The organism is Paraglaciecola arctica (assembly GCF_018861065.1).
In the GTDB taxonomy this organism is placed as follows: Bacteria; Pseudomonadota; Gammaproteobacteria; order Enterobacterales; family Alteromonadaceae; genus Paraglaciecola; species Paraglaciecola arctica_B.
In genome coordinates this window covers 1-57,671 of the sequence record NZ_JAHKQO010000051.1, presented here as the reverse complement: position 1 = coordinate 57,671, position 57,671 = coordinate 1, and the positions used below count along the sequence as shown (strand labels likewise).

Sequence of the window (57,671 nt, the reverse complement as noted above, 5' to 3'; positions counted from 1 at the left end):
AAAGAGCAGGGCACATTAAGCTCGATTGAAAGTTTGCCTGAGCATAAGTTTATCGCGACTGCTTGGCAGCATGATGAGTTGCAATTGTTTGATAACAACTTAACCTATAAACATTTAGTGCAGGTTAACCACAGCGCCAAAGTGAATACATTAGTGGCAGCCTTAGAATTGGTTTTGAATGATATGGGAGTCGCTTTATTGCCAGAGTTTTTAGTTCAGTCCCATTTAGTTGATGGCTCCATTGCGCGAGTGTTGCCAGAAACAAGAGGCAGAGCGTGGCATTTTTACTTTCTACATAAGTACCAAGGCGAAAAGCCCATACATATCACTCGATTTTATGAACTTTTTCGTTATTTTTTTGCGAAAGCAAATGCGTAAATACAGGCTCAACAATTAAGGCCTGATCTTAAGTTCGATGGATCAAACTGAATTCGAGTTGTAACTAAGTGGTATGCGTAATTGATAGTTCACACATTATGAAGAAGTTTAATATGAAAAATGACGTAGTAATCAGGCCAGCAAATGAAGATGACAAAGCCTTTATTTTTGCCCTTTCACCTTATTTAGCCGAGGTAGCAAAGTTAGATTGGCATACCGCCGAAGATATTCAAAAAATGCAAGATAACTACATATCAGAGATGCTCGCAAAAACCTCTGTACCAAATGCTACCTTGATTGCTGAGGTTAAAGATACGCCATTAGGTTTTGTTCATGTTCGCACGCACAAAGACGGAATTAGCGGTGAAACCTGTGGCACTGTGCCTCTATTGGCTGTATCACCAAAATCACAAGGTTTAGGCCTAGGTAAAATATTGATGGCGTCTGCAGAAAAGTGGACTAAAAATCAGGGATGCCGACTGTTGCACCTTGAGGTCTTTGCAAATAACGCCAAGGCCAATGGATTTTACGAAGGTATCGGTTTTAAGCCTGAAATGTTACATTTGGTTAAAAGCATTTAGTCTAATTGTGGCCGCAATCACTGTTAGCTGTGCACAAAGACGTAGCTAGTAGTTCTAGGTAACAAAAACACTAGGTAATTCATCTCGAAGAAAATTAGCAAAAGCCGAAACTGCAGGTGGAATACCTTGGCGAGTAGGCATCAGCAAACTGATTTCCGCAATTCCTGCCGTCCAATCAGGTAAAACTCGAACGAGTCGTTTAACCCTAAGATCGTCTCGGCAGGTGTAAAGCGGCAAGCCTACAATGCCTAACCCTGCTGAAGCGGCTTGTTTTAGGGTCACCATGTCTTCACTGCATAAACGTGGCTGGTAGGTTTTCGAAAAAGTTGAGCCATCGTCAGCTTGTAAAATCCAATGTCCGTTTTCCTGCTGCCAGCCGAGTTTTAGACCTGAGTGCCCTTCGAGATCTTCAGGGGAGAGCAAAGTACCTGCGCTCTCTAGATAGGTTGGTGAAGCAAGCAATCCCCATGTAATAGTTGCTAAACGCCTTTGAATTAAGGTTGAGTCAGGTAGCGGCTGGCTGTGGCCACGAATAGCCATATCCAATCCACTTTCAATCAGATCAACCGCTTGGTTGGTGACTTGCTGAATGATTTCTACTTCGGGGTTGTCTTTGAGAAAACGTACAACCAATTGAGACAGCGCAAACTGTGCCATGCCTACCGAACAAGATACTCGAACTTTTCCTGTCAATGTAGCGGATTGTCTCGCAATTAGTGCTTTAGCTGCTTCGATTTCATCTAGCGCGTTACGGGCATGATGATAAAAAGCTTCACCTAGATCAGTCACTTTAAAGTTGCGTGAAGTGCGTTGAATTAGTCGTACCCCTAACCGATCTTCAAGCTGGCTTATATGCCGGCTTAGGCGGGATTTAGGAATATTCAAGGCTCTTCCTGCTGAGGTAAAGCCTTTTTTTTCTACCACATGAACGAAAAAGAAATAACCATTCATATCCATCAGTCACCTCAACAGTGTTACCTTTATCGTTTCAATTATAGAACGATTGGTTCATTTTTTGCTACTTCTCAAAGTCATCGTTCTAAACAATACTAATCATCAATGACATTGCAGACAACTTGGAGATAAGTATGAACCTACATAAACAACAATCTACGCAGCGTGGTGAATTTCAAATTAGCCAGCAAGTAACGGGTAAGCCTCTTATTCTTGGTAGTGGATTTGATGCGCTGAGCTTTAAACATGACCAATTCCAAGGCTTAATGGATCCTTTAGTTATGATGGACCATTATACAATGAGCAGCCCGACCTTTGGTGCACACCCCCATGCCGGCATTTCGGCTTTGTCGATTTTATTTGAGGACAGCGAGGGGGTATTTAACAACCGTGATTCGCTCGGCAATAATATTGATCTACTCCCTGGTGATTGCTACTGGCTTAAAGCGGGTAGTGGAGCGGTTCATGATGAAAAGCCCACTCTAGGGTCAAAAACCCATGGTCTGCAAATTTTTGTTAATTTACCTAAGCAACATAAACACGATGCCCCCGCCGCATTGCACGTGCCTTCACACACTATTCCCGTAGTAAGCGGGGAAGGTTACCGAATCCGAGTGGTGTTGGGAGAAAGCAATGGCGCACAAGGGGCGACGTCCCCGGCGCTACCTTTTACAGTCTTGGATGGATTTTTGGAATACCAAGCTGAATACTCTCATCAAGTTGCTGGCAATCAGTCCTTAGTGGTCTACGCCGTAAGTGGCGATATTGATATCAAGCTAGGAGATCTGGCGCTTCACTTACCACAACGACGAGCCATTGCCATACAAGTGAAGGAGGTTGCCCAGCTTCTAAATTTCGTTAGCACTCAAGGCGCACACTTTGTGATATTACAAGGCGCACCCATCAATGAGCAGTTTATTCAAAAAGGACCGTTTGTAATGAGCAATATCAATGAACTTGAGCAGGTTACCGCCGCATACGAGGCCGGATTGTTGGGAAGTATTTCCGAGTAAGTCGTGAAACATGAGAGGTGTTTCCAATGCATGAATTAGATCATCGCAAGCATCTTTTATTTTGGTCGGCTGAGATTCTGACAGAGCGGGTTCATTAAAGCCAAACAACGCAGTTAGTCAGTTGCTTTCAACGATATTTCTTGAAAGATTATTGGCTATTTTTATATTGCATTACCAAACAAGTATTTAGGTCTATTTCTACGTTTATGGGGGAGTTATTATGATAAGCAGAAAGTACTCGCACTATGTGTTTGTCGCTACTATGGCGATGGGCATGACTTTAGTTTTATCCTTTGTGGCCACAGCCAATAATCAAGGTTTCTCAAGTCAGTTCGTAGCTGTCTGGTTACAATCTGTCGGTTGGAGCTTTTGTATTGCATTTCCCACCGCACTATTTATGCAATCTTTTGCTAAATGGGTCACCGAAATGTTGGTTATCTAGTTTTCTAATCTATTTAAAAAAGGGTTGTAATATCAACGCCATAAATATTTGTGTCAGTATTACTTTGGTTCTTGTGTGGAAGACTGTACTAACATTAGTTGCGATGAAATGTTGCGAGCAAAGCGCTCATTGGCGAGTTCTGTAAGATGAAACTCCTCTTCTTCAGTAGCGGTAAAAGACACTCTGCAGTATATCTTGCTACAGTCAAGCTCGATAAATATTGAAGCAAACCTAGCACTTTTCATGATGTCTTCAACTTGGTTAGCAACTATGGATAAGGTGATGTTATCGTCGATTACAACACTTGAGCCGAACCCAAGAGGCACTTCGTAGCTAATTAACGTATTCGTTGTTTTAGGAATTTTGTAAGAGTTATCTGTTAAATTATTTTGTTTATGAAACCCATTATTTTTTTTGAGTAGCCTGTAGTCTGTCAAAAACATGCTCAAAAAAATGAGCGCTAAAGCCGCTACATAAAATCCGCTGGTGCCAATAATTAAGTCTTTTTTGTCAAATCCATCAAAAAAGCGCATACATAATCCCCATATTATTGTTTTAATTTGCTCTGGACATGTTGGAGTATTTTATTGGAAACGGATACTAGCACAAAAAATCTACAAGATTGAAATTTAACCAATTAACGCTTTCCGACATGGGGTGAAACTTCACTCGGATACTCGCGAGTAAAACTAAACCACTACCATAATCAAACAATATCTAAGGAGTAACCCAAGTGAGCAATGAATGGGATGAATACGCACCAAGCTGGGACCAAGACGCCTCAGTTCAGGAATACGCTAATAAGGCGTTCGCGGAATTAACCAAGGTGATCACTCTAGATGATCTATCGGTATTAGATTTTGGCTGTGGCACTGGCAATCTTGCTCTGCTTTTAAGTCCAAAAGTTAAAAACATCCTTGCCCTAGATGCTTCACCAGAAATGATAAAACGTGTAGCTAACAAAAACTTAGATAACGTGTCGAGTGTCGCAGGGTTTTTGACTCAAGAACTGATTAACCGCCATCCGCAGTTTCCCAATAAGTTTGACCTAATTGTTGCTTCATCTGTGTGTGGATTTTTACCTGACTATGAAAGCACGCTTGGATTATTAAAGACTGTTTTAAAAAGAGGTGGTGTGTTTGTACAGTGGGATTGGCTTGCAAAGGACGACTCTTCAGAGACGGGTTTGTCAGAAAATAGGGTGACCGAAGCGCTTAAGAGCAATGGCTTTATTGACATAGAGCTTGAAAAGCCATTTGCAATGACTAGTTCAAAAGGCACCATGACAGTATTGATGGCCGTGGCAAAAAAACCTTAACTAACGCGTACGCAGCAATCGCCAATGGTTATTCAAATGTAATACTCACAATGGGGCAGTGGATATTTGAGTAACTACTCCAAAATGCGAGTCGTGAACCCAGAACCTTGTAAGTCAATTCCGGGTGTTCACAACTTCAAGTACTTACGTGGATTAAGCTTTTTTAGACCAAGCAAACTGTTCAAAAGGTTTATCTACAGGGGTATTTCCGATGTGATTGGTGTAGTTACTGATTACTTTTTGAGAAAGCCCTAATATGATTTCCAGAACTTGTTGCTCACCATAACCGGCCGCATAAAAACTGTCTAATTCTTGTTGAGAAACATTGCCGCGATTGCGCACTATGCTCAACGTCATATCAAACAATGCTTGTAACTTAGGGGTTGGCATAGGTTCTTGATTACGCAATGCCTCGATTAATGCTGAATCAACCTTCATAGAATGCGCAATGCCTGTATGTGCTGGTACACAATAGTGACATTCGTGCTCTACATTGATGCCTTGCCATACTACAGTTAACTCTTCTGCATCAAATGAAGTATCCATGAACAATTGATGTAACTTTTGATAGGCGTCTAGGGTTTGTGGAGAACTCGCTAACACCCCATGTAAATTGGGAACCATACCAAATGCTTTTAGTGAGCCTTCTAAAAGTGGCTTACTTGCTTCAGGTGCTGATTCGATAGACTGAATAGTTAATGTTGTCATCTTTACTTCCTCAATTTTAAGTTGTTTTTTAGTGCGGCTTAACGTTTCTGACTACTAACCTCTGTTGCTTATAAGAAGTCACAATCTTTGAAATTTCCAACCGTACCAATCGGTATCAAATGAATAAATTGCATTGTACCGATTGGTACGATAAAGTCAACGCTAGGTCGAGAATAATCCAATTGGTGCGTCTAGCTAAACTAAATTAGTTCGACTAACTCTATGTATTAATTAATAAAAGTAGAACGATTGAAATGAAAATAAATATTGCATTTGATGTTTACGGCACCCTAATTGACACTCAAGGGGTGGTAAATCTGTTATTAAACTTGGTCGAAGAAAAAGCACAGTTGTTTTCTGAAACATGGCGAGCAAAACAGCTGGAGTATTCGTTTCGAAGGGGCTTGATGAAGCAATATGTGAAATTTTCGGTTTGCACTAAAGACGCATTGAATTACACCTGTGCCGCATTGAAAGTTGCGCTAAGCGATTCCCAAAAACAACAATTATTAGACAGTTATCTGTGTTTGCCAGCTTTCGACGATATTCAAACTGCTTTGCCGCAATTGGCAGAAAAGTACCGTTTAGTGGCGTTTTCAAACGGCGAGGCGCAATCGGTTAATACCCTGTTGAAAAATGCCGGTGTTTTGGAGTATTTCAGTGATGTGATAAGCGCTGATGAAATTAGTACGTTTAAACCTAACCCAGAGATTTACCAACACTTGTTAAATAGAGTTAATTCAAGCGCTGAACAGTCTTGGTTAGTATCGAGCAACGCATTTGATGTGATAGGTGCCAAATCCTTTGGAATGAAAGCCGCTTGGGTAAAACGCAGTGAGGGCACAGTATTTGACCCCTGGGGAATCGAGCCAAATGTTGTAATAAATCGCCTTGATAGTTTAATACAACATTTAGATAAGAAAAATTAATGTAAACCTATGCCTGTAAGAATGTTATCTATCGATTGACCAAGCTCTAATGGGTTTACACCAGACCGTGCCATAGTAGCGGTGCCTTTGAGCATAGTGTACAAACTCAAGCTGTTGATATGTGCATTTTTATCTAAGCCTAACTCAATCGCTTCGGGATCTTCAGTGAATAAGTCTGTATACAACTTCATGGGTAAATTTTCGGCTTCAACTAAGATCTGCTCAGCCTCTTGAGGAATCACCCCGCTGACTAATTCGGATTGACATAACACCAAGTAACAACCTTTAGCCTGCTCAGAACCACACTGCATCTCGACTATCGACATCATATGATTTTTTAAGCGTTGTTTTAATGAAAAACCTTCTTCAAATAACAGATCCATATGGGACTTCATTTTTGTCTCAAGATAGCGCTGAGTGGTTTTCACAAACAAGGATTCTTTATTGCCAAAAGCGCGGTACATACTCGGTTTACTGATATCCATGCTTTGAGTCAAATCCATCAGCGATGCACCTATGTATCCTTTCTGCCAAAAAACATGCATGGCAGCATCCAAGGCTACTTCAGAATCAAACTCTCGTTTACGACCACTTGCCATATTTTTCACCATTCAAGTACAGAGATGTAAATTATACCATTCGGTATACAAAAATAAAGTCATCGATTATGACTTTACTGAATATCCAAGATTGCGGCGCCAATTTGATTGTGTGGCAAGGAGTAAGTTAAGTTTTAGATAAGTGTCAAATCTCGCTATTTTTGTCTTATTTACTCAATAATCTCGAACAGAAAATGCGTGAAGTTTGATGTGACAACCACTAAGCACATAAAATACAAACCGCTAAATACGTAGGCAATATTGTTTGCTGTTGTTGGTGTGTGCTCAGCTTTATACAACTGAGCACTTTGGTTATTGGTGCCTGATATATTCGATATAAACTCCCTAAGTTCATTAGACATATTGTTAAATATCTCTGCAGGTATCTGGGTTTGTTGATGTCCGAGCTGTTGAGAAATTCCTTTTGAGGCGTGAGTCCTTATGACACTTTGTAAGTCGCTAATTAATAGTCGTCTGATTTTAGCTGGCCAAAACACACAGCTAATTTGTAGGAGTTTTACCTTGAGGTTTTCAAACTGCTTGGCTTTCGCATACTCATAACCTAACAATAGTTGCGCGTCGTCATTTTTTAGAGAGCGGGTTATGGCCGAAGATAACAATAATTTGGGTACTAACAACCCAACATTGATCAAGGTTGGTTGAGGGATTTCAACAATGGTAGCCTGGGCCCAATATGGGTTATCGGAGTCTTGATTGGGTGAAAGCCGAAGTAAACTATCGATGCGCTCTTGTAATCTTTTTTGATGAATTTTTATTAAAATAGTACATATCCCAACAAATCCGATCACGAAAAAAGCAAAGAGTAAATTAAGCAAAGCTGGATCGATAACAGCGGGAATATGCGCGGCACAATTGCTGCTATGACAGTGCTCAAATACAAAAGGCAGACTCGGCGAGTGGGGCAACGACAACCAAACACTCACAACTAGCGTAGTCAATACGGCACAAAAACCATGGAAAAATAGGTAACCACTTCCCAAGTGAGAGCGAGATGGATTGATATACTGACGATGCGCTAAAAATATGCCAGACGTGACTAATGAGCTAACTAAAAATATGCAGCAAGCTATGGCGAACAGTGAAGCAAACTGCATAGCTGAAGCGAATATTGTCTCAATCGTCATTGCTATTACTTGCATGAATTAAGCTTGGCTGGTTCCCAAGCGCTTGCAACAAATCTCGGTGACCCCTAGTGTTTTTGGATTTTAAAAAAGTAAAAATGCCCGACATAATTGCGCTGTCGTCCCCTTCACCTAAAGCGTCGCTAATTTCACTTATTAAACTACTGATCACTTCTTGCTTCGAATAGGCTGCTTTGTAAATAAACGCCTTTCCTTGTTTATTACGACTCAGTAAGTTCTTTTTCCAAAGCCTTTCTATGGTGCTTTGAATGGTATTAATGCTGATGACATCTTGTGGTGTTTCAGCTTGCTCCTTCAAAATTTTGTGGATATCTGTGGCACTCAAAGTCGTGGCTTCGCTGCGCCAAAATAATCTCAAGGTGTCTATTTCGCGCTGGCCTAGCACAGGGGCGGTTAACGGCGCTTTTGATTTGTGCATACTTTTGTTAATCATAATTTTCACCGAGGCCTTATCGGTTTTTAAACCGCATGGTTAACTCGCTCTTAATGTAGCTTGTAAAAGCAATGCGGGATAAAAAAGGCAAATAAATGAAAAACACAAATCGAGTTCCTTTTAAGTTAAATAAGCCACATGTTGCTGTGATCTGTAGTGTTTTGTTTGGCTTTGGTTCATTTCCAGTGCTAGCCCAACAAACTGAGCTGGACGGGTCAACAGCCGCCGCCAGTATAGAAAAAATTGAGATTCAAGGCAAAGCCGTTAGCCTGATTGGCGAAGCTATTTCTGCTTCAGAAGGTATTATTGGGCAACAAGAAATCTTAAATAGACCCATGTTACGCAGCGGAGAAATTTTAGAGTTAGTGCCCGGTATGGTAGTGACACAGCACAGCGGAACAGGTAAAGCCAACCAGTATTTCTTACGGGGATTTAACCTTGACCACGGTACCGATTTTGCGACTTCAATCGACAATATGCCAATTAACATGCGTACTCATGGGCATGGCCAAGGCTACACTGATTTAAATTTTATTATTCCAGAAACGATTAATACCATTACCTTTAAAAAAGGCGCGTATTACGGCCAAGTAGGTGATTTTAGTGGTGCAGGTGGTGCCGATTTTAATACTGTTAATCAACGTCAAACTACACAACTTGCCACTACCTTGGGTGAAGACAATTTCCAAAGGTATTTATTGGCTGGTGGATTAGCTATGGATAACAACCATCTAAATTACGCGATTGAATTTAATCGCTATGATGGTCCATGGACAGACATTGAAGAAGACCTCAACAAAACCAATGTGTTTTTAAGCTACAACACTAAGCTCAATAACGGCGACTTAAAACTGACTTTTATGGGATACGACAACTCGTGGAACAGTGCCGACCAAATTCCGCAACGGGCCGTAACCGCTGGCATCATAGATGAACTAGGCTCTATCGATACTAGTTTAGGGGGCAACAGTAGTCGCTACAGCATCAACGCCGCATGGAAAAGCCAGAATCTTCAGGCTTCAGCTTATTTTATTGATTATGATTTAAATCTTTGGTCAAACTTTACCTACTTTTTAGATAACCCCACAACAGGGGACCAATTTGAACAAGTGGACAAGCGGCAAATCTACGGTGGTCACATAAGTTATACCACCTTTGCAACCTGGCAAGGCAAGCCGATTTCCAACGAGTTTGGCGCGCAAGCGCGTATCGACGATATTGACGAAGTAGGCTTATTTCAAACCCAACAAAGGCAACGACTAGGCGCTATCAGAAATGATGCGGTGACTGAAAGTAGCTTAGGATTTTATTGGCAAAACAATATTATTTGGAATGATTTCATTAAAACGATTGTGAGTGCGCGTTACGATTTCTTTGATTTTGATGTGCGCAGTAATATCGATACCAATATCAATGATGTCGATTTAAGCGTAAACAAAGGAACCGAAGATGCGGGCAATGTAGCCTTAAAAGCTAATGTTATTTATACCTTTAGTGAAAGCTGGGAAGGGTATCTGTCTGCCGGGCAAGGCTTCCACTCCAATGATGCCAGAGGCACCATAGTGCAGGTTGACCCTAATTCTGGAGAGTCTATTGCGCCAGTCGACCCTATTGTTGATTCCATTGGTTACGAACTAGGATTGCGTGGCAATTTATCCGAACGGCTAAATGTTTCAATGTCTATTTGGCAGCTTAAATTAGACAGTGAATTACTCTTTGTTGGTGACGCAGGAAATACAGAGCCCAGTGATGCTTCGACACGCACCGGTATTGAGTTGACCGGTTATTACAGTATTGCTAACGCATTTAGCTTTGATTTTGAATACGCCTATACCCAAGCAGAGTTTGATGAACTACCTAAAAACGCTAATCAAATACCAGGAGCACTAGAGCACGTAGTGCAAACAGGCTTAAGTTATCAACCACAACATGGATGGTTTGCCGCAGCTAGGTTACGTTATTTCTCTGACCGCCCTTTAGTTGAAGACGGCAGTATTACATCTGACGATTCGAAAATAATGAACCTAAATGTTGGTTACAAGTTCGCGCAACTCACCTTAAAGTTAGATGTATTGAATGCCCTAGACAGCAAGGATCACGATATTGATTACTACTACGCCAGCCGCTTTGCCAACGAACCACTAGATAGTGCCACCGAAGACTTGCACTATCACGTACTTGAACCAAGAACGGTGCGTTTGTCTGCTGTTTATAGGTTCTAGTTTGCAGGCAATAGATCACTTTTGTAAATAAAAGTGTAAGTAAAAGTATGAGTGTCTTCCGGCACTCTTTACTGTTTTCTTGTCATTAAATTCAGTTCTGATGTGCTGTTTTTATAGGCAGCTTTGGTTCCCTGTCCGATATATGCAAGATCTTGTGCAATTGCGGCATTTCTGCAACTAATATAATTGAGTATTTGTAAAAAACCTTTACGTTGTAATAACTTGCCTACTGTGATTAGAATAAGTGAAATTTTATATACGGAAACTAGCCGTGTTTAAATGCGGGTGTTTGTGGGATATTAATATTGTTATATTTTCAGGGAAGTTCGGTGAAAAACTCTATTGTTTTTACATTATTATTTTTCTTTTGGGTCTTTCTTCCAATTACGTTAATTAATGCAGCATATATATTTTTTACTAGTTCCTGTGACCCCAAGTTTGGCTGTTTAGGTACGTTTCAACTATTAACTTTTATTGTTAGTTGTTGTGCGTTTGTAGCTTCAATTGCAGCATTACTTGTTCACTATTTGTTAGTCTCAAAACCAAATGTAAAGCTATCTAAAATAAATAATAATTTTTCCAAAGTCTTTGCTAGTTTACTTGGTTTCAGTACTTATTATGCGGTAGCTTTAATGGAAAATATTGAAATAGCAGGTACAGTTTTTCTTTACTTTTTTGTATCGTGCGTCATTAATAGCGTGATATTCAGTTTAAAGAAAATATAACAAAAACATAAACTGGAAAACTACTCGCTGTAAAGCGCTCGTATTTTCCAGTTATATTAAGCGTTAGGTTTTCCCCGGGGTCTTCGTATTGAGCAGATTTAAAAAGGAAGAAATAAATGTTCAAAAAAATTATTGGTGTCGCTTTTCTTCTCTTTAGCCTTTTACTTCTAATATATGGCCTATATTTCTTTGGGTTGAAAATGTGGGGTCTTTTTTCATCCGTGGATCCAAAGTTAGGTGCAGGTTTGGTAACAGCATTTGCTACTATTTTTGTTTCTGTTCTATCAGTGCTTACTTCAAAATACTTGGAAAGAAAATCTGAGGTTCAAGCGCAATTAAGAGAAAAGAAAGTTCCAACATACGAAAAGCTAATGGATTTCATGTTTAAAATGACGGTAGGAGAAAAACTTGGTGGAAAGAAGTTTTCGTCCAACGAAAAACAAGTTGTTTTAACTGAAATAGTGCAAGAGTTAATTATATGGGGATCTGACGACATGCTACATGCCTTTTATAATTTTAGGCACGGTATATTAAGTAACAAAGAAAATATTATAACCAACAAGGAACTATCAGAGAATAAAGGATTACCAACTCTATATCTAATTGAAGAAATACTGATAGCTATTCGAAAAGACCTTGGTCATAAAAATAAAGGCGTGAGGCGCGGTAAAATACTTGGGATGCTTGTTAATGATCTTCCTCAAAATACAACGAAAACCTAACAAGTTGCCTAAATTCGCCGCAAAAAACGCAGTCCTTCCTTCAATGGACACCCACTCTAAAAATTAGCAATATTTTAGTTTTGTTCTAGGCTTTAATGTATTCATTGAAGCCAAGGATGGTCTGTTATGCCCCAGTCCCGTAAATCTCAAATTTCACTTGTTGATACTCTTTATTACCATTGTGTGTCTCGTTGTGTCTGTCGTTCATTTTTTTGTGGTGAAGATATGGTCACAACTTTACAGAGACACCCATTTCAAAAAAGTAGCAAAACGTTACTTTATTAATTTGATTTGGGTGTCTAGGTTGCGGCTTAAACTCTAAATAAAGTATTAACTCGTCAATACTTTATTTAGAATAAGCTTTTGGCATATCAGACTTTGTTAAATATCGATCACGTAAGTCATCTTGTCGGGAGCGTGTAGAAATCGATTTACCATTGATCCACATACTGTCTACCTTAGTGCTTAATTCAAAAGGATCGGCACTCCACAAAACTAAATCGGCATTTTTACCAACCTGAATCCGACCTGAGTTTAGTTTAAATACATCGGCTACATTAGCGGTAAGCGCTGCAAGAGCATCAATTCTTGATACACCATTGGCAACGGCAACTCCAGCATCAAAGCGTAATCGGTTTATATTATGGCTATCGCCCTCAGGCGCTAAAATAACCTTAACCCCCGCTTTTGTTAACATGGCCATATTACTTAAATTGGCGTGTAACGAATCGAAGCTACTGGGCAAATTATCAATAGCACTAAGAATTATCGGTACATTAGCCGCAACTATTTCATCGACAATTAGTACCGCATCACTTGCCCCCACCAACACTAAATCAAGTCCATATTTTTGTTTTAACGCAATTAAAGCCAATAAGTCTGTTGCTCGGTCAGCATAAGCTATTAATGGTTTTTCACCCGCTAGCAAAGCATTAATAACTAACTCATCACGTTTTGGCTCTTTATCTTCTTTTGCTTTTTTGTCTTTACTTTTATTAGCGAGTGCTTGTTTAGCCAACGCTTTTTGTGCATCTTCAAATTTATAATCTAACGCTTGCAGTTTTAGTGCTCTTGAGCCCTTAGTTTCAGCGCCTAAGTGAACTATTACTGCGTTTTGTCTGTCAGTTACGCTATTGAATTCACCAGAAAGATCAACCACAAAAGATTGCCCCGCAAATAAGTCTTCTCCACCTTGAGGAGCAACAATATTGCTGGTAATCCCTCCTTTGCGTGTATAAGCGATCAAGGTTGATTTGGGGTTAAATGCTAAGCTTGCATCAAAGGTAATATCTGCTTCTTTATCTTTACTATCACGGCTTCTTGCTACTGCGCTCACTTCAACTAAACCGAGTGAATTCATACTACCAATAAATCCAGGCGTTAGAATTCTTCCCTTAGCATCAATGATTTCATCAGTGTTAATATTTTCTGGGGTATTGTCACTGCTGTAAACTTGCGTAATTTTACCTTGGTCAATAATTACCGTGGCGTTTTCAATCGTACCTTCGCCAGCAAGTGTGTAAACAGTGGCATGAGTAATAGCTGTGCTTTTGGCTTGTACCGTGCTGGTGATAAATGCACATAAAACAAAAGGAATAGTAACTAATGCATTTAAGATGGGTTTGTTAATTTGAATCACTTTCATTGGTTAATTCCTACTTTTGCCCTAAAAGAAAGTCACTTTTCGCCTGATATTTTTCATCAAAACGATCATAAACTTTCGCGCCATCCACAAAAACTTGCTCTGCTTGTGCGTAAACACTAAATGGATTGGTATTCCATAATACTAGATCGGCATTTTTACCGGCTTGTAAGCTACCCGTTTTATCATCAATACCAAGTGATTTAGCCGCATTAGCAGTGATCCATTTGATGGCATCTTCTTCTTTTAATTCAAAGCCATTATCATTGGCTCGATACAGTACTTTGCCAGCTTCTTGATTTAACCGTTGAATAGTGGTGCTAGAATCTGAATGTACTATGGCACAAGAATTTTTTACCGAATCAACTATGGCAACATTTTCTTCTACCATATCATAGGCTTCCATTTTAAAGCCCCACCAGTCTGGCCACATCGCAACACAGTTGCCGTTGGCTGCGAGTTTGTCAGCAATTTTATAGGCCTCTATGCCATGATGGAAAGTCCCCGAGTGATAATTAAACTCTTTACCTATATCTATCATCACCGCCATTTCTTCAGCTTTGTAACAATGGTTATGTACTAAAACTTCACCATCAAGCACACCCATTAGCGTATCGAGCTCTAAGTCTCGAACTGGTGCTAGCGGGTTTTTACCAGCAGCATAGTCGGCGTCGTATTTATTCCAAGCTCGTTTATATTCAGCAGCTTCCGCCCAAGCAGCTCGATAACCAGCTACATTACCCATGCGAGTTGATGGCATTTGTTTTCTGCTACCATAAAGCCGTTTTGGGTTTTCTCCACAGGCCATTTTTAAACCATAAGGTGCGTCGACAAACTTCATCGCTTGCATGGTATGACTTGGTACGTTCTTTAACGTAACACCGCGGCCGCCAAATAAGTTAGCCGAGCCAGGCAATATCTGTAAGGTAGTAATTCCACCTGCTCTTGCCGCTTGAAAGCCAGGATCTTGCGGCCAGACGCTATGCTCAGCCCATACCTCAGAAGTATTAGGAGAGCTCATTTCGTTACCGTCAGAGTGTGATTCTACGCTAGGGCTTGGATAAACCCCTAAATGAGAATGTACGTCAATAATGCCAGGGGTTATCCATTTTCCTTGTGCATCAATAACTTCAACATTAGTCGCGTTTAGGCCAACACCTATTTGTTTTATTTTACCATCGACAAAAAGTATATCTGCATTATCAATTCGTTCACCAGTGCCCGTTAGAACCGTTGCTTGAGTAAACAAAGTATCTTGCTGTGGTAAAATTTTATAAGTACTGGGGAATGGGTTTTTATTAATGGTTACTTTTTCATCTTGCTTTTCATTAGATAAACATGCAGTTAATGAGAGCGATACAGCGGCTACCATTAAGCTCTGTTTAAAAAGGGCGTGGTTCATAGATATTCCTTGAAGTATTAATAATCTAATCAATTTATGTGTTTATTAAAAACTTCATATTTTATATTGAGTAGAACTTATTTAGACTCAAAAAGAATATTATGTTTGCTGACTTTCAACAAGCAAAAAGCCTTAAAGATGATTTAAACTTGGTCGAAATTTTAGCAAACATCAGAGATGAACCGAGATCACTAGTTATAGGTCAAATCGTTAGTCAGTATTCAGAGTAATGTAAAGTACACACTCACTTTAAATGCACTTTGTAGTAGTTGATTATTGTGAGTTTAGATACCTAATTGGATTAAGCGTTAACGCTCTTTGAGGTAATTGGAAAGGAAGTCACTTTGACAAAAATTGTATTGACGGGCCATATAAATGTAGCCGCGGGGCAAATTGATTTAATTAAATCTGCTCTTCCAAAGCACATCGCTTTAACGCTACAAGAGCCCGGATGTTTAGCGTTTAGAGTCACTCAAAGAGAACATCAACCAAGCATTTTTGAGGTTTATGAAGAATTCGTCGATAAACAAGCATTCGAAGCGCACCAGAAAAGAGTATCAAGCTCTAGCTGGGGAGTGATTTCTAAAGACGTTGAGCGCCACTATGTTGTAAAGGATATAGTGAAGGAAATTTAAACAAAGTTTCGCTAGCCACAACTAAAGTAAATCGGTTAACAGAACTGGTTGCACACCATTGTTTGGAAACAAAAAAATGAAAGTCATTTATTTAGCCATCTTCACGATTTTTACCCTAAGTTGCGGACAACAAGAGCCGAATAACGAACATCCTCAATTCATCTTTGCGCAAATTATATCTGACAATACTCCTAATGTTCTGAGTGACGTGAGCCTTTTTTTATCTAGTAAAAATGCCTACAAACAACAGTATAAGGACAACTTGGAGTATCACGGATACGAAGCGCCTTTCGATAATGAATTTGATTTTACCTTTGTGATTGTCGAAAGTTTAAAAGCAAATGGATTAGCAATAGATGTGGATTGGCGGGAAGCCCCTCGTCTTGTATTGGACTCGCTTAATAGAACGTCTAATAACCGACTCTCTGTGTGCGCCAGCTTTGAACAGCTTAAAAATGATTTTGCCAAAACAGGCAACAATATTTCGTTCTACTTAGAGTCAAAAGACCCACAATCTTTGCTGTTACAGTGTAGTAAAAGTGTGGGATTAGAAATTATTGGAATCGATAATGGCTCTGATTCATATGTTTTGACTCTAGCCAGTGTTAAGAGTCTTTCGAAAATTTTAGAATACTCAAAAAAATCAGAAATAAAACTAAACACTTGGTGAGACCTAACCGCAAAGGGCTAAACGAAGTGATGGCCGTTCAGAAATATCATCATGTTGATTTTACTTTTGATACAAAAATGCCGCTATGTTAAAGCGGCATTTTTAAATAAGCATTGTTCATCATTTATAAAATGAAGCGACTTAAATCTTCGTCTTCCACTAACATGTCTAAGTGGTCGTTGACGTATTTGGCATCGATGACTAGGGTTTCACCGTTTTTTTCTGAAGCGTCGTAGGAAATTTCTTCCATGAGTTTTTCCATCACTGTATGTAAACGTCTAGCACCGATGTTTTCGGTACGTTCGTTGACTTGCCATGCAGCTTGAGCAATACGCTCAATGCCTTCTTCGGAAAATGAAACATCTACACCTTCAGTTTTTAACAACGCCACGTACTGCTCGGTAAGTGAAGCGTTAGGTTCAGTCAAAATTCGTACAAAATCGTGAGCGGTTAAGGCACCTAACTCAACACGAATAGGCAAACGACCTTGTAACTCAGGGATCAAGTCTGAAGGTTTGCTCATCTGAAACGCACCAGAGGCAATAAACAAAATATGGTCGGTTTTAACCATGCCATGTTTAGTGGATACCGTTGAGCCTTCTACTAAAGGTAGTAGGTCGCGTTGTACACCTTCGCGGGACACATCGCCGCCACTTGTGGTGCCTTCACGTTTACAAATTTTGTCGATTTCATCGATAAACACTATGCCGTTTTGTTCAAGGGATTCGATGGCGGTTTGTTTCAAATCTTCTTGATTGACTAACTTACTGGCCTCTTCTTCAGTCAATAATTTAAGGGCTTCCTTAACTTTTAGTTTCTTCTTTTTCTTTTCTTTGCCAGAAAGATTTTGAAACATGCCTTGTAGCTGGTTAGTCATTTCTTCCATACCTGGAGGTGCCATGATCTCAACACCCACTTGAGGTGCAGCAACATCTAATTCAATTTCTTTGTCGTCTAACTGACCTTCACGTAGTTTTTTACGGAAAATTTGTCTAGTGCCTTTATCTTGATGTTCTTCTTTATCACCAAAAGCATTTTCTGGAGGAGGTAACAACGCATCTAAAATGCGTTCTTCAGCAGCTTCTTCAGCACGGAACTTCACCTTATTGGTGGCCTGTTCTTTGGTCATCTTGACGGCGATGTCGGCTAAGTCACGTATGATAGTTTCTACTTCTTTACCCACATAACCTACTTCGGTAAATTTGGTGGCTTCCACCTTAATAAAAGGCGCATTCGCCAATTTTGCTAGACGACGGGCAATTTCAGTTTTACCTACACCTGTTGGGCCAATCATCAAAATATTCTTAGGGGTAACTTCTTGGCGCAACTCTGAATCAAGCTGCATTCTCCGCCAGCGATTTCTAAGAGCAATAGAGACCGCTCTTTTGGCATCTTGCTGACCAATAATATGACTGTCCAATTCATGGACGATTTCTCTTGGGGTCATGTCTGACATAAATAAAACCTTATAATCTGGGTAAATGACTGGCGCTAATGATTGCTGCGCCAGTCACAAAAATAACTTTGCCGAAGTGCTTAATAATCTATCGTTTCAATGGTTTGGCTATGATTGGTAAATACGCAAATATTGCCGGCTATGGTTAAACTCTTTTCGGCAATTTCTTTGGCCGTTAGCTCAGTATTTTCCAGTAAAGCCATGGCGGCTGATTGCGCAAAGTTACCGCCAGAGCCAATCGCGATTAAGTCATTTTCTGGCTGAACCACGTCTCCGTTACCGGTAATGATGAAAGAGGCGGTTTCGTCAGCCACGGCCAGTAAGGCTTCAAGTTTGCGCAACATTCGGTCGGTGCGCCAATCTTTAGCGAGTTCAACGGCAGCACGAGTTAGGTTGCCTTGATGCATTTCAAGCTTAGACTCAAAACGTTCAAACAAAGTAAAGGCGTCAGCTGTGCCGCCAGCAAAACCTGCTAGTACTTTGTTGTTATAAAGGCGGCGCACTTTTTTGGCGTTGCCTTTCATTACAGTATTGCCAAGAGAAACTTGACCGTCACCGGCTATTACTACTTGGTTATTGCGGCGTACAGATACAATGGTAGTCACGAAAATTCCTTCAGTGTCCAAGGACAACTTACTGTGATTACATTAAGTTGTCAGGGCTAAGAGTGGGCTATGGTTTTCAAAATTTTAGAAAACGCCGCCGAGTGGAATAGATGTGGGGAGCATTCTTTTTTTTTCAAGCTGCAGGCTTATGCTCTGCAGCCATATTGGTTAAAGATTCCAATTCCAGATCTTACAGCCGTTAATTTTGGCACGTTGTAGGGTGTGGCGGTCTTTTTCAGCGCCACGTTTGCTGTCATAAGGACCAAGAATTACGCGGTACCATTTTCCTGAAGAACCTTGGCTTGGTCTCACTTGTGCTTCCAAGCCTTGAAAAGCTATTTTGGCCTTAAGCTCTTGCGCTTGACCATCGGTTCTAAATGAGCCGCATTGAATCAGGCGGCGCACTGTTGGTTGGTCTTGTTCTTTGTGATCTATTTCTACTGTGTATTCGGGTAGGGTTTTAATAAATTCCCATTCTTCTTCTGGAATTTCTGGCAAGGCATTTTCTTGCTTTGTATTTTGCTCAGGAGTAACAACTTTTGTGGTTGTATCATCAGGTGCAGTACCTTTGATGCTCCAAAGAAAATAAGCAAAGCCTGCCACCAACACTAAGGTGATAATAATCCGTAACCAAGGTAGTGATGGTTTGGGGGGCGGTGGCGCGGTTTTTTTGCCGCGGCCACGAGCCACGTAATCTTTGTGAGCCATGTAATAAAAGTACTGCTAGGAAATAATAGAATCGATCTTACCTAGGATCACAGGATCCTCAATCAGAATCTTCATTATTATTAGTTTCAGGTGAAATCTTGAGGGTCAATATCTAACGACCAGCGAATTTTATTGGCGAGTTGGAAGGATTCAATCTGTTGAATTTGCTGCCCAATGGCTTTTTGCAAGCTACTGCGTTGTGCACTTTGCAATAACAGTTGCATTCTAAAATGCCCTTGACGTTTTTCCATCAAGGCAGGAATAGGCCCCAAACAACTTACCCCATCTACATGACTAAATAGTTGCGCAATTTGTTGTAAAAAATCAAAAGCGTCTCTGGCACTTAACGCCTGCGCTTTAAATAACGCTTGAAAACTATGGGGTGGTAAATTGGCATGTTGCCTTTCTAGCAACGCATATTGTGCAAAGTGGCTGTAACCGTTATTGATTAAATCTTGAAGCAGAGGATGCCCCGGGTCGTGGGTTTGCAACCACATCTCACCAGGTTTTTCAGCGCGCCCAGCGCGGCCTGCTAGTTGTGTAATAAGTTGCGCCAAATGTTCAGCCGCGCGATAGTCTGCGCTAAACAAGGCTCCGTCTACATCTAAAATTAATACCAGCGTAACATTTGGAAAATGATGGCCTTTAGATAAAATTTGAGTGCCAATTAATATTTGATGCTCATTATTGTTAATACTGTTGAGCATTTTATCTAACTTGTTTTTACCTCTGGCGCTGTCACTGTCTATGCGAATACTACTGTATTGTGGAAAGTACTCAGCTAGACCTTGCTCTAGTTGCTCGGTACCTACACCCATGGATACCAATTCGTGGGAGTGACATTGTTGACAGGTTTTAGGGATAGGTTTGGCACTGCCACAATGGTGACACTGCAACTTATATAACTGTTTGTGCACAGTGTAGGGTTTGTCGCAGTGTTTGCAGTGTTCCACAAAACCACATTGATGACACATTAAGGCCGGTGCGTAGCCTCGGCGATTAATAAACAACATCACTTGGCTACCTTGCTGCAAATGTTGGCTCATTCGCTCCAACATGCCTTGTGCTACGCCAAATTTTAGTGGTTGTTGGCGAATGTCAAATACGTGCTGTGTCGCAAGTGAGGCATTTCCGGCTCGCTGCTGCAATTTTAGATGTTGATATTTACCACTTAAGGCGTTGTTGAGGGTTTCTAGTGCCGGTGTAGCCGAGCCTAGTACCAGTGGAATATTCTCTTCACGGGCGCGGATTACCGCTAAGTCACGGGCGTGATAACGCAATCCGTCTTGCTGTTTATACGAAGAATCATGCTCCTCATCCACTATCAATAAGCCGGGTTTGAGCATAGGTGTAAAAATAGCCGAGCGAGTGCCAATAATGATGCCTAACTTAGCACTAGCGCTTTGCTGCCACACTTGAAGGCGCTCATTGTTATTGAGACCGGAATGCAACACACCAACTTCTATCCCAAAGCGATACTTAAACCTATGTACAGTTTGCGGGGTGAGACCAATTTCGGGCACTAATATTAAAACTTGTTTACCTTGCTTTAATACTTGCTCAATGGCCTGCAAGTACACTTCTGTCTTGCCGCTACCAGTAATGCCATCCAATAAAAAACAGCCATACTGGTCAAGCTTGGCTTCAATACAACTTATCGCAATGGCTTGTTCAACATTGGCCTTAGGTTTGTCTCGCACTACTAAATTTTGCTGCCAAGTGGGTTCTTGGGAAACTTGTTTGCTGATTGATTCAACTAATGCTTTTTCTACAAGGGCCTTAATTGCGGCTGCGCCAAATTCAGACTTGGCCTTTGACTTCAGACAATCTTGTTTTTGTAGGGCTTCTAGTAATGCTCGCTGCTTTGGAGCGCGAGATAAACTGCTTAAGTCTGTAGTTTGACCTTGGTGGCTTAAGGTCCAAAATTCGATGGGTTTTTCTTGGCTCGATTCTCCTTTGCGCAGTGCCACTGGCATAGCGGTTTGTACTACATCTCCTATAGGATGTTTATAATATTGCGCTAACCAACTACATAGTTTAATCAGTATAGGGTCAAATATTGGAGAGTCATCTAACACCGCTTCGATAAATTTCAGTTTGCTGATATCCCAAACCGATTGGTCACTCGTTTCCCACACGACACCTATCAATTTGCGGGGACCAAAAGGCACCGCGACACGTACCCCAATGTCTAACGCTTTGCCATCAAAGCGATAATCAAATAATTGGCGCTTAGGAATAGGGAGAGCAACACGAATTATGACCATTTAAATAATACAAGCCTTTAATGAAATATGATTTATAGCGGAGACCCTTGCAACTTACCTTTATTAGCTGGCTATATTCAATCGCCGTGACTGAGTTATTCCCATTATTTGCGGTATTTGGCGGTGGTTTGAGTATAAATTCAACAAAACCCTTGATCGCCCAAGCTGGTTACATTAATATGCGCGCCACTTTGCGGCAAGCCACAAAGCTTTTTAATTTAATTTTCGTATGGTGTTCAACTTCGGGTTGAATAGCGATGCGGCCTGACGAAGAGGTAACCCATGAAACAAGATATCCATCCTGATTATCAAGAAATGACTGCAAACTGTTCTTGCGGTAATGTTATCAAAGTACGTTCTACTTTGAAAAAAGACATCAACTTAGACGTATGTTCGTCTTGCCACCCTTTCTACACGGGCAAGCAACGTAACGTTGATACTGGTGGTCGTGTTGATAAATTCAACAAACGTTTTGCTGGTCTTAAGAAAAGCTAAAATTGTTTGTCAATTGGCAATACATCACAAAGGCGCTGTTTCAGCGCCTTTTTTTGTAGCTAATTTTTGTTACGTTAAATCGAAGTGTTTGATGCGCCTTACCAAGGTCTTTTACACTATGGCCCGCGTGGTAAAATATTGAAAACGATTTCAACCTGACCAATTAAACTCTTTTGTAAATCAAATACATAAAGGACTTAGCTGTATATATTTTAATTATATTGGCTATACAAAATAAGAACTCTTATCTGATGTGTTCAGCGCCTAAAGCTGTGTTACCTTGCTACTAGCAATGTTGTTTAACGCTGTGTCTGATGGACTTATTTCATAAAATTCAAAGTTAATAAGAACACCATTCGAGGTTGCAATTTTTCGTCAATTTTTATTCTTTTTAAAGGACTGACAACATAATGTCTGATTTCCGCCAACAAGCTCTCGATTATCATGCTAAACCTGTCCCAGGAAAAATCAGTATTGAGATTACTAAGCCCGCCGAAACGGTGACCGATTTAGCCTTAGCCTATAGCCCAGGAGTAGCTGAGCCGGTTCGAGAGATTGCAGCAGATCCAGACGCAGCCTTTAAATACACAGGTAAAGGCAACTTAGTGGCGGTCATATCAAATGGTACTGCTATTTTGGGGCTAGGCGATTTAGGCCCGTTAGCATCTAAACCTGTGATGGAAGGCAAAGCTTTGTTATTTAAACGTTTTGCGAATATCGATTCTATTGATATTGAAGTGAAACATACAACAACGGAAGACTTTATCAATACAGTGGCTAATATCGCAGATACCTTTGGTGGTATCAATTTGGAAGATATTAAGGCACCTGAATGTTTTGAAATTGAGCAAGAATTAATAAAGCGCTGCGCCATCCCAGTGTTTCATGATGATCAACATGGCACCGCAATAGTCACTGCTGCTGGCATGCTGAATGCTTTAGAGATTCAAGGCAAAAATATTAACGATGCCACTATAGTGTGTTTAGGCGCCGGAGCTGCCGCTACCGCTTGTATGGAGCTGTTGGTTAAATGTGGCGCTAAACGCGAACGTATCTATATGCTTGATAGAAAAGGTGTAATCCATACTCGTCGCGAAGACCTTACTTTCCACAAAAAATTATTTGCCAATAATACTGATAAACGCACCTTAGAAGATGCCTTAGATTGTGCCGATGTATTTGTGGGTGTGTCTGGTCCTAATCTATTGCCACCCGAAGCCTTAAAACTAATGGCACCTAAACCGGTAATATTTGCGTGTTCTAACCCTGACCCTGAAATTAAACCAGAGCTAGCCCATCAAATACGCGATGACTTAATCATGGCAACCGGACGTTCTGATTATCCAAATCAAGTAAACAACGTTTTGTGTTTCCCGTTTATTTTTCGTGGTGCATTAGATGTGCGCGCTTCGCAAATTAACGACGAAATGAAAATTGCCGCTGTGGATGCAATTCGCGCCATTGCTAAAGAAGAAGTACCCAAAGACGTGATATCCGCCAGTAACATTGATAGTCTGAGTTTTGGTAAAGATTATATTATTCCTAAACCTATGGACCCGCGTTTGTTAAAACGTGTCGCAAAAGCGGTAGCCCAAGCTGCGCTGGATTCAGGTGTGGCTGCCATTACTGAGTTGCCAGCAAGTTACTTACAGGATTAAGTTACCCCTCGGCTCGTTCCCTGCAAAGCGCCCCAAACCATTATTTGGGGCTAGCTTGATATGCAGTTGCCAAAAAAGGCAGAGTAAGGGTTTTATTCCCCTGAGACAGCGCCACAATCACATCCTGATAATTAGCTAAATGTAACAAAATTTCGCAATATACGATGAATAACCCAAGTTAAGCGGCGGATTATCGCGCTAAATATTGAGTTGAACGCTTCACCGCGTTTAGCCGCAATTGAGCATTTTTTGTGCTTCAATCTCAATTTCAATCTCTACTCTATGGGTGTACACAAAATAACACCAGCAACCAACATAGAGAGATTTATCATGAAAAAAGCAATTATTAGCACCATCATCAGCGCAGGCCTTTTTTTAGCAGGCAGTGCTCAAGCGGCTAACGAAATGGACCCAGCAGTTGAAAGTAAATTAGTTAAAGTATGTGAAGCGATTAAAAGTGACAGCGTTATTAAAGTAAATGTAGCGATACGAGATAGCGGCCTAGGAATGAAACGAATTGCCGACGGCTTAGTGTGTAATGGTTATGATCCAGTTAGTTTTGCTATGGCAAATGAAGCTCAAAAAACCGCAAAATTTCTAGCCAAAAAAAGCGCCGCAGACAATCAGGAATTTTTGGCTAGCTTATAGACCCTTAATATGAAAATGCTAAAAGACAGTGAGCTAAACTAGTTATCAAAATTAGTTTATCTCACTGCTCACTTCACTTAATAAAAACCCGTTTCACCTCTAACAATCAATCAAAAAGGCTTCGTAGGAGCTTTTTGTCGTACTCCTAGTTAAAGAACGGACTCGCCAAATTTACGAAGCATGCTTCGAGATAATCGCATCGATGTGAGTTGATAATGCGTTTAACGCTAAAGTATTCCACTCGTCTGGACTTATTAAAGTTGAAATAGCGTGATGTTTTAAACTCACATAACCATGTACAAAGGCCCAAATTTCTAACGCGATTCGTTGTTTCTTAGCGATAGGGGTCTCTTTGGGTAAAATAAGTGAACTCACTTCAATTAACAGCTTGAAGGCTTTTTCAGCTATATCTCGAGCTTCTTCAGACGGAAAATAACCGGGATCACTTTCGCCAAATATGAGGCGGTAATGGGCTTCATATTTGTCAGCCACCTCTAAATAACCTTTGACTCCTTGTAAAATGGTTTCTCTGGGCCCTTTGGCAGACTTGAGTATGTCCATAGCAGCAAATACTTTCCGAAACCCTTCAATATACAGCTCGTCTAGAATGCCTTGTTTGCCTTTAAAGTGACTGTATATGCCAATTGTAGAGACGCCAGCACGTTTGGATATGGCTCTAACGCTAAGTGCTGAAGTACCTCCTTCAAGGAACAATTCAGATGCTGCTTGTAAAATAATGCTCTTTGCGTCGCTCATGATGATAATGATTTAACCACTGGATAAAGATAAATTGTTGACCTGTATAACACTGTTATGATTAACTATAACAGTGTTATGTGCAATGTGATTTTTATCCAACTGCACAATATTCATTCATATTAAGCAGGAAAAATAATGACTACATTCACCCATGAAACAGATTATTTGATAGTTGGTAGCGGCGCGGTAGGTATGGCATTTGCCGATATTTTATTGACCGAAAGTGATGCCAACATAATTATTGTCGATCGATTCCACAAACCCGGTGGCCATTGGAACGTTGCTTATCCTTTTGTGACCTTGCATCAGCCCTCTTCTTTTTATGGCATCAGTTCCCGTGAATTGAGTAAGGGCTGTATTGATAAAGTGGGCCTCAATAAAGGTTTAAACGAGCTCGCCTCTGGAGCTGAAGTGAGTGCCTATTTTGATGACGTGATGCGCGAACAGTTTTTACCTTCAGGACGGGTACAGTATTTCCCAATGTGTGATTACAAAGGTAACGGAAAATTTGTTTCTTCACTTACTGGTGAAACCCATCAAGTGAAAGTGAACAAAAAAACTGTCGATGCCACTTATTTGAATACTCATGTTCCTTCTACTCACACCCCTAATTTCAGTATTGCATCTGATGTGCAATTTATGCCATTAAATGATTTACCGAAAGTAACGCAACCTCCCGCTGGATATGTGGTGATTGGAGGCGGTAAAACAGGCATAGATGCAATATTGTGGTTACTCGAAAAAAATGTCGACCCTGATGAAATCCAATGGATCATGCCAAGAGATGCATGGTTGATTGACCGCCAAAATACCCAACCTACAGAAGAGTTTTTCTTCGAATCCATTGGCGCTCAGGCGGCGCAAATGGAAGCCATCGCGCAGTCTAGTTCAGTTGAAGATATGTTTGATCGCTTAGAGAAAGCCGGAGTGTTCTTGCGAATTGATACTAATGTTCAGCCACAGATGTTTCACGGTGCAACGGTCAGCCAAATGGAATTAGCAGAGTTACGTAAAGTCAAAAATATCATACGTAAGGGCAGAGTGACGAGTCTTGAAAGTAATCAAATTGTGTTAGAAAAAGGCACCATTCCTACATCTACCAAACACCTACACATTGACTGTTCAGCCAGTGCTTTGGTGAATTTAGAAACCAAGCCTATTTTTGAAGGCGATCTCATTACTCCGCAAACCGTGCGTTCTTACCAACCGGTTTTCAGTGCCGCCTTTATTGCTCACATAGAGTTGGCCTATCCAGAGGAGGCCAAGAATAAAATTTGTAATGTGGTGCCACTACCTAACACCTTAACCGATTGGTTACGTTTAACCGCGGCCTTTATGATGAATCAATACATTTGGTCACAAGATGATAATTTACGTAAGTGGCTACTCGAAAATAGACTTGATGGATTTAGCCAGTTAATGCGCAGCGTTAAAGAAGACGAAGTGGAAAAGCAAGCCGTAGTGCAACGTATGCGTGAAAACGCGCAGCCAGCAATGGGTAAGTTACAACAATATTTAGCACAAATACAAGCCGCGGCGAGCTAAGGAGAAAGTGATGAGTGAATTTCAAATACGCAAAGATAACTATCATACCAATAGAGTGGTAGCCACTGACCTATCAGAAAGTGACATTGCTGCTGGTGAAGTATTAGTGAAAATTGACAAGTTTGCATTTACCGCTAACAACATGACTTATGCGGTAGTGGGTGATCAATTTGGATATTGGCAGTTTTTTCCACCCACAGGAAACAATGTAAGGGAGTGGGGCATTTTACCGGTTTGGGGTTTTGCCGATGTGGTTGCATCTAACGCTGAAAACGTTGCTGTAGGTGAGCGTTTATTTGGTTATTTTCCGCCAGCGACCTACCTCAAAATGACCCCTACTGCTGTCAGTGAATATCGTTGGATAGATGGGGCTGAGCATCGCGCTCCGTTGCCTTCAGGATACAACGCCTACCGCAGAGTATTGGCAGAGCCAAATTATAATAAAGCGATGGATGACTTTCGGATGTTGTTGTTTCCATTGCATATTACGTCTTACTGTTTATACGACAACTTGCAAGATAGAAACTGGTTTGGTGCCGAACAAGTGGTGGTCATCAGCGCCTCTAGTAAAACCAGCATTGGTTTAGGTTATGCCTTAGCTGACGACGAAAATGCCCCTAGTAGTATTGGCATGACCTCGGATCGCAATCTGGATATGGTGACGAAGTTAGGCATATATGACAGCACAGTCACTTATGATAACTTGACCTCAATTGACCCATCAAAACCCACAGTAATAGTGGACATGTCTGGTAACGGTGAGGTTCTGGGGCGGCTGCATAAACACCTTGGTGCCAACATGAAGTTTTGTTCAAATGTTGGTTTCACCCATTGGGAAGATGGTGGTATGGGGCCCGACTTTATTCAACAGCGCAGCGAAATGTTTTTTGCCCCGGCGCATATTCAAAAACGTATTAAAGACTGGGGTTCTGCAGTATTTGAGCAAAAGACCACTGCCTTTATGCAGTCTACTATTCAAAGAAGTGCCAGTTGGTTAAAGCTGACAGAGTTACATGGATTAAAGGGGTTAGCCGATGTTTATCAGTACGTGTGTGAAGGTAAGGTAAACCCTGAAGCCGGCTTAATCATTAAAATGTAAATGGCTTAACATAACCGAAGTTCTGACTGATTAATCTGGGTCTGGTGTTAATACTTCGACATTTCCAGCGGTAATATTGGTGACTTCGGTCTTAAATGTGCTTAACTCGCTACTCGCTATTGCAAAACAGAGGGTGACTTGTTGAGCATAAGACGGGGCCATACTCTCAATGTCATATCGCTCTAACAAACGCGATATACTGCCATCATAGGGGTAGTCATAACTTAAGTGCACCCTAGTGCGAGCGACCTTAAGTTTTAAGGGTAATTCTGATAACACTAAGGAAACCGCATCGGAGTACGCCCGTTGTAGCCCTCCGGTTCCGAGCTTAGTGCCGCCAAAGTAGCGCACCACTGCCACTACTAAATCGCCATAACCACTATACTCGAGTACTTTTAACATCGGCATACCAGCAGTGCCACTAGGCTCTCCGTCATCACTCATAGAGCGGATAGTTGTATTTGGAGCGCCAGCAATATAAGCCCAACACACGTGATTGGCCTGTGGGTGTTGCTCCCGTAACGAACGAATATAATCCTCAGCTTCACGACGATTAACGGCAGGCGCGGCAAAGGTTAAAAATTTACTGCGTTTAATTTCTAGTTCAACTTGATGTACCTCTGCAGGTACTTGATAACTCGCTGTTGTCATAGGTGTATTGCCATTAAGCCCACATTACCAAAATCGCTGCAGCTGCAATAAGCAGTAACCCCACTATCTCGTAGGTTTTGACTTTGTTCTTTAACCAGAATGTGGCGATCAAAATGGTAAATAATACCTCAACTTGGCCTAGTGTTTTGACATAAGCAACATGTTGTAATGCCATTGCACTAAACCAACAAATAGAGCCAAAACAACTGGTTGCACTAGTGGCAAAGGTCATTTTAGTGTTGTTTTTAAGGGCGACAAAAGTACTGCGGTCTTTTATCGCAATATAACTCACTAACAAAGTGGTTTGAATACATAACACCCAGAGTAAAACCCAAGCGGCACTGTGGGGGAAAGGTACTTGTAGCAAGTGACTGGCTTCTCGAACATATAACGAAGTAAGTGCAAAACAGCTTCCACAGGCTAAGCCTATCAAGACGGTTTTAAGGCTAAGTTGTCCTTTTCTGCCGCCCCCAGACAACACAAAAATTGCGGCAGCTCCAACTAAAATTCCAATCCAGCCAAATAAATTGAGTTGGCTGCCAAAAAATAAGGTGCCTAAAACACCTGCTACTAAGGCTTCACTTTTGGCAAGTCCTGCGCCTATGGCAAAATTCTTTTGTTTAAATAAAATCACCATTAACGAAGTAGCGAAAATTTGCATCACAGAAGCAAGTAACACAATTAATATAAATTCTGTAGTGAACTCGGGGATTGCTTGTTTTGAGAATGTGTAAAGTATCAGCAAATAGATGAGAGCAATAGGGGGAGCGAATAAAAAGCGAGATAAGGTCACGCCAGACGTGCTCATATGTGCACTTAGTTTACTTTGCAAAGCGTTACGAAACGTTTGCATCACCACTGCACCCAAAGTAAAGAAAACCCAGCTCACATAAATTCCTTGTTGATTTAAAACATGATTTTACCCTAGAAAAGTCACAAAGCTTAATCACCTGATCACATATCTAGTATTTTCGGTGTATATCAAACTGGCCAATTTTTTGGCAATTTCGGGTTTAGTTTCGCTCATGGCAAACATATAAAACTATTGATTTGTCTCAGGCACTAAAGGCAAACTACACAAAAGCACACAAGGAAAAAAACGTGGCCTCATTTAAAATTCTGCGTCAGTTAATACTCATTTGCCTAGTCACTTCATTCTGCTCTTTTGCCGAGGAATCGATTCCTGAACCATTAAAACATTGGCAAACATGGGTGTTAAAAGATTATCAAAACCTAAGTTGCCCTTTTATTAACCAAACAGAGTATAACAACCTAAACAACCATTTGTGTGCATGGCCAAATGTGATGGATATTAAAGTGGATCAGCAAGGAGCAGAATTTCGACAATCATGGAAAGTATTTTCTAAAACTGAGATCCCTTTACTGGGCAATCAAAAATACTGGCCCCATGAAGTGAAGGTAAACGGTGAAAACATCGTTGTGTTGCAACAAAAAAATCGCCCCGTGATTACCTTAGAAAAAGGCACTCATCTAGTCACTGGTAAGTTAAGTTGGCAACAAATGCCTGCAAGCATTTCGCTTCCTAGCGAAGTTGCGCTGGTGAATATGTCTATCAACGGACAACCCATTAACTTTCCCAAAGTAGAAAATAATCAGTTGTGGTTTCAAGAGTCGACTCAAGGTCAAGCTGAGCAAGAGTCACTTAACATGCGCGTGGTGCGAAAAATTACTGACGGCCCTTATTTACAACTTAAAACCATCATCGCAATTGATGTATCAGGAAAAATGCGTGAAGTTGCCCTAGGCCAAGTGTTACCAAAGAAATTTGAACTTGCCGGTATTCAAAGTGACATACCAACCTATCTGGATGCCCTTGGAGTGTTGCACTCAAAAGTTAAACCTGGGCGATGGCAAATTATAGTTAATGCTTACTCACTTCCAACCAATATAGAGTGGCAACGTCCCCCGCAAACTCACAACTGGCCCAAAGATGAAGTTTGGGCATTCGAAAGTGACGAAAAGTTACGCTTCGGTAAACTCAGTGGTGCCAGAGTAATCGATAGTGGACAAGTGGATATGCCGAAAAGCTGGTATAACTATCCCGCTTATTTGTTAACTGAAAAAGATACGCTGCGCTACGATATTGTGCACCGCGGCAAACCTTTACATCTCGAAAATCAACTTACCTTAAACCGCACTATGTGGGTCTCTTTTGACAATGCCGTGTATTCATTTAAAGACCAAATTAGTGGAACTATGGTGCAAGACTGGCGTTTAAGTATGCTACAGCCATTCAAGCTCGAAGCGGCTCAAGATCAAGACGGCGCGGTACTAATTACCAGTTTAACTGCAGATGAAAGAGGAATAGAAAATCGTTACCCCCAAGTCAATGTGAAGGCCAGCGGTGTTGTGAATGCAACATCTACTCTGCCAGTATCAGGATGGAAGAATGATTTTGAGCGGGTGTCCATTAAGGTGAATTTGCCGCCAGGCAATAAACTGTTTGCGGTGTTTGGCGCAGACAATGTTTCCGATAGCTGGTGGAGTAGTTGGTCAATTTGGGCAAGTTTTATTGTTTTACTGGCATCATTGGCCGCGTTTCGTTTAGCTGGAGTCGTGCCTGGAGTGTTAACCGCACTGATGTTATTGGCGGTTTATCAAGAAAACCATGCCCCGGTCATTGTCATGCTGAATTTACTGGTGGCGATGGCGGTGAAAAAACATCAGCCTTTTGAAAAGCTCAATTCCATTGCCAAAATGTATTGGGGCGCTAGCGCAGCGCTAGTGGCTGCATCAGTCTTGCTTTTCAGCGCCACGCAGCTGCGAACGGTAATTCATCCGCAGCTAGAAACTGGTAATCACACTATGTATCACCACAGCGCAGAAAATAATGTATCGCAAGCTGCAAATATTCAAACCCGCTCCGAAGAATCGGTCCGAAAAATGCGAGTCAGAGAACCACAAGTGGAAGCTGACATGGTGATGGTGAGCGGCTCAAAAGTACGCCAAGCCGATTCTTTTATGGAGCGTTATCAGTCTGACTCATTATTGCAAGCAGGTTCGGGCATGCCTGATTGGAGTTGGAATCAGTATTCAATCAGTTGGAACAGTCCTGTAGCCCAAGGGCAATCCTTTGAGCTGATTATTTTATCTCAGCTCAGCTATAAAATATTGAAGGTGATAGGCATTATTCTGATGTTGCTTTGGTTATTGTTTTTGTTAAAAGATGCAATTACTCCGACTATTAATCAATTCAAACATAAATCCAGCGCAGCGCTAGTGGTGATGTTATTCATGATGCCACTTTTTACACCATCGGCCGAAGCGACTAGTTTTCCAAGTCAAGCCATGCTGCAAGAGTTGCAAGCTCGCTTATTAGAAGCGCCAGAATGCGCGCCTAATTGCGCTTCAATTAATTCTGTTAACGTAGTCGCAAGCAACTCGCAGCTAACTCTTCAACTGGTTGTGCACGCAGACAGTCATACAGCTATTGCATTACCTCGCTCAGAATTTTGGCAAGGCCAATCATATGTTGTTAATGATAAAGCAGTAACCGGTGTTTACCGCCACAACAATTGGTTATATGTACCTGTTTCTAAAGGGATCTCTAGGTTAGACATCACAGGGCGCTTAATTCCAGTCGATAATTTTCAATTAAGGTTTAACGAACAACCCAAACGAATAGTGATACAGGACTCTGATAATTGGGAAATTGTGGGTACGCAAGGGAATGTCTTGTCTGGAAATACCTTAGAGTTTTTAGCCAAAATTAACGCCCAGCAAACAGACTCTCCCACTTCTACACGTTTTAAACAACAGCCTTTTGCCAAGGTGACTCGGGTGGTAACCCTAGACAAAATTTGGACAGTCAAAACTAAAGTAGAGCGCATTGCGCCAACCTCAGGATCAGTGAATATACAGGTCCCGATACTTCCCGGAGAGCGTGTAATTAGCGACCAAATAACAGTGGCAGATAATCAAGTCGCAGTCACTATTGCGGCAGGTGAAAGAACATTTAGTTGGCGCTCTACTTTGGAGCGCAATACGGCCATGCAATTCGTAGCAGCTGACAACAAAAACATAATTGAGCAGTGGCAAATAGTGATTAGTCCTGCTTGGCATTTAAGTTTGAAAGGTTTGCCATTGATAATGGAACCACAAAGCGCACTGGACTATTTTAGTTATTCATTTTATCCCTATGGCGGTGAATCACTTGAACTCGAAGTTTCCCGTCCTGAAGCGGTGCAAGGGGAGGCATTAGCAATAGACAGTGTAAACCTCAAAATTGATCAAGGCAGTCGCACCTCAAAGCTTGAGTTAGATTTTAATTATCGCAGTACCCGTGGTGGTGAACACATCATCGAGTTACCAGAAAATTATCAACTCAAAGAAGTGAAAACCGACGGCAACTTAATTAATTTGCAACCCGAGTCTAAGCAGCTCGCTATTCCGATTTCTCCGGGTACTCATCATATACAGATCAGCATGCGCTCCAATGAGGAAAGTGCGCTACTGTTTTCTCCACCGCAAATTAATCTACACGCCCCTTCTAGCAACATTACGACTCAAGTGAATGTGAGCAAGCAACGTTGGATTTTATGGGCAAAGGGTCCTCTTTTGGGCCCTGCGATCCTGTATTGGGGCGAATTGTTGGCATTTGTGTGTATCGCCTTGCTGTTGGCTCGGGTCAAGTTCTCACCTCTCAATACAGTGCAATGGTTAATACTGGGTTTAGGATTAAGTTTAAATAACTGGGGAGTCTTAGTGTTAATCGCACTGTGGTTTGCAGCAGTTACGGCAAGCCGTTTTAGACCTAAGAATACTGAGTATGTGATGTTCAATTTATCACAGCTTGTGTTGTATGGGTTTTCAGCGATAGCAATAATGTCGTTGATTTCTGTGGTGCCAATTAGTTTGTTGAGTAACCCTAGCATGGGAATTGAGGGGTATCAGTCTTATGGAAACACCTTGACTTGGTTTGCCGATAGAGCTGAGGGTAGTTTACCCAAGGTCACAATTTTGAGCATTTCAGTCTGGTTCTATAAGGCCATCATGCTGGTATGGGTATTGTGGTTGAGTACTTCGATTTTGAGTTGGATTAAATGGGCTTGGAAAATCATTGGCACCTATGGTTATTGGCGTTCATCACCCACTAAAAAAACCACAACAGCAAAATCTAAAGAAGTGGAAAACAAAATTGAGTAAAGTGAAATAAAAGCTGTGCATCAATTCTCAGAGTTGATGCTCTGCCGTTGTTTCTATTGGTATAAATCTCAATACTGATAGCTGTAACTAATGATATGATTAATCTATTGGGGATATATAGGTCTACTTTTTAGTAGTTGATTTAGCCAAATTAGCTGTCAGTGATTCAACTAAAAGGATTTAAGTTTGTTGTTTAATTTGTTTCGTATTCGTTGTGATTTTTTCGTTGTTTTTTGTTTTCTGTCAATCGTTTGTCAAAGCCAATCTAATGCACAAGAGTCACAAGGTTTTGAGTTAGAAGCTGCGCCGAATTGGGTTATTGAATATGACCCTGGAGCCATTGATGATGTGCCTACCGATGAAGTCAGTAATGGCTTGCATTACCACATGGTGGATAACCAAATCCGCGTTGTCAAAAATGGCGATAGAACATCCTATAGTCGCTATGTTGAAACTATAGTTAACCAAAGTGGTCTGGATAGCTCTTCACAGCTTAATTTGAAATTTGATCCTTCCTATCAAAAGCTGGCATTGCATTCACTGTATATTATTCGAGATGGACAACGTTTAGATCGGTTACACAGTACGAAAAAGACCTTACTCAATACTGAGACAGAATTAAAAAGGCAGATTTATAACGGCTCTTTAACGCTAAATGTATTGATCTCAGACCTTCAAGTGGGCGATACCTTGGATTACAGCTATACACGTTATGGTGCTAATCCAGTTTACCGAAATAGCTTTTCTTATAGTCGCAATATCAATTGGGGAGTGCCGCTAAATATTCAACATTTGAGAATATTATGGGGCAAATCAAATCCGCTAGTTGTGACCGCTATCAATGGTGAGCCAAATATACACACTACCCAAGTCGACGAATTTACTGAGTATCAAATTACTCAACTAAAACCCCAAAAACTGGACTCTGAATCGCAAGTACCCCAGTGGTACGATGCATATAGCTCGGTTTATTTTAGCGAGAGTGAAAGCTGGAATGACGTCGTTTCGTGGGCCTACCCTTTGTATCAATTCAAGATCCACAGCAGCGTTAAGCAGGTTGCAGACGAGATACGTAGCCTACATCCAGACCAGCCATCTCAAATAGTCGCGGCGTTGAAATATGCTCAAGAGCAAATCCGCTACGTTGGTTTAGAAATGGGAGCAAACTCTCATGTTCCCACTGCTCCAGAAGAAACCCTTAGGCTCAAATACGGCGATTGCAAAGACAAAACCAGTCTATTGATCGCTATATTAGCGGCGCTTGATATTGAGGCATACCCAGCTTTAGTTGATACCGAATATACAAAATTACTACAACACAGACCGCCAGCTGCCAACCTGTTTAACCATGTGATTGTCAGTTTACGCTACCAAGGTCAACAGATATGGTTAGATCCAACCTTAGTCAATCAAAGCGGTAATTTGGCAAACTTATATCAGCCTGATTATGGTTTTGCATTGGTCTTAAAACCCAAAGAAAACAGCTTAACATCTATGGCATCAGCCACAGCGGGTTCTTATGTTCATATCACTGAAAAATACTTCATTCCTAAAAAACATGAAGATAAAGTGACACTTTCGGTAGAGACCCAGTACTCCGGAAAAGAACTGCTGGATATACGCGATAGCCTAGAAAAAAAGGGCAAAAAGAAAGTCGCAGATAACTACGAAATTTACTATCAAAAATCATTTCCATCACTGGTCTCTGCAGCTGAGATGACAGTCAAGCTTGATGATAAACAAGGCACACTCTCTCTTAAAGAAACATACGATATCTCTGAATATTGGGAAAGAGGTGACGAACATTACGAAGCTGACTTTTACCCTAACGAAGTACGTGATGCGGTATTTAAACCCGATCAACTTAAAAGAACTGCACCGCTAGCATTAGAGTTTCCGAACAATATTAATAATCATTTTGAAATTACATTTGAATCAGACGGTTGGAGTTTTGGTGACGAAAATTTTGTTGAAGACAATCCGTTCTTTAGCTTTCAGAAAATAGTCACTTTTGAAGCCAATACTCTAAGGTTACAGTTTAACTATGTGGCGAAAACGGACCACGTTAACGCCGACCAAATAGACGAATACTTAGCCGCAAGAGAAAGACTCAGAGAAGAAGCCTACTTTGGGTTACTCAAATACATAAAAAGTGATGCAACTGAGACTCAAACTGAAATGGCTGAAGATGAACCTTTATCTAGGTTGCAAATAATCATCGTTGTTTACCTGCTTGGTATGGTCTTTATTTGGGTGAGTTGGGGATTAGAATCTCGACAACGCCCCGAATTCCCAGGTAGTCATTTTTATCCAATCTCTGGGGTAAAGTTTTTGATACTCAGCATAGGTACTATGGGGTTATACGATATCTATTGGTCTTATCGAAATTGGTATGCCATTAAATCAAAATACCATAAAGATATTATGCCTATCGCCAGAGGCATTTTTGCCCCAATTTGGTTTTATCCGTTATTTTCAGCTTTACGACAAGATAGCTTAGAGCGATTCGATAAAAACCAGGTAATGCTGCCTTTTTTCGCACTGGTTTTTGCTGCCGCTTATTTAATTATTTCATTTGCCTCAAGTTATTTTGAGCACATATTTGTGGTTATTTTAGGGCTGCTTACCTCTTTGTTTTTCTTGCCCTTGGTAGTCTACATTAACTCCCTAAATGACAAGTATGAAGGTGCCTACAAATACAATTCAAAGTGGTCACTCAGGCAAGTGGTTGCCTTAATTTTATGCGTGCCCTTAATCGCCTATACCTTGGCAATCGAAACCCCATTTTTACCCGGGGATTCAGTGAGAACCGAATCTCAGATGTTGCAAAGCGATTTAAAATTTTTATATCGCAAACAAGTTTTACCAGCGGACGAAACCATAGAGTATTTTTACAGTGACGCCTTTTTCAGCATAAGAGACGATGGCAACGGCTTTACACAAGAGCGAGTATTTTCGTATTGGTTGGATGATCAACAGGGTTTCGAACTAGAAGTGGCAAGTTTTGATCAAATCAAAAATATTGAAGTGGAATATGCCGAAGACCAAGACAGCAATACAATCATTATCATCAAGAGAACAGACAGCTCCGAGTTTATGTTATTTGTTTCCAGCGTCGATGATGGGGATAAGTTGTTTTTTAATACTTTAAATAAATTATGGAAAAGTAAAAAATAACGCCGATCTAGTCGTTCTAATCAATTGCACGAGGCTACTCTAAAATAGCGTAAGCCTCGTCAAAACTGTTGATTATGGCAAAGCAATCAGCCAATAGTCGCGGTTGTAATTCCACCAAATCTGGTATCGCCACTGTGTGACACCCCGCAGCTAACGAGGCTTCGATACCAGCATTCGAATCTTCAAATACTAATACTCGTTGCGGCGATACGGCTAATTTTTGGCAAGCAAGTAGATAACAGTCTGGCGCGGGTTTGGGATGAGTAATGTCATCAAAAGTCACTAAGGTATCAAGGGCTTGCATAATGTCTGTTTGCTGAAAACTTTCAATGGCTGAGTCATAGCTTGAAGAAGTGACAACGCCCACTGGTACTTTGTTTTCTAAAAGATAATCGAAGAAACCAGTAAAGCCTTGTTTAATTGGTAATCCTAGACGTTTTTTAGCGCTAATGTAATTGCGGGTTTCTTGGATAAAACGCTCCATGGGAAACCCTAAACCAAATTCTTGATGGGCCATTTGATTACATTGCTGAGTCGGTACTCCGACAAACCTTTTAAACATCTCTGGGGTAAATTTCACATCAAAGGCTTTTGCAGTGGTTACCCAAGCATCACAACACACTTGTTCACTATCAAAAATAGTACCGTCTTTATCGAATAATACCGCGTCAAAATTTGTTAAAGGCATAGATGAATTACGCTCCTGTGATTAAAACAACGAAGATCCCACCTCAGTAAATTTGCTGAACAAGCAATTTGTCACTAAGTGCAATGGTAATTAAATGTTAACACTTTGACCTGACATTTATTATTGAATAAATGTGAAGGTTTTAGGGAAAGCCGAGAGAAAAAGCAAAGGTAATTTATTTGCTCTGCGCGCTAATTGCTTGGGTTAAGAAAGTGCTCGACAACATGTTGCATAACTTGTCAGCAAGCGAAAAATGTCGCCACAGCAAGCTAATAAAACTGTTTGCAATGTCCCACTAGCTTTAGTAATTTGCCCCCCTAATAATAAAAAAGGAACCCTTTTTCTATGTCTGTCGAAAACCTATACAAAGTTGTTTTATACCCTTTCATTAACGAATCCATAGCTAGCCTTAAAACCATGACCAACCTAGTTGGCACAGCTGGTGAGCCATTTATGGACAAAGTAGAGGATTTTCGATTTAAAGGTTACGCCATTTGTTCCGATGTGACCGGAAGTTTGGATGGGGTGATTATGATGCATCACTATCCAGAGACGGCTATCGCCATTGGCAACGCAGTTAGCGAAAGCATGACTGAAGAAAAATCTGAAGCAACAGAAATTACTCAAGAGCTAAGCAATGCCCTAGCTGAATGGGGTAACACCATAGTGGGGCGTTCTACCGATTTACACAGTCGATACAAATTGGATTATGACTTTTCTAGTCCTTATTTTGTGAATGACGTAAGTGACATGGATAAATTTTTGGTTGGCGTCAAAGAAATTGTCACTGTGCCAATCACCGTCGAAGGAGTGGGGCGTTATTATTTTAATTTATTGGTTCGCTCGGTAGATTTCCAGGTGGGCGAAGCTAAAGGTGAAGAAAGTAAAGGTGTGAAAAACACTCATACTAAACCCTTGCCCTTAGACGCCGCTGTGTTAGTTGTTGATGACAGCGCACTGATCCGCAAAGCCATAAAACGTATTTTAAATAAGTTAGGGTACAACAACTTATTGGAAGCCGACGATGGCCGCAGTGGCCTTGAAATTGTGAAATCCGGTGCTGCTGATTTTATGTTCATGGATGTGGTGATGGAAGACATGAATGGCGATGAAGCCCTCAGTGAAATCAGAAAAAGTGGCTCTGATATTCCTGTAGTGATGCTTTCGTCTGTTACCGATCAAACGTTAGTGAATAAGTGCCAAAATCTTGGAATATCAGGATTTATATTCAAACCTATCCAAGCCAGCAATGGTGCTGAAGTGTTAGTTGAGTATCTGAAAATAGCCTAGAAATTGCTAAAATTAATTGCATTAAGATGTTTGGGTTGATTACAGCTAGATTAGCCCAAACACTAAGCCGCTAGACAATCGTGAAGATTGATGTGATAACAGAAGAATAATCAAATTTCATAATAGCGTTAATTCTTTAAGACACTGCGAATTTGTTTAAAGCTAGATAGACTAGCTTTTTATATTCAATCGGTTGCTGGTTATGGGTCTTAACTTTCGAAGTGTTTTTGCCTCAATTATTGTTAGTGTTGTTTTTCTTGGTGGTTGTTCATCAGATGTAGTGTCTAACAACCCAAGTTCACATTCTCCCGTTATACATCAAACTCTGAAAAGCGCTTATGCCGATAAATTTCTAATTGGTGCCACACTTAATGATTATTTAGTTGCTAACCATAACGACCGATCTGTGGCCATAGTTAAGCAGCATTTTTCAGCGGCAACCATGGATAATGCTATGAAATGGGAAGTGTTTAATCCGCAACCCGAAACCTATAATTTTACTGCTCCTGACAACTTTGTCGATTTCACAACAGAAAATGATATTGCAGCCGTTGGTCATGTTTTATATTGGCACAGTCAGACTCCAGACTGGGTCTATAAGGACCAACAAGGTAATTTGTTAAGCCGTGAGGCATTGCTCAATAGAATGCGCCAGCGCGCCAAGTTAATGGCTGCGCGATATGGCAAAACTATCAAAATTTGGGACGTTGTAAACGAAGCCTTAGAGGACGACGGCAGCTTGCGTCAATCTATGTATAACCAAATTATTGGTGACGACTTTATTGAACAGGCCTTTATTATCGCATCGCAGGAACTACCCGCAGACAGTGTGCTTCTGTATAATGACTACGGAATGACTCGTCCGGGCCGTCGCGACACAGTGATTAAATTAGTGACAGAGTTGCAGGCCAAAAACATCAAAATAGACGGTATTGGTGTGCAAGGGCATTGGGACATGCAACGTCCATCAATATCTGAAATAGCCACTAGTTTTGACGCCTTCATTGCTACCGGACTACCAATTCACATCACCGAGCTAGATGTGGATTATTTGGGTCGTGAAGAATTTTTTGGTGCTAACGTTGATATAACAAAACTCGTCGCCACGCCGCAAAATAATCCCTACGCAGATGGCCAATTTCCAGCTACAGCCGACCAAGAGCTAGGGGATCGCTACGTGGATATTTTTAAACTGTTTTTGAAGTACCATCAAAATATTGAGCGTGTGACTTTTTGGGGCGTTACCGATGACAATTCATGGTTAAATGGCTGGCCTGTGGCTGGACGTACTAACTACCCGTTATTGTTTAACCGCGACGGTTCAGAAAAACAAGCATTAAAAAGAGTGATACAACTCGGTTCAGATTATTAGCATGCACCACCAAGTTTAGCTTCTGCGATGGCAATAGCGGCTTAAGTGCCGCTAAAATATGCTGCTTTGGATATTAAACAGCTAGTCTATTCGCTCCTAACTTCCTAACTTCCTAACTTCCTAACTTCCTAAATTAGTTAATTTCAGTGAAAGGATGTTCCCCGAAATATTCGCTTTTTTTTGGCCTTTTACTTTCAAAAAATATTTTTAAAACACCAACATGTTTATGTCGTATTGATGCCTTTTGTAATTAAGTTGTAAAATTTAATTGCTTCAAATCCCACCATATAACCTTCAATTCCAATTTAGAGCTTCTACGTTTTTTCAGTTTAAAAGGCTTAATGTATTGTTTTTTAATGATTTTAATTTTGTGTTGCGTAAATGTCGACACCTTGTTGCTTATATGTTGCTTGAGCCTGAGTTTGTTGATCGGTAAAAATGCGCCCTCAAATAATTAACAAAAAATTAATAACGGTTTAAAGATGTTGTCGAAAGAAGTACTTAAAAAAGGTAACGATGCACTAGGTGAAATTTTACGCGCGAGTCAAAGTTGCGCCAATGAAAACGTCCTAGATGAAGCGGTCGCAGCAAAGGCTGGTCTTGATGATGACGCAAAAAAAGTGCTGAATTACATTCACTCATTGCCACCTGTTTACAACTTTGAACCAGAATATACTAGACGATACCGTGAAAATCCCTTCGAACATGACGACCTTAAAGGCATAACTAAGCAAGATATAAGCATTCCTTGTGACGACCATGAATTAGCCGCTAGGGTTTATCGCCCTAATATCGATCATGAAACCGCTGAACCAGCACTGATCTATTTCCATGGTGGTGGTTTTGTTTTGGGTAGCATCGATAGTTACGATAAAATGCTTTCGCAGTTATGTTTTCAATCCAATATGGTGGTGATTTCTGTCGACTATCGTTTAGCGCCAGAAACCGTTTTCCCGGGTGCAGTTGAAGATACCCAACAAGCAACAGATTGGATTGCCAAAAACGCCACGGCCTTAAATTTAGACCCAAATCGTATCGCTATAGGTGGTGATAGTGCAGGAGCCAATCTTGCCACTGTATATTGTCATTTGAATAAAGATAGACAAGATTTCAAGCCTATTTTTCAATTATTGATATACCCCAGCATTCTGGGAAATGATACCTCACCAAGTCGTCAAGAATTTACAGAAAACCTGTTATTAACCAAAACTCTTCTGAAATGGTTTCATGACCTGTACATAAGCACTGAACAAGAGAAAGACCCTCGCTTTAACCTATTGCAAGCGAGTGATTTTAGGTCAGTACCGCCGGCTTTTATTTTAACTGGAGGATTCGATCCACTGCGTGACGAAGGTCAAATGTACGCGGACAAACTCAAACAAAACGGTATTACCGTTAAACATTCTTGTTACACAGATATGTTTCACGGATTCATCAATTTTGGCGCTTTACAGCAAGCAAAAGACGCGGTAACCGAGTGCGCATTCGTGCTCAAAACCGTGATGAATATTAAGTAAATAAATCAAGTTTGATTATAAAACTATAAACACACGGTTGGGACACAACATGAAAATAACTACATTATTAACTTCAAAAAAGTTACTCGCCCTTTCTATTTCGGCGGCATTAACACTGCCTGTTATTGCTCAAGAAACTCAAAACGCAGCTGAAGAAGTAGAAAAAGTTCAAGTAACGGGATCGTATATCAAACGAACTGCAGCAGATGAAGCAGAACCGGTTCAAGTACTAGACTTTAATTATATTCAATCTACCGGCGCGACAACTGTAGCCGAATTAATCGGTAAATTAGCCATTTCTTCTGGCGCTGAAAACCAAGCTGACTCGTTTTCACAAGCTTCTACTCAGGGTACCGGCAATGTGAATTTGCGTGGGTTAGGTTTAAGTTCAACACTGGTTTTGATTAATGGTCGTAGGCAAACGCTTTCTGGTGCGATTACCAATGATGGCAGTGTGTTTGTTGATTCAAGTCATATTCCGATTGAAGCAATTGAGCAAGTTGAAGTGCTCAAAGAAGGGGCGGCTTCTACCTATGGTTCAGATGCGATTGCTGGTGTAGTTAACTTTATTTTACGTAAAGATTTCGAAGGTTTTGAAGTTAGTGCAGGTATCGGCAAGGCTGCTGATAGTAGCCAAAAAGACACTGATTTTGGTTTCTTATGGGGCGCTGAACTTGGCAATACTTTTGTCACAGTTTCGGGCCATTACTTAGACCGAACCCCACTCACCATTGCCGACCGACCTGAATTAGGTGATGTGGCATTAAGCTCACTAGGCAACACCTTTTTACTTCTGGACAATGCTGAAGTAGCCGATGGTCCCTATGCTGGAAGTTATGGTGCGTACCAAAGTGTGCCAGATCCCACTTGTTTAGATAATGATTTAGGGGTGCTCATTCCCCAAGCCTATGGATCTCGTTGTGGCTTTAATTTTGGGCCACTGTATAACTTAGTGAATACCGAGACTCGTTTACAACTGTATTCAAACGTTAACCACTACTTTGATAACGGCAATGAGCTAACGGTTGATATGAGCTGGAGCTCGAACGAAGTTAAAGATAATCCGCAGTCTCCTAGTTATCCTGACTTAACCTTCCCTTACATTGGCCCTACAGACTCAGGTAATCCTTTTGGGGTGGGCGTTGTGTGGCTAGGGCGACCACTAGGGGCTGGTTTTGAACCAGCGTTAGCCCCTCGTGAAAATGATACTTTTCGTACCTCGGTTAATTTAGTCGGTGATTTAGACAATGGCTGGAGCTGGGATACCGCATTAACTTACAGTAAAAACACTTACACCCAATATCAACAAGACCAACTGAAATCACGCTTAGTCGCGGCGTTAGCAGGAGAGGGCGGTCCAAACAACGACGAGCTCTTTAGTCCTTTTGACCGGGCGAGTCTCAGTCAGTCGGTTATCGATGATTTTACCCATATGACCGAGTCAGAAAAAACCACAGACCTGTTAGTGGTCGACGCAGTGGTGAGTGGCGATTTATACGAATTATCCGCTGGAACAATCGGCTTTGCAGCAGGTATTCAAGCCAGAAGTGAAAGTTTCAAAGTTGATACCGATGACGTGTTTGAAATTAAATTTGATGAACAAGGAAACCCTATCCCTGTTGATTTGATATTTTTACAAGGTTTGTCAAAAGTTGACGTAGACAGAAGCTCGTTTGCTATGTTTGCCGAAAGTGTTATTCCTGTTTCAGAAAACGTTGAAGTAAAAACCGCAGTGCGTTACGAGAAGTTAGAAAGTGACTCAAGTTTTGATCCTAAGATAGCGGTTCGTTGGCAGGTATCTGATGAGTTTATCTTGCGCGCATCAGCCAGTACCGCATTTAGAGAAGCGTCGTTGTCGCAGAAAAATGCCTCGTCAGCTGTGATTACCAGTATTACCGATTACAACGATGACGGCTCAGCAAAATCCAGTGCCTTTGTTGGTGTGATTGCTACCGGAAACGATAACTTAAAACCTGAAGAGTCTGAAAACTACAATGTTGGTTTGATTTTTAAACCTACAGATAATTTGGACTTCAAGCTAGATTTCTGGAGTGTTGATTATACCAATATGATCACTGTAGAAAATGCTCAGGGTAAGTTGATTGACGATCCAAATGGCGCAGATATCATCCGTACCGACGCAGGGTTTTTACAGTCTGTGAAAGTGAACTATTTTAATTCATCTTCAGTGAGTGTGAATGGCTTTGATATTGAGTCGACTTGGACTATTTCAGACCAATTTAACCTAATCCTAAACGCGTCACATTTTAACTCTTACGAATTAACTAAAGATAATGGTGAAGTGGTTGAAGCTGCAGGTTCATTTAATATCGATAATTTTGCTCGCTCAATGCCAGAAACCAAAGGCTCGTTAAATCTTAACTGGATTGGCGATAGTCAAAGAGCATCATTAAATGTTAACTATGTATCGAGTTACGATACCGGTGTAGACGTATCAGCCTTACCCAATGAAAGTACCACGGTTGATGCCTTTACCACCATTGATGCGCAGTACTCCGCTACGTTAAATGTTACACAAGACGGCGAAGCTGTTGTAACTTTAGGTATTAAGAACCTACTTGATGAATTGCCACCACGAGCTTACACAGCCGTTGGTAGCTTAAGTTATGATCCTAAACAGCATAACCCTTTGGGCCGTGTACTATACGCCAAAGTAAAATACGTGTTCTAAGCCAAAGTTCATCGTTATAGAAATCTAAGGGGGGATGAATTTCTCCCCTTTAACCAAAAGAAAGAAACTATGTCATTTGTTTTTAATACAACTAAATCAATTGTTAACGCGCCAAATGCAGCTTCAGAATTAGGTCAATATTGCCAAACTCTTAATATTAAGAATGTTTTATTGGTTACTGATCCGGGCATCGTTCAACTTGGCTTACATCAAAAAATCATCGCCAGTTTAGAGCATTGCCCAATTGACGTGGTGTTGTTTAGCCAAGTAGAAGTCGATCCGCCCATAGCAGTGATAGAAAAGGCGCTGTTATTTGCGAAACAAAACAAAATCGATGGGGTCATTGGTTTAGGAGGTGGTAGTTCTCTTGATACCGCTAAATTAATAGCGGCACTTACTTATTCTGAGCAATCGGTTAATGATGCATTTGGTATCGACAAACTCACCCAAGCTCGATTGCCACTCATTCAAATCCCCACCACTGCTGGTACTGGATCAGAAGTGACGCCTATTTCAATTGTCACTACCGGTGAAGCAACCAAGATGGGTATTGTCTCTCCACTATTACTGCCAGATGTGGCCTTATTAGATGCAACCTTAACAGTTGGTTTACCGCCACACATTACTGCTGCAACTGGCATAGATGCAATGGTCCATGCAATTGAAGCCTATACCAGCTGTATCAAAAAGAACATTTATTCCGATATGTTGGCGGTTCAAGCTCTAAAGTTAATGTCGCAAAGTATCAAAACCGCAGTGCATCAAGGACAAGACTTAGAAGCTCGTTCTAATATGATGCTGGGCGCCACCTTGGCAGGACAAGCATTTGCGAACGCTCCCGTAGGTGCGGTGCATGCCCTTGCTTATCCACTTGGAGGGCAATTTCATATCCCCCATGGATTAAGTAACTCCTTAGTTTTACCCCATGTGCTGCGATTCAATAAATCCGCCGCGGCCCACCTCTACGCGGAGCTGGCTGACATTATATTGCCTGAAGTTTGTTCAAACTTAGTATCCGACGACGAAAAAACAGACGCGTTTATTGAATATCTAGAAAACCTGATTATTGAGGTAGGTTTACCCAATACCTTAGCCAGTGTTGGTATTGACCAAGGCAGTTTAGATTCACTGACCAAGGATGCCCTCAAACAAGAACGTTTGTTAGTGAATAATCCAAAACCGATGAACGAGGCTGACATTTTGGCCATCTATCAAGCTGCGTTTTAGGGCCTGGCAATTTATGTTGAGACATTATCATGACTGAGAAAACATTGGACCAAGCCCTGCAGACTGCAAACACGGCCAAATCCTCAAAGCGTAACCTTTATTCGGTTTACCTTATTTTTATCTTGTTATTGGCCTATACGTTTTCGTTTATCGATAGGCAAATTTTGAGTTTGTTAGTGGAGCCAATGAAACGGGATTTGAGTATTAGTGATACCCAAATGAGTTTGTTGCAGGGATTATCATTTGCTTTGTTCTATACCCTAATGGGTCTACCACTAGGGCGTTTAGCTGATAGTAAAAGCCGCAGAGGTATTATCGCAGGATCGATATTTGTCTGGAGTCTAATGACAGCTGCTTGTGGACTAGCTAAAAGTTATTGGGGACTGTTTTTTGCGCGTATGGGGGTTGGCGTGGGTGAAGCAGGGCTATCACCTGCCGCGTATTCGCTAATCGCTGATAGTGTAGAGAAGAAACATTTATCCAAAGCTATCGCTGTTTACACTATGGGGATTTACCTTGGTGGAGGCATGGCACTCATTGTGGGCGGCATGGTGATCCAATGGGCAGCGGAATTTTCGTCGATTACTTTACCGATTATTGGTGAGGTATACGCTTGGCAAGCTGTTTTTCTTGCGGTAGGGCTACCCGGTTTATTATTGGTGCCTTTTTTATTCACCTTAAAAGAGCCTAGTCGTTCTCAAGTTCAAGAAAAACCTGTTGCAGTGTCCGAAGTAGTTAAGTTTTTTAAACACAATAAAAAAACGGTATTACTGCATAATTTTGGCGCTGCGCTCGCGTCGGTTGCAGGTTACGGTGCGCTGGCTTGGGTACCTAGTTACTTAATTAGGGTGCACGGTATGACTGGTGGCGAAGTGGGGCTAGCGTTCGGCATTATTGTACTGTTTTGTGGTGCAGGTGGTGTGATTGTTGGGGGGATTTTAGCTGACAAACGTTACAAAGCTGGTCAAACCGACGCTAAAATGCGTGTCGCAATGTGGGCGATGATTATTGGCATTATCCCTACAGTCATTTATCCACTGATTTCAGATTTGCAATTGGTGTTAATTATTTTGGCTATTTCCACCTTTTTCGCGAATTTTATGATGGGCTTAGGGCCTGCTGCAATCCAAGAGGTGGTGCCTAGCAACATGCGCGGACAATTCAGTGCTCTATACTTATTTATTGTTAACTTAATCGGATTGGGACTGGGTCCAACATTAGTCGCGCTGTCTACCGACTACATTTTTGGTTCGCCTGAAATGGTGGGATATTCACTATTATTGGTCACCAGTATTGCAATGGCTAGCTCGGCAATATTGCTGGGTAAATGTTTACCTCATTACCGTAAAACGCTCATTTCTTTAGAAAAAAACTAATTTCAAATCACAACTAAAAATTTCATCGCAGCCATTCATCATGCTTTGGCTGGCGATGTAATTTAGGCTAATTCCAATAGGAGAAACCATGTTACCTCTAAACGATCCTTTATTGCTAAAAGGACATTTATTTATCAACGGGGAATGGGTTGATGGAGACTCAGAAGAGTCAATTTCAGTACAAAATCCTGCTACCGGAATTGAAATCTGTCGTGTCGCTAGCGCAACTAAAAAAGACACGGCATTTTCAATAAATTGCGCCCAACAAGCTTTGCAAACTTGGCGTCAAACTACAGCAAAGCATCGCGCTGATTTACTCAAAAATTGGTATCAACTAATCGTAGAAAACATTGATGATTTAGCCTGTATTCTTAATGCAGAGCAAGGTAAACCTTTGGCCGAAGCTAAAGCTGAGATACTCTACGGCGCGTCATATATTGAATGGTTCGCTGAGGAAGCCAAGCGAATGTATGGCGATATTATTCCCAGCAATAAAGCAGGCCAACGGCTGCTAACTCTGAAACAACCAATTGGTGTGGTGGCTGCAATCACACCTTGGAATTTTCCAAATGCGATGATTACTCGAAAAGTGGCGCCGGCCTTGGCTGCCGGTTGCAGTATCGTTGTGAAACCCGCTGAAGCGACACCTTTGAGCGCGTTAGCGTTAGCGGAGCTAGCTCAGCGAGCAGGCATTCCCCAAGGCGTATTTTCTGTGGTGGTAGGTGTCGATTCAAAAGAAATTGGTAAAGAGTTAACCGATAATCCGTTGGTTAAAAAGTTATCTTTTACTGGCTCCACTAACGTTGGAAAAATACTGATTAAACAGTGTGCTGATACAGTTAAAAAAGTATCGATGGAACTAGGAGGTAATGCACCCTTTATTGTATTTGAAGATGCTGATATTGACCAAGCGGTTCAAGGGGCAATTGCATCGAAGTTTCGTAATGCCGGTCAAACCTGTGTGTGTGCCAATAGGTTTATAGTACACACTAGTGTTTATGAAGAATTTACCACTAAGTTTGTCGAATCAACTAAACAACTAGAGGTAGGTAATGGCATAGACCCTAAGGTGTCTATTGGGCCTTTAATTAACGCTGCGGCAGTTCAAGATGTCCATGGGAAAGTAACAGGCGCTCTAGAAAAAGGGGCTAAAGTTCTGCTAGGTGGTTCGCCCTCTAAACTAGGAAAAAACTTCTATCCGCCTACCATTCTTGCAGATGTAACCCCAGACATGGAGGTTTTCCAAGAAGAGATTTTTGGCCCTGTAGCGCCAATTATTACTTTTGATACAGAGCAACAGGCGCTGGAGTTAGCCAACAGCACAGAAGCTGGGTTGGCGTCTTATGTATACACTCAAAATAATTCTCGAATTTGGCGTTTCTCAGAAAATTTAGCGAACGGAATAGTGGGCATCAATGAAGGTGTAATTTCTACAGAAGTGGCGCCCTTTGGTGGTATTAAACAATCAGGTAATGGTCGAGAAGGTTCTAAATACGGCATGGATGATTACACTGAAATCAAATACCTGTGTATGGGTGGGATGTAAACTTAACGCTAGGGACTAAGTTCATAACAAATGATCTTGGTCCCATTGTTGTTGCGACAATTGTGATTCTGTCACTAACCAATCTCGAAAGGTTTTAAGAGTTTGCACGTTTTGATACTGATCAGGGCAAACAAAATAGTAAGACTCTTTCTTGAGCATCATATGCTCATGGGCAATAACCAATTTGCCTTCCTTTAACAAGGGATCGGCAAGAGGTCGATACATGGGAATGATCCCCAATCCATCCACTGCAGCCTGTGTTGCTACAGCCACATTATCAAAAGTGATGTTTTTCTTCTCGGTATGCAATATCGGATGGCTAGTATGTGATAACCATTGGTCCCATAGTTTTGATAAGTGGTTGTAATGTAACCAGTTATACTTGGCCAAACCCGCAGTGTCGTCAGTACTATGTAACTCGTCTAACAACGAAGGGGCACACACAGGTTGTACGTAAATATCGACTAATTTATCACTGTGGCAACCAGGCCATTCACCGTTGCCTAAGCGGATCGCCGCATCCATATTTCCACCTGAAAAATCAACTGAATCCTCGCCAGTATCAACACTATTGGTGAAAAACGACAAGGTTAGTTCTGGATGAGATTGCTCGAGTTTACATAGGCGGCTCATTAGCCAAGTCGAATTAAAGGTGGCCGAAATACCAAGTTTTAGTTTTAGCTCTTCACTTCCATTGTGAAGAATATTGGTGGCCACTTTTAAATCAGCAAAAATATTAGAAATGGAATTGGCGTAAATTACGCCTTTTTCGGTGAGTTCTAAGCCAACTTTGTGACGTTCAAATAGTTTGATGCCAAAATGCTCTTCTAAATTTTTGATTTGCCGACTAACTGCTGAACGAGTAATAAAAAGTTCATCCGCTGCTTTGGTAAAACTCAAAACACGCGATGCAGTTAAAAATACCCAAAGTGTATTCAGTGGTGGCAAACGTCTCGACATATCACGCCTTTTAATTTCAATATTGCTAACTCATATTGATTAATTCTTGATAATTAACAAGAAAAATTTCCCTATATTTCAATATCATAAGAGGTAACTTTTTAATGGTCACTTACTAAAGACAATATATCCTAACGCCGCTAAATCAGCAAACCTAACACCCGTAAACTGCGCGTGTTTCAGACTTGATATTGAGATGGTAATTACCTTAAATTTAGCGAGAATTTTTGGGTGGTTTCACAAAGAATCAGCTAGGCGTTTAGCCATTTTCTTGGTGGAATTTGGCAATACGAATTAATAGTCAGTTACCGTGACTGGCTCTATAAACAAACTTAACGATAAAATAGAAAGGGAATTGTGTGCTGCGAATATAGAGCATCGCTTCGCGATAGAGTCTGTATGTTGTGCGCAGGGCGCGGTTTTGCTTTAGGTAAAATACGTAAGTCTACCCTTTGTCATCTCCAAGGTTCCTGTTAACGACAACCGGGAATGACGAAATAAACCGTGAACTCTTTTCTTATAACGTGCGCCCAAATCTAAGAGTTGTCGTAGATGTGACTGTAAATGTTTAGCAAAATACTGAGTGATTTCGGTATTTTCGCACTGCATCATAGACAAAGAAGCAACCCTGCTATCACACCGCTACAAGTTCTAAGGTGATTCCAAAGCACCCATTTAGATAAGTATGCTTGCCAAATAGTCGCTCTTTGCGGAGCCGAGGCATCCCTAAGTTGATTGTTTAAAGGAACATTATAAACAATAGTTACAGCTACGGTTCCTACAAAGAAGACTGCGCCAGCTGTAGAAACCAACCCTGAGCTAAAAATAAACAAAACTAAACTGCCAACCCCTGAGATAAAAAAAACGCCCAGAAAAATTGGGTTTAATATTTTTTCGTTTATTAAAATCATCATTTCTGCGCCATTTTTAGCGTGTGCCAATACTCCCATAATGGTATTACTAAAGATGAAATAAAGCCCAATCATAATGATCATTGCTAGCTTGATGACGGTTTCTGCTAATGCCCATAAACTAAATTCAATCATTGTCGTTCCCAAATAAAGTAGTATTGATGTCCAATTTGAATTGAAATAAGCGCAGCTTTTTTAGCTGCGCAAGGTATTATTGTGTTACTCGTGATTCGTAAAAATTGAGGCTACATTTAAGTACAGTGTTCAGCACCGTTAGAACTTGTGACCCTAAAACGTTAGCGCCCTGTTGCTCCCCTCTAGCGTCTTTTAAACCATAGTGTCCACCCAAAAAGAGCAAACACCGCTTCAAGACTCAATGCGATCAAAATTCCTTGATTGGGTAAACCATCCAAAACAATACCCATACAACGAAAAATGCAGAAAGAGGAAAAAACCAATAGACAAATAATTAACGCGGAATTTGCCATTTCTTTCTTAAAGATCGCCAGAAAAGAAAACAAACCACATACCAATATCGTGCCTCCCATCCCTCTCATTTCGCTCTTAGCTGAAGCACTGACGTTACTTTGAAAGTCAAATTGGCTTAAATACTCGAAAGGCGTCAATCCAATATATGCGCCAACCACCCCTAGTGTGATGCCAGCAAAAAATAGATAAGTGTTTGTCACTATTTTCATTTTATTAGCTCCAATAAATTATAATATGCAGTCAAGTTTGCTCAGTTCAAAAAGTAGTCTGTCAAAAATAGTCTGTTAAAAATAGCTTGTTAAAATCGCTCGAGGTTATTTGCAATATACTCATTAAAGGTGATTGGATTACGCCCGAGTGCGCTTTTAACGCCGTTAGTCAGGTACTCATTGCGACCATCCAGTACTTCGGTAAATAAAAAGTTAAGTAGGGTGATGACATCCTCAGGTACTTGCTGGGCAAGCATCATGCTGTTGAATTCAGATTGAGAAATAATTGTGAACCTAACTTCTCTGCCCAAAGCTTTGGTGAATTTCTGAGCAAGATCTTCAAAGCTTAACAACTCTGGCCCTGTGACTTCGAATAATTGATTTCGTTTGTTGGTATTAACCAGCGTTTCTACCACTACATCAGCGATATCACCTACATCAATGAAAGGCTCGCTAACCTGTTTAACGGGTAGGCTGATATTTCCAGCATCAATAAAGCCTTTAAAAAAACCACCTGAAAAATTTTGGTTGAACCAAGAAGCCCTCACAACATTCCAGCTCAGGCCAGAATCAATCAATATAGTTTCGCACTTTTGCGCGGCGGGCTCACCTCGGCCAGATAGCAGCGTAACGTGCTTTACTTGCATGGATAAAGCCAAATTACAAAACTCACTGATGTGATCAGCCGAGGCTTCAACCGCTAAGTCTGGGTAGTAGGTTAAATAGACATGAGAAATGCCCTGCAAGGCAGTTCGCCAAGTTGAGGGTTCATGCCAATCAAACAATGTACTGGAGTTTCTACTTGCACCTTTAACCTTGTCTATTGGTAAATGGTCTTGTAGGCGTTTATACACCAAACTACCGGTTTTACCGCTTGCTCCAATAACTAGTACTTTCTCTATATCTTTCATATCATTCTCCTATTAGTTTATTTGTGTGGGGTTAGCAAAATACTTTCTCTTTAATAGATTGCTCAAACCTATTTGTGTCATCTATGGCGATACCAGAGAGGCCATTGTTTAGAGTTAAGTGAGGTAAAAAAGGCATTGAAACTCCACTCATTATCTTGTTTAAGTTTCGAGTATTATTTCAATAAGGTAAGACACATACCGAACCCATCGGTCGCAATATTTGACCAAAAGTTCGGCAATTTAATGGGATTAGTTTGAGTAGTGGGAATAGAGGGTAAGGGAAACCACCTAACACAAAATAAAGGTTTAGTTTAACTAGTCAAACCTTTGAGCCTAAAGGCGTGTAATTATTATTCGACTAACTGTTTACGTATCGCACTTGGAGACGTACCTATAGTTCTTTTGAAGGCTCTAGAAAAGGCGGACTCAGATTGATAACCATAGTCCAGTGCAATAGCAAGAATTGATGATTTAGTATTTTGCAAGTCTCCATAGGCTAACGACATACGCCACTCGGTTAAATACTCCATTGGAGAACTCCCCACAAGCCTTTTAAACTCCCCTGTAAAGCTTGTTCTCGACATTCCCACTTGGGCACTTAACTCTTCAAGATTCCAATGCCGCGAAGGTTGCTCATGCACCAATTCAATAGCTTTGGATATCCTAGAGTCTTCTAAAGCACCTAACCAGCTCAACTCACTAGTCTCTTGGTTCTCAATGTATTCTCTAAGACAGGTGATAACTAGCAAATCTGCTAAGCGTGAAATAGCCCCGGTACTCCCGCCTTGCGGTTGAGTGGTTTCGAGCTCTATCAATCTCACGACAGATTTGAGCGCTTCGTACCGTTTGCTATCTTGTTTGACTAATATACTAGTGGGTAGCATATCGAGTAACCTGAGGGTAAGGGGGTGCTTAAATACAATCGCCCCGCACAGCATCACGGTTTGGGGACCACTGCCACCAAAACACAGTTTTTCGTAACGGTCACTGACAATTTCAATGGGGAGATCGGCCAAGGGGGTGTAAAAGTTTGATGTGCCACAACTGAATTTGTGACCTTCACCTCTAGGTAGCAAAACAAATTCCCCTGCTGACAGGTCATATTTTTCAGTGTTAGTCGTTAATTGCACTTGGCCACTAATGACCAAATGAAACATCATGCAATTATCTAACTGAGGCATTTCAATACCCCACGGCAGTGTCAAAATAGAGTGGGTGCAAAAAACACTCTCAAGTGACATTTTGTCTAGTAAGCGCCCAATAGCAGAGTCTTTTATTTTAGTGCTTACTCGTGTTTTGTAGTCAAAATTCACTGTAACTCTCCGCTTTCTAAGTGGTAGCAACAACGCTAATCAAATCATAACTGTTTGCTTTAGCTCGACCACTCCCTAATCGCCAGCAAACAGTATATTTTTTCGTTTTTATTTGTTCAATCCTGACTATTCAACTCTAGTGAACTTTTAAAACTCCACTACTTGCCTATTTGTCAGGTGTTTTTAGTTCCTTTTATGCACTCGGATATATTTATAACACCAAGTAATACCAAAATAATTTAAAATAATATTCAACTGTCATATTAGTGTAATAAAAGTGTGATTCTTTTATTGGCGTGCATATGTTACTCTGTAAATGAAATGTAGTTAGAGAGGTAATTTCATATGCGTAACAATATTTTAATAGCAGCGGTTCTTTGTGTTTTTTCGACAGCCATTTTTGCGAAAGATGTTGCAACAGCTGCACCAAAAAGTTTATTTAACTGTTTAAACTTGGATAGCTATTCTGTAGATGCCAATTGTTCATCTTCATTAATTTCTACTAACAGCGAATTTGTAGCATCGCAAAAAGAGCTATCTTTAAAGATGATGCAGCAGAACCCCAATGTTATGGCAACTGTGCAATTTCACCCTGAACAAATGTTGATAAAGGTCATTGCTCAAAAAGAAGCTGAAAAAGAAGTTAAGACTAAACTTTTAGCCGCAGCACGTAACACCAGTCGTTCATCAGTTTTTTAATAAAGCATTTCTGTAGAACCTGCAGTCAAAACCACCTTGAGCCTCAGGGTGGTCCCTCAATGTTAAATTTTCTACAAAATAAAACTTCGCACATTTAGATAAGTCCGATTAATTAAAATGCACGGCCGTTCTGTTGCTGTCATTTGTTAAAACCATCGTAAAATTCGCCTTAACGTAGTGATTAATTATATGTCAGGGCTCAAGTAGCCTTTTTCGCTCTAAGTTGGCAGTCAAACAGCCCGTCGTTTATTGATTAGATCAAAGCTAAGGTTTATTCTACGCATACTCAATAAAGGGCTAATATGCGTTTCACAATACACTTTCTGTTATTTATTTTATCTATCACCTCCTCTTTATATTCTGTTGCAAACGAAACAATAAAAACTGAATTGCTAGCAGTAGCCAACGAAAACCGTCTTCTACAATATTATGAAAATGGTGAAAACAAAGGCCCTTCCATTGAGATCCTTGAAGCCATTTTAAAAGAAGCGCAACTAGAAGCAAAGGTTGCGTTTATGCCCTGGGCTCGTGCGTTTTTAACTGCCAAAACTCAACCCAATACGCTTATTTTAAGCATGATTAGAACACCAGAGCGGGAACACAGTTTTCACTGGATTACACAGGTTAGCCATGCCACCAGAGTATTTATCTCACTAAAAAACAAGCCCGAAAGTTATGTAGATAGCATGCAGCAGGCTAAGCAGAAGTTGATCGCTGTGGTACTAGGCTCTGCGGGTTACAACGAACTTATCTCGAATGGATTTTCAGATAAAAAGAATCTGTATGTCGTCGCAGACGCCGAATTAATGATGACTCTACTTGAAAATGAACGTGTCGACTTGGTTTATGAAGATCCCCACAATGTGCTTAATATCCTAAATAGGCGTGGTAAAACGGATACTGCTATTCGATATAAAGAAATCGCTCCAGAAAATGAGCGCATAAGCTATATCGCCATTAGCAAACCAACAGATTTAGAGATTGTTAATCGCTTACAACAAGCCGCTCGAAAGTTTGAAAAGACAGCCGAATACTTACGTCTTGTTTTGGAATGAGAAGTGCTAATAGGCTAGCACTTAAGTGTTTGTTTTAATGAAGGGTAAATGGAGATGTAAACCCCAGAATAGCTTCATGAATGTCTTCTATATGTGGCGATAACAGACAAGCATTAAGAATTTTATTGTTTATTAAAAACACCTGTTCACCTATCCAGTCTGGCCCTATTTCCTCTATATTCATGCAAACGCGCAAATTGCTCGTTTTTGTCCATTAATGGATATAGGTGATCTTATTCAAAACGCCATCTAGCAATGGTTTGCGTAATTTGTTATTAATGTATGAAATAAAAAAGTGAGCAATAATGTGGCAGGAAAATGCGCAATTTGCGCACTATTAAATTGTTGAACTAAGCCGCTACGCGGAGCCAGCGTTTTTCTTCTGATCGATCACACTTTTGAATGGGTAATGTTGCCCACTCATCAGGAGAATTGTGATGACCCCTTTACGTCAGTCTTTGATAAACGAATGTCAGCTCAGAGGATATTCAAACCGCACCCGTGATACCTATCTTTATGCTGTTGAACAGCTAGCTAAGTATTACCATCAATCCCCCGACAATATTAGTGATGCTCAACTCGAGGAGTATTTTCGCTCATTAAGTTTGAAGCGTGGCTTGTCATGCTCGACCATTCATGTGCAATTAAATGGTATTCATTTTCTATACAAGTATGTACTCAAACGTGCCTTTAGTATCAATGTCGTTTGGCCGAAGAAGCCACGTACCATTCCTACATTATTGTCTAAGTTAGAGGTCAAACAGATAGTTGCGAGCTGTAGACATGAGAAGTACCGAGCGATGCTTAAGCTTTATTATGGTGGTGGTTTGAGGCTCAATGAAGTGACTCACATCAAAGTGGAGGACATAGACGGTGCCCGCAAGACGTTACGTATCCACAATGGTAAAGGGAATAAAGACCGAGATGTGGTATTAACTGAGTCGTTGGTGCATATATTGCGGGCCTATTGGTTGCGTTTTCGGGCGACGGATTGGTTATTTTATTCGAGCCGAGGTATGGCGTTTCGGGTGAGTGATACGTCAGTGCAAAGAGCCTTTCGTGAAGCCGTGAAGCGGGCTGGGATAAAGAAAAAGTGCAGCGTACATAGTTTACGTCATGCCTATGCCACGCATCAGTTAGGAGGTGGCATGCCACTTAACCAACTTCAGCAACAACTGGGTCATGCAGATATTCGGACGACTCAACATTATTTACATTGGCTACCAGAGCTTAACAATGGTGCCCAAGACTTAATGGCTAATTGGGATGGTGAGTCATGAGTGCGCTGCATGTGGCAGATGTGTTACAGCAATTCCTGCCTGCGTATCGACAACATCATACATTGAGTTATCAACAAGATAAGGTATGCCGACATATTGGAGATTGTCGAACGGGGAAATTAGGTATGCAGCAGTGGCAATGTGGATCATGTACGTTTGATAAAACGGTGTATTGCTCGTGCCGAGATAGACACTGCCCCCGCTGTCAGGGCAGGCAAACCGAACAATGGGTAGAGCAGCAACAAGCCAATGTGCTGCCCTGCAAATACTTCCACCTGGTGTTCACCTTGCCCCATGAGTTGAACGTGATAAGTCAGTATGCACCTGAAAAACTGTACAAAAGTCTGTTTCAGGCAGTATGGACGACCTTGAGCCAATTTGCGATATCGCGTAAAAACCTGAAGGGTCAACTGGGTATGACAGCGGTGCTTCACACGTGGGGGCAAACCTTAAGCCAGCATATTCATCTGCATTGTCTTATTCCTGGCGGAGCAGTGGATCCACAGTCACACTGGCGAGGGGTAAAAAAAGCGTATTTGTTTCCTGTAAAAGCACTATCTACCGTCTTCAGGGCGAAGATGTTGGCGGCACTAAGGGCATGTGAATTGGTTGTCCCTCAAGTTCAGATGTTGATAAAACTTTACCAAGACACCCAATTTTAAAAAAGTAGCGAAACAGCTGTTTTGTTCTAAGCTTTAAGGCATTCAAATCACCAAGGATGGTTATTATGCCTCAGTCACGTAAATCTCAAATTAGTTTAATTGATACCCCTTATTATCATTGTGTTTCACGTTGTGTTCGTCGTTCATTTTTGTGTGGTGAAGATAAGGTTACAGGTCAAAGTTATGAGCATCGCCGTGGTTGGGTAGAAGAGCGTTTGTTGTTTCTTGGCTCGGTGTTTTCTATTGATATTTGTGCGTATGCTGTGATGAGTAACCATACACATATCGTGTTGTGTGTGGATAAAGAGCAAGCTGATAGTTGGCCTATGGCCGAAGTGTTAAGACGTTGGCACCTATTGCATAGGGGAACCTTGCTCAGTCAAAAGTATCAACGAGGTGACAAGTTGAGTAAAAGTGAGCTTTTTACGTTAGAAGAAACCACAAATATTTACCGTCAACGTTTGTACGACATCAGCTGGTTAATGCGCAACATCAATGAATACATCGCCCGTGAAGCAAATAAAGAAGATAACTGTACTGGCAGGTTCTGGGAAGGACGGTTTAAATCTCAGGCACTCCTTGATGAAAGTGCAGTGCTGGCTTGCATGGCCTATGTGGACTTAAATCCCATCCGTGCCAAGATGGAAACGACACCTGAAACCTCAAAACACACCAGTATTCAAAACCGTATTCAGTCCCTCATC

General features: G+C 41.0%; 50 protein-coding genes and 1 pseudogene (1 of these 51 running past the window's edge). 30 read left to right on the top strand and 21 right to left on the bottom strand.

The features are described from left to right. Together KO534_RS22730 and KO534_RS22725 are read left to right on the top strand one after the other, a co-directional pair. Positions 1 to 378, top strand: partial view of a LysR family transcriptional regulator gene (locus tag KO534_RS22730; RefSeq protein ID WP_215933691.1) — the 3' portion only. It extends 525 nt beyond the left edge of the window; the window shows 378 of its 903 coding nt (coding positions 526-903); the start codon falls outside the window, past its left edge; the stop codon is at positions 376 to 378. Between the two features lie 113 nt (positions 379 to 491). Next, positions 492 to 959, top strand: coding sequence for a GNAT family N-acetyltransferase (locus KO534_RS22725; RefSeq protein ID WP_215933689.1), 468 nt, complete (start codon positions 492 to 494; stop codon positions 957 to 959). Positions 960 to 1,013: 54 nt separating this feature from the next. Here KO534_RS22725 and KO534_RS22720 read toward each other — a convergent pair whose 3' ends face one another. After that, positions 1,014 to 1,916 (bottom strand): LysR substrate-binding domain-containing protein, encoded by a 903-nt coding sequence (locus KO534_RS22720; protein WP_215933687.1) that lies wholly within the window; start codon positions 1,914 to 1,916, stop codon positions 1,014 to 1,016. A 131-nt stretch (positions 1,917 to 2,047) separates the two neighbouring features. Between KO534_RS22720 and KO534_RS22715 the strand changes: the two genes are divergently transcribed. Beyond that, the gene (locus KO534_RS22715) at positions 2,048 to 2,926 is read left to right on the top strand and encodes a pirin family protein (RefSeq protein WP_252732371.1); all 879 of its coding nucleotides are present in this window, start codon (positions 2,048 to 2,050) and stop codon (positions 2,924 to 2,926) included. Between the two features lie 220 nt (positions 2,927 to 3,146). Continuing rightward, a complete protein-coding gene (locus tag KO534_RS22710) occupies positions 3,147 to 3,368 on the top strand; it encodes a DUF2798 domain-containing protein (protein ID WP_215933685.1) in 222 nt (73 codons plus the stop codon). A gap of 59 nt (positions 3,369 to 3,427) precedes the next feature. On the opposite strand, the gene KO534_RS22705 is transcribed toward KO534_RS22710, so the two are convergent. Then, positions 3,428 to 3,901 (bottom strand): hypothetical protein, encoded by a 474-nt coding sequence (locus KO534_RS22705; RefSeq protein WP_215933683.1) that lies wholly within the window; start codon positions 3,899 to 3,901, stop codon positions 3,428 to 3,430. A gap of 200 nt (positions 3,902 to 4,101) precedes the next feature. On the opposite strand from KO534_RS22705, the gene KO534_RS22700 reads away from it, so the two are divergent. Next, the gene (locus KO534_RS22700; RefSeq protein ID WP_215933681.1) at positions 4,102 to 4,686 is read left to right on the top strand and encodes a class I SAM-dependent DNA methyltransferase; all 585 of its coding nucleotides are present in this window, start codon (positions 4,102 to 4,104) and stop codon (positions 4,684 to 4,686) included. A gap of 153 nt (positions 4,687 to 4,839) precedes the next feature. Here KO534_RS22700 and KO534_RS22695 read toward each other — a convergent pair whose 3' ends face one another. Continuing rightward, positions 4,840 to 5,394 (bottom strand): carboxymuconolactone decarboxylase family protein, encoded by a 555-nt coding sequence (locus tag KO534_RS22695; RefSeq protein ID WP_215933678.1) that lies wholly within the window; start codon positions 5,392 to 5,394, stop codon positions 4,840 to 4,842. A 254-nt stretch (positions 5,395 to 5,648) separates the two neighbouring features. Between KO534_RS22695 and KO534_RS22690 the strand changes: the two genes are divergently transcribed. Next, positions 5,649 to 6,323: a haloacid dehalogenase type II gene (locus KO534_RS22690; protein WP_215933676.1), complete on the top strand. Its 675-nt coding sequence runs from the start codon at positions 5,649 to 5,651 to the stop codon at positions 6,321 to 6,323. Here KO534_RS22690 and KO534_RS22685 read toward each other — a convergent pair. From KO534_RS22685 to KO534_RS22675, 3 genes are all read right to left on the bottom strand, one after another. Beyond that, entirely contained in the window at positions 6,320 to 6,922 is a 603-nt protein-coding gene (locus tag KO534_RS22685; protein WP_215933674.1) for a TetR/AcrR family transcriptional regulator, read from the bottom strand. The two genes, KO534_RS22690 and KO534_RS22685, sit on opposite strands and share 4 nt — an antisense overlap. Before the next feature lie 170 nt (positions 6,923 to 7,092). Further along, complete coding sequence (locus KO534_RS22680) at positions 7,093 to 8,067, bottom strand: hypothetical protein (protein ID WP_252732370.1); 975 nt, start codon at positions 8,065 to 8,067, stop codon at positions 7,093 to 7,095. Continuing rightward, positions 8,057 to 8,518 (bottom strand): BlaI/MecI/CopY family transcriptional regulator, encoded by a 462-nt coding sequence (locus KO534_RS22675; protein WP_215933672.1) that lies wholly within the window; start codon positions 8,516 to 8,518, stop codon positions 8,057 to 8,059. The genes KO534_RS22680 and KO534_RS22675 overlap by 11 nt, the downstream gene beginning before the upstream one ends. Positions 8,519 to 8,613: 95 nt before the next feature. On the opposite strand from KO534_RS22675, the gene KO534_RS22670 reads away from it, so the two are divergent. The 3 genes from KO534_RS22670 (at position 8,614) to KO534_RS22660 (ending at position 12,187) form a co-directional block, all read left to right on the top strand. Further along, positions 8,614 to 10,740 carry a TonB-dependent receptor gene (locus KO534_RS22670; protein ID WP_215933669.1) on the top strand — a complete coding sequence of 709 codons (2,127 nt, stop codon included), beginning with the start codon at positions 8,614 to 8,616 and terminating at the stop codon, positions 10,738 to 10,740. Between the two features lie 329 nt (positions 10,741 to 11,069). Continuing rightward, on the top strand, positions 11,070 to 11,465 hold the full coding sequence (locus KO534_RS22665) for a hypothetical protein (protein ID WP_215933667.1): 396 nt from the start codon (positions 11,070 to 11,072) through the stop codon (positions 11,463 to 11,465). Between the two features lie 116 nt (positions 11,466 to 11,581). Further along, complete coding sequence (locus KO534_RS22660; RefSeq protein ID WP_215933665.1) at positions 11,582 to 12,187, top strand: hypothetical protein; 606 nt, start codon at positions 11,582 to 11,584, stop codon at positions 12,185 to 12,187. Between the two features lie 346 nt (positions 12,188 to 12,533). Here KO534_RS22660 and KO534_RS22655 read toward each other — a convergent pair whose 3' ends face one another. After that, on the bottom strand, positions 12,534 to 13,832 hold the full coding sequence (locus KO534_RS22655) for an amidohydrolase family protein (RefSeq protein WP_215933663.1): 1,299 nt from the start codon (positions 13,830 to 13,832) through the stop codon (positions 12,534 to 12,536). Positions 13,833 to 13,842: 10 nt separating this feature from the next. Further along, positions 13,843 to 15,201 carry an amidohydrolase gene (locus tag KO534_RS22650; protein ID WP_252732376.1) on the bottom strand — a complete coding sequence of 453 codons (1,359 nt, stop codon included), beginning with the start codon at positions 15,199 to 15,201 and terminating at the stop codon, positions 13,843 to 13,845. A 374-nt stretch (positions 15,202 to 15,575) separates the two neighbouring features. Here KO534_RS22650 and KO534_RS22645 point away from each other — a divergent pair, with 374 nt between their 5' ends. Then, the gene (locus KO534_RS22645; protein WP_215933659.1) at positions 15,576 to 15,866 is read left to right on the top strand and encodes a putative quinol monooxygenase; all 291 of its coding nucleotides are present in this window, start codon (positions 15,576 to 15,578) and stop codon (positions 15,864 to 15,866) included. Between the two features lie 76 nt (positions 15,867 to 15,942). Then, on the top strand, positions 15,943 to 16,536 hold the full coding sequence (locus KO534_RS22640; protein WP_215933657.1) for a DUF6630 family protein: 594 nt from the start codon (positions 15,943 to 15,945) through the stop codon (positions 16,534 to 16,536). Between the two features lie 124 nt (positions 16,537 to 16,660). Here the strand turns inward: KO534_RS22640 and hslU are convergent, their stop codons facing one another. The 4 genes from hslU to priA form a co-directional block, all read right to left on the bottom strand. After that, entirely contained in the window at positions 16,661 to 17,992 is a 1,332-nt protein-coding gene (gene hslU, locus KO534_RS22635; RefSeq protein WP_215933655.1) for an HslU--HslV peptidase ATPase subunit, read from the bottom strand. A gap of 80 nt (positions 17,993 to 18,072) precedes the next feature. Further along, a complete protein-coding gene (hslV, locus tag KO534_RS22630) occupies positions 18,073 to 18,597 on the bottom strand; it encodes an ATP-dependent protease subunit HslV (protein WP_215933653.1) in 525 nt (174 codons plus the stop codon). A 168-nt stretch (positions 18,598 to 18,765) separates the two neighbouring features. Next, positions 18,766 to 19,305, bottom strand: a complete 540-nt coding sequence (locus tag KO534_RS22625) for an SPOR domain-containing protein (RefSeq protein ID WP_215933650.1) — start codon at positions 19,303 to 19,305, stop codon at positions 18,766 to 18,768. An 86-nt stretch (positions 19,306 to 19,391) separates the two neighbouring features. After that, positions 19,392 to 21,572, bottom strand: coding sequence for a primosomal protein N' (gene priA / locus KO534_RS22620; protein WP_215933648.1), 2,181 nt, complete (start codon positions 21,570 to 21,572; stop codon positions 19,392 to 19,394). A 282-nt stretch (positions 21,573 to 21,854) separates the two neighbouring features. On the opposite strand from priA, the gene rpmE reads away from it, so the two are divergent. The 3 genes from rpmE (at position 21,855) to KO534_RS22605 (ending at position 24,373) form a co-directional block, all read left to right on the top strand. After that, positions 21,855 to 22,067, top strand: a complete 213-nt coding sequence (gene rpmE / locus KO534_RS22615) for a 50S ribosomal protein L31 (RefSeq protein WP_007625132.1) — start codon at positions 21,855 to 21,857, stop codon at positions 22,065 to 22,067. A 410-nt stretch (positions 22,068 to 22,477) separates the two neighbouring features. Further along, positions 22,478 to 23,725, top strand: a complete 1,248-nt coding sequence (locus tag KO534_RS22610) for a malic enzyme-like NAD(P)-binding protein (protein WP_215933646.1) — start codon at positions 22,478 to 22,480, stop codon at positions 23,723 to 23,725. 330 nt (positions 23,726 to 24,055) lie between these two features. Further along, positions 24,056 to 24,373 (top strand): DUF3718 domain-containing protein, encoded by a 318-nt coding sequence (locus KO534_RS22605; RefSeq protein ID WP_215933644.1) that lies wholly within the window; start codon positions 24,056 to 24,058, stop codon positions 24,371 to 24,373. A 171-nt stretch (positions 24,374 to 24,544) separates the two neighbouring features. Here the strand turns inward: KO534_RS22605 and KO534_RS22600 are convergent, their stop codons facing one another. Beyond that, the gene (locus KO534_RS22600; protein ID WP_215933642.1) at positions 24,545 to 25,129 is read right to left on the bottom strand and encodes a TetR/AcrR family transcriptional regulator; all 585 of its coding nucleotides are present in this window, start codon (positions 25,127 to 25,129) and stop codon (positions 24,545 to 24,547) included. Positions 25,130 to 25,267: 138 nt separating this feature from the next. Here KO534_RS22600 and KO534_RS22595 point away from each other — a divergent pair, with 138 nt between their 5' ends. Together KO534_RS22595 and KO534_RS22590 are read left to right on the top strand one after the other, a co-directional pair. Then, the gene (locus KO534_RS22595; RefSeq protein ID WP_215933639.1) at positions 25,268 to 26,677 is read left to right on the top strand and encodes an NAD(P)/FAD-dependent oxidoreductase; all 1,410 of its coding nucleotides are present in this window, start codon (positions 25,268 to 25,270) and stop codon (positions 26,675 to 26,677) included. 10 nt (positions 26,678 to 26,687) lie between these two features. Further along, the gene (locus KO534_RS22590) at positions 26,688 to 27,776 is read left to right on the top strand and encodes a DUF2855 family protein (protein WP_215933637.1); all 1,089 of its coding nucleotides are present in this window, start codon (positions 26,688 to 26,690) and stop codon (positions 27,774 to 27,776) included. A 30-nt stretch (positions 27,777 to 27,806) separates the two neighbouring features. Here KO534_RS22590 and KO534_RS22585 read toward each other — a convergent pair whose 3' ends face one another. Next, a complete protein-coding gene (locus tag KO534_RS22585; RefSeq protein ID WP_215933635.1) occupies positions 27,807 to 28,427 on the bottom strand; it encodes a YigZ family protein in 621 nt (206 codons plus the stop codon). A gap of 13 nt (positions 28,428 to 28,440) precedes the next feature. Then, entirely contained in the window at positions 28,441 to 29,316 is an 876-nt protein-coding gene (locus KO534_RS22580) for an EamA family transporter (RefSeq protein ID WP_215933633.1), read from the bottom strand. 212 nt (positions 29,317 to 29,528) lie between these two features. Between KO534_RS22580 and KO534_RS22575 the strand changes: the two genes are divergently transcribed. Next, a complete protein-coding gene (locus KO534_RS22575) occupies positions 29,529 to 33,593 on the top strand; it encodes a hypothetical protein (protein WP_215933631.1) in 4,065 nt (1,354 codons plus the stop codon). A 186-nt stretch (positions 33,594 to 33,779) separates the two neighbouring features. Next, a complete protein-coding gene (locus KO534_RS22570) occupies positions 33,780 to 36,770 on the top strand; it encodes a DUF3857 domain-containing transglutaminase family protein (protein WP_215933629.1) in 2,991 nt (996 codons plus the stop codon). A 34-nt stretch (positions 36,771 to 36,804) separates the two neighbouring features. Here the strand turns inward: KO534_RS22570 and KO534_RS22565 are convergent, their stop codons facing one another. Continuing rightward, complete coding sequence (locus KO534_RS22565) at positions 36,805 to 37,458, bottom strand: HAD family hydrolase (RefSeq protein ID WP_215933627.1); 654 nt, start codon at positions 37,456 to 37,458, stop codon at positions 36,805 to 36,807. Positions 37,459 to 37,803: 345 nt separating this feature from the next. On the opposite strand from KO534_RS22565, the gene KO534_RS22560 reads away from it, so the two are divergent. The 7 genes from KO534_RS22560 to KO534_RS22530 all read left to right on the top strand — a co-directional run bounded on the left by KO534_RS22560 (position 37,804) and on the right by KO534_RS22530 (position 48,478). After that, positions 37,804 to 38,748 (top strand): response regulator, encoded by a 945-nt coding sequence (locus KO534_RS22560; protein WP_215933625.1) that lies wholly within the window; start codon positions 37,804 to 37,806, stop codon positions 38,746 to 38,748. 202 nt (positions 38,749 to 38,950) lie between these two features. Further along, positions 38,951 to 40,120, top strand: a complete 1,170-nt coding sequence (locus tag KO534_RS22555) for an endo-1,4-beta-xylanase (protein ID WP_215933623.1) — start codon at positions 38,951 to 38,953, stop codon at positions 40,118 to 40,120. Between the two features lie 482 nt (positions 40,121 to 40,602). Next, positions 40,603 to 41,637 (top strand): alpha/beta hydrolase, encoded by a 1,035-nt coding sequence (locus tag KO534_RS22550; RefSeq protein WP_215933621.1) that lies wholly within the window; start codon positions 40,603 to 40,605, stop codon positions 41,635 to 41,637. 49 nt (positions 41,638 to 41,686) lie between these two features. Then, on the top strand, positions 41,687 to 44,329 hold the full coding sequence (locus KO534_RS22545) for a TonB-dependent receptor plug domain-containing protein (protein WP_215933618.1): 2,643 nt from the start codon (positions 41,687 to 41,689) through the stop codon (positions 44,327 to 44,329). A gap of 69 nt (positions 44,330 to 44,398) precedes the next feature. After that, a complete protein-coding gene (locus KO534_RS22540; protein WP_215933615.1) occupies positions 44,399 to 45,556 on the top strand; it encodes an iron-containing alcohol dehydrogenase in 1,158 nt (385 codons plus the stop codon). Between the two features lie 29 nt (positions 45,557 to 45,585). Then, entirely contained in the window at positions 45,586 to 46,932 is a 1,347-nt protein-coding gene (locus KO534_RS22535; RefSeq protein ID WP_215933613.1) for a spinster family MFS transporter, read from the top strand. A gap of 88 nt (positions 46,933 to 47,020) precedes the next feature. Next, on the top strand, positions 47,021 to 48,478 hold the full coding sequence (locus KO534_RS22530; RefSeq protein ID WP_215933611.1) for an NAD-dependent succinate-semialdehyde dehydrogenase: 1,458 nt from the start codon (positions 47,021 to 47,023) through the stop codon (positions 48,476 to 48,478). Between the two features lie 21 nt (positions 48,479 to 48,499). On the opposite strand, the gene KO534_RS22525 is transcribed toward KO534_RS22530, so the two are convergent. The 5 genes from KO534_RS22525 to KO534_RS22505 form a co-directional block, all read right to left on the bottom strand. Next, positions 48,500 to 49,438 carry a LysR substrate-binding domain-containing protein gene (locus KO534_RS22525; protein WP_215933609.1) on the bottom strand — a complete coding sequence of 313 codons (939 nt, stop codon included), beginning with the start codon at positions 49,436 to 49,438 and terminating at the stop codon, positions 48,500 to 48,502. Between the two features lie 608 nt (positions 49,439 to 50,046). Continuing rightward, positions 50,047 to 50,484 carry an anthrone oxygenase family protein gene (locus KO534_RS22520; RefSeq protein ID WP_215933607.1) on the bottom strand — a complete coding sequence of 146 codons (438 nt, stop codon included), beginning with the start codon at positions 50,482 to 50,484 and terminating at the stop codon, positions 50,047 to 50,049. Positions 50,485 to 50,666: 182 nt separating this feature from the next. Beyond that, complete coding sequence (locus tag KO534_RS22515) at positions 50,667 to 51,047, bottom strand: DUF4345 domain-containing protein (RefSeq protein WP_215933605.1); 381 nt, start codon at positions 51,045 to 51,047, stop codon at positions 50,667 to 50,669. 89 nt (positions 51,048 to 51,136) lie between these two features. After that, positions 51,137 to 51,958: an NmrA family NAD(P)-binding protein gene (locus tag KO534_RS22510; RefSeq protein ID WP_215933603.1), complete on the bottom strand. Its 822-nt coding sequence runs from the start codon at positions 51,956 to 51,958 to the stop codon at positions 51,137 to 51,139. A 350-nt stretch (positions 51,959 to 52,308) separates the two neighbouring features. Next, on the bottom strand, positions 52,309 to 53,271 hold the full coding sequence (locus KO534_RS22505; protein WP_215933601.1) for an AraC family transcriptional regulator: 963 nt from the start codon (positions 53,269 to 53,271) through the stop codon (positions 52,309 to 52,311). 345 nt (positions 53,272 to 53,616) lie between these two features. Here KO534_RS22505 and KO534_RS22500 point away from each other — a divergent pair, with 345 nt between their 5' ends. The 5 genes and pseudogenes from KO534_RS22500 to KO534_RS22480 all read left to right on the top strand — a co-directional run. After that, positions 53,617 to 53,970 (top strand): hypothetical protein, encoded by a 354-nt coding sequence (locus tag KO534_RS22500; protein ID WP_215933599.1) that lies wholly within the window; start codon positions 53,617 to 53,619, stop codon positions 53,968 to 53,970. 302 nt (positions 53,971 to 54,272) lie between these two features. Beyond that, a complete protein-coding gene (locus tag KO534_RS22495) occupies positions 54,273 to 55,025 on the top strand; it encodes a substrate-binding periplasmic protein (protein WP_215933597.1) in 753 nt (250 codons plus the stop codon). A 437-nt stretch (positions 55,026 to 55,462) separates the two neighbouring features. Further along, entirely contained in the window at positions 55,463 to 56,305 is an 843-nt protein-coding gene (locus KO534_RS22490; protein ID WP_215933595.1) for a tyrosine-type recombinase/integrase, read from the top strand. Further along, positions 56,302 to 56,940: pseudogene (locus KO534_RS22485) on the top strand (IS91 family transposase); the annotation flags it as partial. The gene KO534_RS22490 and the pseudogene KO534_RS22485, both read left to right, overlap by 4 nt. Positions 56,941 to 57,032: 92 nt before the next feature. Beyond that, the coding region (locus tag KO534_RS22480) for a transposase (RefSeq protein ID WP_215933591.1) at positions 57,033 to 57,671 on the top strand (639 nt) is incomplete at its 3' end.

Bases quoted from the DNA above. Each gene is read 5' to 3' on its own strand.
- KO534_RS22725 (WP_215933689.1), top strand. From the start codon at position 492: ATGAAAAATGACGTAGTAATCAGGCCAGCAAATGAAGATGACAAAGCC.
- KO534_RS22720 (WP_215933687.1), bottom strand. From the start codon at position 1,916: ATGGATATGAATGGTTATTTCTTTTTCGTTCATGTGGTAGAAAAAAAA.
- KO534_RS22715 (WP_252732371.1), top strand. From the start codon at position 2,048: ATGAACCTACATAAACAACAATCTACGCAGCGTGGTGAATTTCAAATT.
- KO534_RS22710 (WP_215933685.1), top strand. From the start codon at position 3,147: ATGATAAGCAGAAAGTACTCGCACTATGTGTTTGTCGCTACTATGGCG.
- KO534_RS22705 (WP_215933683.1), bottom strand. From the start codon at position 3,901: ATGCGCTTTTTTGATGGATTTGACAAAAAAGACTTAATTATTGGCACC.
- KO534_RS22695 (WP_215933678.1), bottom strand. From the start codon at position 5,394: ATGACAACATTAACTATTCAGTCTATCGAATCAGCACCTGAAGCAAGT.
- KO534_RS22690 (WP_215933676.1), top strand. From the start codon at position 5,649: ATGAAAATAAATATTGCATTTGATGTTTACGGCACCCTAATTGACACT.
- KO534_RS22685 (WP_215933674.1), bottom strand. From the start codon at position 6,922: ATGGCAAGTGGTCGTAAACGAGAGTTTGATTCTGAAGTAGCCTTGGAT.
- KO534_RS22680 (WP_252732370.1), bottom strand. From the start codon at position 8,067: ATGACGATTGAGACAATATTCGCTTCAGCTATGCAGTTTGCTTCACTG.
- KO534_RS22675 (WP_215933672.1), bottom strand. From the start codon at position 8,518: ATGATTAACAAAAGTATGCACAAATCAAAAGCGCCGTTAACCGCCCCT.
- KO534_RS22670 (WP_215933669.1), top strand. From the start codon at position 8,614: ATGAAAAACACAAATCGAGTTCCTTTTAAGTTAAATAAGCCACATGTT.
- KO534_RS22660 (WP_215933665.1), top strand. From the start codon at position 11,582: ATGTTCAAAAAAATTATTGGTGTCGCTTTTCTTCTCTTTAGCCTTTTA.
- KO534_RS22655 (WP_215933663.1), bottom strand. From the start codon at position 13,832: ATGAAAGTGATTCAAATTAACAAACCCATCTTAAATGCATTAGTTACT.
- KO534_RS22650 (WP_252732376.1), bottom strand. From the start codon at position 15,201: ATGGTAGCCGCTGTATCGCTCTCATTAACTGCATGTTTATCTAATGAA.
- KO534_RS22640 (WP_215933657.1), top strand. From the start codon at position 15,943: ATGAAAGTCATTTATTTAGCCATCTTCACGATTTTTACCCTAAGTTGC.
- hslU (WP_215933655.1), bottom strand. From the start codon at position 17,992: ATGTCAGACATGACCCCAAGAGAAATCGTCCATGAATTGGACAGTCAT.
- KO534_RS22625 (WP_215933650.1), bottom strand. From the start codon at position 19,305: ATGGCTCACAAAGATTACGTGGCTCGTGGCCGCGGCAAAAAAACCGCG.
- priA (WP_215933648.1), bottom strand. From the start codon at position 21,572: ATGGTCATAATTCGTGTTGCTCTCCCTATTCCTAAGCGCCAATTATTT.
- rpmE (WP_007625132.1), top strand. From the start codon at position 21,855: ATGAAACAAGATATCCATCCTGATTATCAAGAAATGACTGCAAACTGT.
- KO534_RS22610 (WP_215933646.1), top strand. From the start codon at position 22,478: ATGTCTGATTTCCGCCAACAAGCTCTCGATTATCATGCTAAACCTGTC.
- KO534_RS22605 (WP_215933644.1), top strand. From the start codon at position 24,056: ATGAAAAAAGCAATTATTAGCACCATCATCAGCGCAGGCCTTTTTTTA.
- KO534_RS22600 (WP_215933642.1), bottom strand. From the start codon at position 25,129: ATGAGCGACGCAAAGAGCATTATTTTACAAGCAGCATCTGAATTGTTC.
- KO534_RS22595 (WP_215933639.1), top strand. From the start codon at position 25,268: ATGACTACATTCACCCATGAAACAGATTATTTGATAGTTGGTAGCGGC.
- KO534_RS22590 (WP_215933637.1), top strand. From the start codon at position 26,688: ATGAGTGAATTTCAAATACGCAAAGATAACTATCATACCAATAGAGTG.
- KO534_RS22585 (WP_215933635.1), bottom strand. From the start codon at position 28,427: ATGACAACAGCGAGTTATCAAGTACCTGCAGAGGTACATCAAGTTGAA.
- KO534_RS22565 (WP_215933627.1), bottom strand. From the start codon at position 37,458: ATGCCTTTAACAAATTTTGACGCGGTATTATTCGATAAAGACGGTACT.
- KO534_RS22560 (WP_215933625.1), top strand. From the start codon at position 37,804: ATGTCTGTCGAAAACCTATACAAAGTTGTTTTATACCCTTTCATTAAC.
- KO534_RS22555 (WP_215933623.1), top strand. From the start codon at position 38,951: ATGGGTCTTAACTTTCGAAGTGTTTTTGCCTCAATTATTGTTAGTGTT.
- KO534_RS22550 (WP_215933621.1), top strand. From the start codon at position 40,603: ATGTTGTCGAAAGAAGTACTTAAAAAAGGTAACGATGCACTAGGTGAA.
- KO534_RS22545 (WP_215933618.1), top strand. From the start codon at position 41,687: ATGAAAATAACTACATTATTAACTTCAAAAAAGTTACTCGCCCTTTCT.
- KO534_RS22540 (WP_215933615.1), top strand. From the start codon at position 44,399: ATGTCATTTGTTTTTAATACAACTAAATCAATTGTTAACGCGCCAAAT.
- KO534_RS22535 (WP_215933613.1), top strand. From the start codon at position 45,586: ATGACTGAGAAAACATTGGACCAAGCCCTGCAGACTGCAAACACGGCC.
- KO534_RS22530 (WP_215933611.1), top strand. From the start codon at position 47,021: ATGTTACCTCTAAACGATCCTTTATTGCTAAAAGGACATTTATTTATC.
- KO534_RS22525 (WP_215933609.1), bottom strand. From the start codon at position 49,438: ATGTCGAGACGTTTGCCACCACTGAATACACTTTGGGTATTTTTAACT.
- KO534_RS22520 (WP_215933607.1), bottom strand. From the start codon at position 50,484: ATGATTGAATTTAGTTTATGGGCATTAGCAGAAACCGTCATCAAGCTA.
- KO534_RS22515 (WP_215933605.1), bottom strand. From the start codon at position 51,047: ATGAAAATAGTGACAAACACTTATCTATTTTTTGCTGGCATCACACTA.
- KO534_RS22510 (WP_215933603.1), bottom strand. From the start codon at position 51,958: ATGAAAGATATAGAGAAAGTACTAGTTATTGGAGCAAGCGGTAAAACC.
- KO534_RS22500 (WP_215933599.1), top strand. From the start codon at position 53,617: ATGCGTAACAATATTTTAATAGCAGCGGTTCTTTGTGTTTTTTCGACA.
- KO534_RS22495 (WP_215933597.1), top strand. From the start codon at position 54,273: ATGCGTTTCACAATACACTTTCTGTTATTTATTTTATCTATCACCTCC.
- KO534_RS22490 (WP_215933595.1), top strand. From the start codon at position 55,463: ATGACCCCTTTACGTCAGTCTTTGATAAACGAATGTCAGCTCAGAGGA.